Annotated in this window: 62 protein-coding genes and 2 pseudogenes; 29 read left to right on the forward strand and 35 right to left on the reverse strand. The window is 26.6% G+C overall.

Translation table 11 applies throughout. The annotated features are described in order from the left end of the window. The 8 genes from ACYQ44_RS04640 to ACYQ44_RS04675 all read right to left on the reverse strand — a co-directional run. The coding region (locus ACYQ44_RS04640) for an AAA-like domain-containing protein (RefSeq protein WP_459995577.1) at positions 1 to 1,263 on the reverse strand (1,263 nt) is incomplete at its 3' end. Between the two features lie 53 nt (positions 1,264 to 1,316). Then, on the reverse strand, positions 1,317 to 2,123 hold the full coding sequence (gene amrB / locus ACYQ44_RS04645) for an AmmeMemoRadiSam system protein B (RefSeq protein ID WP_459995578.1): 807 nt from the start codon (positions 2,121 to 2,123) through the stop codon (positions 1,317 to 1,319). Between the two features lies 1 nt (position 2,124). Continuing rightward, entirely contained in the window at positions 2,125 to 4,611 is a 2,487-nt protein-coding gene (locus ACYQ44_RS04650) for a hypothetical protein (protein ID WP_459995579.1), read from the reverse strand. Continuing rightward, complete coding sequence (locus ACYQ44_RS04655; protein ID WP_459995581.1) at positions 4,608 to 5,189, reverse strand: hypothetical protein; 582 nt, start codon at positions 5,187 to 5,189, stop codon at positions 4,608 to 4,610. Before ACYQ44_RS04655 ends, ACYQ44_RS04650 begins: the two co-directional genes overlap by 4 nt. Next, positions 5,186 to 5,599, reverse strand: a complete 414-nt coding sequence (locus tag ACYQ44_RS04660; RefSeq protein WP_459995582.1) for a hypothetical protein — start codon at positions 5,597 to 5,599, stop codon at positions 5,186 to 5,188. The genes ACYQ44_RS04655 and ACYQ44_RS04660 overlap by 4 nt, the downstream gene beginning before the upstream one ends. After that, a complete protein-coding gene (locus tag ACYQ44_RS04665) occupies positions 5,583 to 6,089 on the reverse strand; it encodes a hypothetical protein (protein ID WP_459995583.1) in 507 nt (168 codons plus the stop codon). Before ACYQ44_RS04665 ends, ACYQ44_RS04660 begins: the two co-directional genes overlap by 17 nt. Continuing rightward, positions 6,083 to 6,475: a hypothetical protein gene (locus ACYQ44_RS04670; RefSeq protein ID WP_459995584.1), complete on the reverse strand. Its 393-nt coding sequence runs from the start codon at positions 6,473 to 6,475 to the stop codon at positions 6,083 to 6,085. The genes ACYQ44_RS04665 and ACYQ44_RS04670 overlap by 7 nt, the downstream gene beginning before the upstream one ends. After that, the gene (locus ACYQ44_RS04675; RefSeq protein WP_459995585.1) at positions 6,472 to 7,593 is read right to left on the reverse strand and encodes a type II secretion system F family protein; all 1,122 of its coding nucleotides are present in this window, start codon (positions 7,591 to 7,593) and stop codon (positions 6,472 to 6,474) included. Before ACYQ44_RS04675 ends, ACYQ44_RS04670 begins: the two co-directional genes overlap by 4 nt. A gap of 188 nt (positions 7,594 to 7,781) precedes the next feature. Here ACYQ44_RS04675 and ACYQ44_RS04680 point away from each other — a divergent pair. The 6 genes and pseudogenes from ACYQ44_RS04680 to ACYQ44_RS04705 all read left to right on the forward strand — a co-directional run. Then, positions 7,782 to 7,940 (forward strand): annotated as a pseudogene (locus tag ACYQ44_RS04680) (AAA family ATPase); the annotation flags it as partial. Between the two features lie 129 nt (positions 7,941 to 8,069). Further along, entirely contained in the window at positions 8,070 to 8,213 is a 144-nt protein-coding gene (locus tag ACYQ44_RS04685) for a hypothetical protein (RefSeq protein ID WP_459995587.1), read from the forward strand. Positions 8,214 to 8,314: 101 nt separating this feature from the next. Further along, complete coding sequence (locus ACYQ44_RS04690; protein WP_459995588.1) at positions 8,315 to 8,524, forward strand: hypothetical protein; 210 nt, start codon at positions 8,315 to 8,317, stop codon at positions 8,522 to 8,524. Positions 8,525 to 8,570: 46 nt separating this feature from the next. After that, entirely contained in the window at positions 8,571 to 9,395 is an 825-nt protein-coding gene (locus ACYQ44_RS04695) for a PHP domain-containing protein (protein ID WP_459995589.1), read from the forward strand. Between the two features lie 4 nt (positions 9,396 to 9,399). Next, positions 9,400 to 10,344 carry a cation diffusion facilitator family transporter gene (locus ACYQ44_RS04700; RefSeq protein ID WP_459995591.1) on the forward strand — a complete coding sequence of 315 codons (945 nt, stop codon included), beginning with the start codon at positions 9,400 to 9,402 and terminating at the stop codon, positions 10,342 to 10,344. Then, positions 10,345 to 11,412 carry an alanine/ornithine racemase family PLP-dependent enzyme gene (locus ACYQ44_RS04705; RefSeq protein WP_459995592.1) on the forward strand — a complete coding sequence of 356 codons (1,068 nt, stop codon included), beginning with the start codon at positions 10,345 to 10,347 and terminating at the stop codon, positions 11,410 to 11,412. 37 nt (positions 11,413 to 11,449) lie between these two features. Here the strand turns inward: ACYQ44_RS04705 and ACYQ44_RS04710 are convergent, their stop codons facing one another. The 24 genes from ACYQ44_RS04710 to ACYQ44_RS04825 all read right to left on the reverse strand — a co-directional run bounded on the left by ACYQ44_RS04710 (position 11,450) and on the right by ACYQ44_RS04825 (position 32,081). Beyond that, the gene (locus tag ACYQ44_RS04710) at positions 11,450 to 11,647 is read right to left on the reverse strand and encodes a cold-shock protein (RefSeq protein WP_459995658.1); all 198 of its coding nucleotides are present in this window, start codon (positions 11,645 to 11,647) and stop codon (positions 11,450 to 11,452) included. A gap of 147 nt (positions 11,648 to 11,794) precedes the next feature. Then, positions 11,795 to 11,992, reverse strand: a complete 198-nt coding sequence (locus ACYQ44_RS04715; RefSeq protein WP_459995593.1) for a cold shock domain-containing protein — start codon at positions 11,990 to 11,992, stop codon at positions 11,795 to 11,797. A 148-nt stretch (positions 11,993 to 12,140) separates the two neighbouring features. Beyond that, positions 12,141 to 13,694 carry a 5'-nucleotidase C-terminal domain-containing protein gene (locus ACYQ44_RS04720; protein WP_459995594.1) on the reverse strand — a complete coding sequence of 518 codons (1,554 nt, stop codon included), beginning with the start codon at positions 13,692 to 13,694 and terminating at the stop codon, positions 12,141 to 12,143. Between the two features lie 37 nt (positions 13,695 to 13,731). Beyond that, entirely contained in the window at positions 13,732 to 14,619 is an 888-nt protein-coding gene (locus ACYQ44_RS04725) for a damage-control phosphatase ARMT1 family protein (protein WP_459995595.1), read from the reverse strand. Between the two features lie 96 nt (positions 14,620 to 14,715). Beyond that, entirely contained in the window at positions 14,716 to 16,095 is a 1,380-nt protein-coding gene (locus ACYQ44_RS04730) for an RtcB family protein (RefSeq protein ID WP_459995596.1), read from the reverse strand. 92 nt (positions 16,096 to 16,187) lie between these two features. Next, a complete protein-coding gene (locus ACYQ44_RS04735) occupies positions 16,188 to 16,757 on the reverse strand; it encodes an acetate uptake transporter (RefSeq protein ID WP_459995597.1) in 570 nt (189 codons plus the stop codon). A gap of 136 nt (positions 16,758 to 16,893) precedes the next feature. Next, positions 16,894 to 17,643, reverse strand: coding sequence for a deoxyribose-phosphate aldolase (deoC, locus tag ACYQ44_RS04740; RefSeq protein WP_459995599.1), 750 nt, complete (start codon positions 17,641 to 17,643; stop codon positions 16,894 to 16,896). A 42-nt stretch (positions 17,644 to 17,685) separates the two neighbouring features. Next, a complete protein-coding gene (locus ACYQ44_RS04745) occupies positions 17,686 to 18,228 on the reverse strand; it encodes an HD domain-containing protein (protein WP_459995600.1) in 543 nt (180 codons plus the stop codon). Continuing rightward, complete coding sequence (locus tag ACYQ44_RS04750) at positions 18,225 to 19,442, reverse strand: hypothetical protein (RefSeq protein WP_459995602.1); 1,218 nt, start codon at positions 19,440 to 19,442, stop codon at positions 18,225 to 18,227. The genes ACYQ44_RS04745 and ACYQ44_RS04750 overlap by 4 nt, the downstream gene beginning before the upstream one ends. Continuing rightward, on the reverse strand, positions 19,435 to 20,100 hold the full coding sequence (radC, locus tag ACYQ44_RS04755) for a RadC family protein (protein WP_459995603.1): 666 nt from the start codon (positions 20,098 to 20,100) through the stop codon (positions 19,435 to 19,437). The genes ACYQ44_RS04750 and radC overlap by 8 nt, the downstream gene beginning before the upstream one ends. After that, a complete protein-coding gene (locus ACYQ44_RS04760; RefSeq protein ID WP_459995604.1) occupies positions 20,093 to 20,653 on the reverse strand; it encodes a Maf family protein in 561 nt (186 codons plus the stop codon). Before ACYQ44_RS04760 ends, radC begins: the two co-directional genes overlap by 8 nt. Next, positions 20,650 to 21,147, reverse strand: a complete 498-nt coding sequence (locus tag ACYQ44_RS04765) for a Gx transporter family protein (protein ID WP_459995606.1) — start codon at positions 21,145 to 21,147, stop codon at positions 20,650 to 20,652. The genes ACYQ44_RS04760 and ACYQ44_RS04765 overlap by 4 nt, the downstream gene beginning before the upstream one ends. Beyond that, the gene (locus ACYQ44_RS04770) at positions 21,141 to 21,512 is read right to left on the reverse strand and encodes a NusG domain II-containing protein (RefSeq protein ID WP_459995608.1); all 372 of its coding nucleotides are present in this window, start codon (positions 21,510 to 21,512) and stop codon (positions 21,141 to 21,143) included. Before ACYQ44_RS04770 ends, ACYQ44_RS04765 begins: the two co-directional genes overlap by 7 nt. A 5-nt stretch (positions 21,513 to 21,517) precedes the next feature. After that, positions 21,518 to 22,558 (reverse strand): FAD:protein FMN transferase, encoded by a 1,041-nt coding sequence (locus ACYQ44_RS04775; protein WP_459995609.1) that lies wholly within the window; start codon positions 22,556 to 22,558, stop codon positions 21,518 to 21,520. Then, on the reverse strand, positions 22,528 to 23,508 hold the full coding sequence (gene amrS, locus ACYQ44_RS04780; protein ID WP_459995611.1) for an AmmeMemoRadiSam system radical SAM enzyme: 981 nt from the start codon (positions 23,506 to 23,508) through the stop codon (positions 22,528 to 22,530). The genes ACYQ44_RS04775 and amrS overlap by 31 nt, the downstream gene beginning before the upstream one ends. A 13-nt stretch (positions 23,509 to 23,521) precedes the next feature. Further along, complete coding sequence (gene amrA / locus ACYQ44_RS04785) at positions 23,522 to 24,043, reverse strand: AmmeMemoRadiSam system protein A (protein WP_459995612.1); 522 nt, start codon at positions 24,041 to 24,043, stop codon at positions 23,522 to 23,524. 20 nt (positions 24,044 to 24,063) lie between these two features. Continuing rightward, the gene (gene truB / locus ACYQ44_RS04790) at positions 24,064 to 24,999 is read right to left on the reverse strand and encodes a tRNA pseudouridine(55) synthase TruB (RefSeq protein ID WP_459995613.1); all 936 of its coding nucleotides are present in this window, start codon (positions 24,997 to 24,999) and stop codon (positions 24,064 to 24,066) included. Then, the gene (rbfA, locus tag ACYQ44_RS04795; protein WP_459995614.1) at positions 24,971 to 25,339 is read right to left on the reverse strand and encodes a 30S ribosome-binding factor RbfA; all 369 of its coding nucleotides are present in this window, start codon (positions 25,337 to 25,339) and stop codon (positions 24,971 to 24,973) included. The genes truB and rbfA overlap by 29 nt, the downstream gene beginning before the upstream one ends. Continuing rightward, the gene (locus ACYQ44_RS04800) at positions 25,332 to 26,237 is read right to left on the reverse strand and encodes an HDOD domain-containing protein (protein ID WP_459995615.1); all 906 of its coding nucleotides are present in this window, start codon (positions 26,235 to 26,237) and stop codon (positions 25,332 to 25,334) included. Before ACYQ44_RS04800 ends, rbfA begins: the two co-directional genes overlap by 8 nt. A 5-nt stretch (positions 26,238 to 26,242) precedes the next feature. Then, the gene (locus tag ACYQ44_RS04805) at positions 26,243 to 27,712 is read right to left on the reverse strand and encodes a sensor histidine kinase (protein ID WP_459995617.1); all 1,470 of its coding nucleotides are present in this window, start codon (positions 27,710 to 27,712) and stop codon (positions 26,243 to 26,245) included. 3 nt (positions 27,713 to 27,715) lie between these two features. Further along, positions 27,716 to 28,099, reverse strand: coding sequence for a DUF1667 domain-containing protein (locus ACYQ44_RS04810; protein ID WP_459995618.1), 384 nt, complete (start codon positions 28,097 to 28,099; stop codon positions 27,716 to 27,718). Further along, positions 28,074 to 29,294: an NAD(P)/FAD-dependent oxidoreductase gene (locus ACYQ44_RS04815; protein WP_459995620.1), complete on the reverse strand. Its 1,221-nt coding sequence runs from the start codon at positions 29,292 to 29,294 to the stop codon at positions 28,074 to 28,076. The genes ACYQ44_RS04810 and ACYQ44_RS04815 overlap by 26 nt, the downstream gene beginning before the upstream one ends. After that, entirely contained in the window at positions 29,291 to 30,715 is a 1,425-nt protein-coding gene (locus ACYQ44_RS04820) for an NAD(P)/FAD-dependent oxidoreductase (protein ID WP_459995621.1), read from the reverse strand. The genes ACYQ44_RS04815 and ACYQ44_RS04820 overlap by 4 nt, the downstream gene beginning before the upstream one ends. A gap of 91 nt (positions 30,716 to 30,806) precedes the next feature. Continuing rightward, entirely contained in the window at positions 30,807 to 32,081 is a 1,275-nt protein-coding gene (locus tag ACYQ44_RS04825) for a hypothetical protein (RefSeq protein WP_459995622.1), read from the reverse strand. Between the two features lie 168 nt (positions 32,082 to 32,249). Here ACYQ44_RS04825 and ruvC point away from each other — a divergent pair, with 168 nt between their 5' ends. From ruvC to ACYQ44_RS04855, 6 genes are all read left to right on the forward strand, one after another. Next, complete coding sequence (ruvC, locus tag ACYQ44_RS04830) at positions 32,250 to 32,726, forward strand: crossover junction endodeoxyribonuclease RuvC (protein WP_459995624.1); 477 nt, start codon at positions 32,250 to 32,252, stop codon at positions 32,724 to 32,726. Positions 32,727 to 32,823: 97 nt separating this feature from the next. Then, entirely contained in the window at positions 32,824 to 33,834 is a 1,011-nt protein-coding gene (gene mreB, locus ACYQ44_RS04835) for a rod shape-determining protein (protein ID WP_459995626.1), read from the forward strand. A 2-nt stretch (positions 33,835 to 33,836) separates the two neighbouring features. Continuing rightward, positions 33,837 to 34,520 (forward strand): hypothetical protein, encoded by a 684-nt coding sequence (locus ACYQ44_RS04840; RefSeq protein ID WP_459995627.1) that lies wholly within the window; start codon positions 33,837 to 33,839, stop codon positions 34,518 to 34,520. 387 nt (positions 34,521 to 34,907) lie between these two features. After that, positions 34,908 to 36,614, forward strand: a complete 1,707-nt coding sequence (mrdA, locus tag ACYQ44_RS04845; protein WP_459995628.1) for a penicillin-binding protein 2 — start codon at positions 34,908 to 34,910, stop codon at positions 36,612 to 36,614. Between the two features lie 14 nt (positions 36,615 to 36,628). Continuing rightward, entirely contained in the window at positions 36,629 to 37,831 is a 1,203-nt protein-coding gene (locus ACYQ44_RS04850) for a hypothetical protein (protein WP_459995629.1), read from the forward strand. Positions 37,832 to 37,841: 10 nt separating this feature from the next. Then, positions 37,842 to 38,471 (forward strand): HAD family hydrolase, encoded by a 630-nt coding sequence (locus tag ACYQ44_RS04855; RefSeq protein ID WP_459995630.1) that lies wholly within the window; start codon positions 37,842 to 37,844, stop codon positions 38,469 to 38,471. 21 nt (positions 38,472 to 38,492) lie between these two features. Here ACYQ44_RS04855 and ACYQ44_RS04860 read toward each other — a convergent pair whose 3' ends face one another. Genes ACYQ44_RS04860 through ACYQ44_RS04870 form a run of 3 tightly spaced genes read right to left on the reverse strand, consistent with a single transcriptional unit; the run spans position 38,493 to position 40,408 of the window. Continuing rightward, positions 38,493 to 38,810 (reverse strand): hypothetical protein, encoded by a 318-nt coding sequence (locus ACYQ44_RS04860; protein ID WP_459995632.1) that lies wholly within the window; start codon positions 38,808 to 38,810, stop codon positions 38,493 to 38,495. A 9-nt stretch (positions 38,811 to 38,819) separates the two neighbouring features. Beyond that, positions 38,820 to 39,284: a 23S rRNA (pseudouridine(1915)-N(3))-methyltransferase RlmH gene (locus ACYQ44_RS04865; protein WP_459995633.1), complete on the reverse strand. Its 465-nt coding sequence runs from the start codon at positions 39,282 to 39,284 to the stop codon at positions 38,820 to 38,822. Between the two features lie 8 nt (positions 39,285 to 39,292). After that, entirely contained in the window at positions 39,293 to 40,408 is a 1,116-nt protein-coding gene (locus ACYQ44_RS04870; RefSeq protein WP_459995635.1) for an FtsW/RodA/SpoVE family cell cycle protein, read from the reverse strand. Positions 40,409 to 40,562: 154 nt separating this feature from the next. Between ACYQ44_RS04870 and ACYQ44_RS04875 the strand changes: the two genes are divergently transcribed. From ACYQ44_RS04875 to ACYQ44_RS04955, 17 genes and pseudogenes are all read left to right on the forward strand, one after another. Then, positions 40,563 to 41,291, forward strand: coding sequence for a DUF2520 domain-containing protein (locus ACYQ44_RS04875; RefSeq protein ID WP_459995636.1), 729 nt, complete (start codon positions 40,563 to 40,565; stop codon positions 41,289 to 41,291). Further along, on the forward strand, positions 41,288 to 42,094 hold the full coding sequence (gene panB, locus ACYQ44_RS04880) for a 3-methyl-2-oxobutanoate hydroxymethyltransferase (protein WP_459995638.1): 807 nt from the start codon (positions 41,288 to 41,290) through the stop codon (positions 42,092 to 42,094). The genes ACYQ44_RS04875 and panB overlap by 4 nt, the downstream gene beginning before the upstream one ends. 14 nt (positions 42,095 to 42,108) lie before the next feature. After that, positions 42,109 to 42,831: a biotin--[acetyl-CoA-carboxylase] ligase gene (locus ACYQ44_RS04885; protein ID WP_459995660.1), complete on the forward strand. Its 723-nt coding sequence runs from the start codon at positions 42,109 to 42,111 to the stop codon at positions 42,829 to 42,831. A gap of 1 nt (position 42,832) precedes the next feature. Continuing rightward, entirely contained in the window at positions 42,833 to 43,363 is a 531-nt protein-coding gene (gene hpt / locus ACYQ44_RS04890) for a hypoxanthine phosphoribosyltransferase (RefSeq protein WP_459995639.1), read from the forward strand. Between the two features lie 77 nt (positions 43,364 to 43,440). Further along, entirely contained in the window at positions 43,441 to 44,274 is an 834-nt protein-coding gene (locus tag ACYQ44_RS04895) for a purine-nucleoside phosphorylase (RefSeq protein ID WP_459995641.1), read from the forward strand. 61 nt (positions 44,275 to 44,335) lie between these two features. Continuing rightward, positions 44,336 to 45,268 carry a transglycosylase SLT domain-containing protein gene (locus tag ACYQ44_RS04900; protein WP_459995643.1) on the forward strand — a complete coding sequence of 311 codons (933 nt, stop codon included), beginning with the start codon at positions 44,336 to 44,338 and terminating at the stop codon, positions 45,266 to 45,268. 10 nt (positions 45,269 to 45,278) lie between these two features. After that, a complete protein-coding gene (gene fliF / locus ACYQ44_RS04905; RefSeq protein ID WP_459995644.1) occupies positions 45,279 to 46,829 on the forward strand; it encodes a flagellar basal-body MS-ring/collar protein FliF in 1,551 nt (516 codons plus the stop codon). Positions 46,830 to 46,840: 11 nt separating this feature from the next. Beyond that, the gene (gene fliG, locus ACYQ44_RS04910; protein ID WP_459995647.1) at positions 46,841 to 47,857 is read left to right on the forward strand and encodes a flagellar motor switch protein FliG; all 1,017 of its coding nucleotides are present in this window, start codon (positions 46,841 to 46,843) and stop codon (positions 47,855 to 47,857) included. After that, complete coding sequence (locus tag ACYQ44_RS04915) at positions 47,850 to 48,536, forward strand: FliH/SctL family protein (RefSeq protein WP_459995648.1); 687 nt, start codon at positions 47,850 to 47,852, stop codon at positions 48,534 to 48,536. Before fliG ends, ACYQ44_RS04915 begins: the two co-directional genes overlap by 8 nt. Further along, on the forward strand, positions 48,523 to 49,848 hold the full coding sequence (fliI, locus tag ACYQ44_RS04920) for a flagellar protein export ATPase FliI (protein ID WP_459995650.1): 1,326 nt from the start codon (positions 48,523 to 48,525) through the stop codon (positions 49,846 to 49,848). The genes ACYQ44_RS04915 and fliI overlap by 14 nt, the downstream gene beginning before the upstream one ends. A 102-nt stretch (positions 49,849 to 49,950) precedes the next feature. Further along, entirely contained in the window at positions 49,951 to 51,252 is a 1,302-nt protein-coding gene (locus ACYQ44_RS04925) for a carbohydrate ABC transporter permease (RefSeq protein ID WP_459995661.1), read from the forward strand. Positions 51,253 to 51,265: 13 nt separating this feature from the next. Further along, positions 51,266 to 53,485 carry an ABC transporter permease subunit gene (locus ACYQ44_RS04930; RefSeq protein ID WP_459995652.1) on the forward strand — a complete coding sequence of 740 codons (2,220 nt, stop codon included), beginning with the start codon at positions 51,266 to 51,268 and terminating at the stop codon, positions 53,483 to 53,485. 1 nt (position 53,486) lies between these two features. Further along, positions 53,487 to 53,825 carry a hypothetical protein gene (locus tag ACYQ44_RS04935; RefSeq protein ID WP_459995653.1) on the forward strand — a complete coding sequence of 113 codons (339 nt, stop codon included), beginning with the start codon at positions 53,487 to 53,489 and terminating at the stop codon, positions 53,823 to 53,825. After that, positions 53,752 to 54,513 carry a class I SAM-dependent methyltransferase gene (locus ACYQ44_RS04940; protein WP_459995654.1) on the forward strand — a complete coding sequence of 254 codons (762 nt, stop codon included), beginning with the start codon at positions 53,752 to 53,754 and terminating at the stop codon, positions 54,511 to 54,513. The genes ACYQ44_RS04935 and ACYQ44_RS04940 overlap by 74 nt, the downstream gene beginning before the upstream one ends. Continuing rightward, positions 54,510 to 55,415, forward strand: coding sequence for a tRNA (adenosine(37)-N6)-dimethylallyltransferase MiaA (miaA, locus tag ACYQ44_RS04945; RefSeq protein WP_459995656.1), 906 nt, complete (start codon positions 54,510 to 54,512; stop codon positions 55,413 to 55,415). Before ACYQ44_RS04940 ends, miaA begins: the two co-directional genes overlap by 4 nt. Before the next feature lie 40 nt (positions 55,416 to 55,455). Further along, positions 55,456 to 55,710 (forward strand): RNA chaperone Hfq, encoded by a 255-nt coding sequence (hfq, locus tag ACYQ44_RS04950; protein WP_459995657.1) that lies wholly within the window; start codon positions 55,456 to 55,458, stop codon positions 55,708 to 55,710. Positions 55,711 to 55,783: 73 nt separating this feature from the next. Beyond that, positions 55,784 to 56,036, forward strand: a pseudogene (locus tag ACYQ44_RS04955) (M23 family metallopeptidase); the annotation flags it as partial.

Raw genomic sequence — 56,036 nt, forward strand, 5'->3', positions numbered from 1 at the left:
TACTTGTGTTTCTGGATATACTTTTCCTTCTGCTGCTTCTACATATAAACTTAAAAATTGATCAAGATTGTATTGATATACTCCTTCGTAATAATTCTTTCCTTTAAACATTTTTGCTCCTCGTTCTTTTATGTATTCTATATACCGCTTTAATAATTTATTTAAATCTAATGTCCCATCTTTATTTAGATATTTTTTTACACTCTCATCAAATGGTTTCATTTGTGTTTTTTCTCCATTGATTTGTGGTTTGAATCTTGTATATAATGCTTTATAATACAATGGTACTTTTACACAACATATACCTTCACAATTGTCTATTACTCCGTTTAAATATAAGTATTTTATGTTTTCATCATATATATTAAATTCTATATTATTTGGTTCAAATAATATTTTCATCATTAATTCTTTTTCTTTATTTGCTTTGTTTATTATATTTGCTATGTTTTTATCTATATATACTCTCATGTAATCATATAATGTTTTTTCAAAATGTTTTTCTGTTATAATATTCTCACCTTTTGCTTTTTTCATTACTAAGTCATATGCTAGTCCATTGGTTAATCCAGGTTGTCCTGCTGCGTTATGCCATATTAATTCTTTTACTTTTTCTTCGAATATTTGTCCTGTTTCTTTTTCGTGTTGGTTTAGCAAATCATATACTTGTTCTTTTGTAAAGTAGGGTACTTCTAAATGTTCGGCTATGTTAAATGGACTTGCATTGTCTTCTAATATTCCACTTAGATATCCTACGCTTATTAATATTACACTTCTTAATTTATAACCAGTTCTCATATGATATATTTCTCTTATTGCATGTAAAAACTCATTCATTATTTCATCATTATTTAATTTTTCAAATTCGTCTATCATTAATATTATTTCTTTCTTTTGTTTTTCATATAAATCTATTATATATTCATCTAATTCATTTATTTTTTTTATTTTTTTATTTTCATAATGGCTATTATAATATACTTTTAAATAAAATTTGATTTTCTTATTTAAATATTCTATAAATTCTTTTTCTGTTTTTATACTTCCTATACTTTCAAAGGAGATAAATATTGGTAAATATTTATCTTTTGTTTTTTCAACTATATCATTTAACAGTGTTGTTTTTCCTGTTTGTCTTGGTGCTGATACTGTGAAGTATCTCCAGTTTTCTATATGATCAAGTGCTTCTTTCATTATTTCTGGTCTTTCTACGTAATAACAGGTCTTTCTATCTACTGGGCCTGACGTGCAGAATCTTTTCATCGTTTCACCCCCGAATAACATACCTCCGGTAGAGATGCAGGTAATAGGAAAAATTAAAAGCTTTCGAATATTGCAGAAAGATATCCTACTGTTCTATCATAATCACCAAAGGCTTCTGCGCTAGTTGTATGATGTAATATTCTTATTTTATTGAAATTCATGTATAGTAACGTATTTATACATCCATATCCGCATGCTGTTATTTGATGTTTTTTTATGTTATTGTATAGTTCTTCAGGATTTTTATTTCTTAATGAATTTATTATTTTTTCGCCTTTTTTCATTGTTATTTCGTGATTTTCATAATGATTTAAGTCGCTTGAGGCTATTATTAATGTACCTTCATCGATAATTTCTTTTAACGCTTCTGATAATTTTTTTGATGTGTGTAATGTTTGATCTCCAAGAACAATAGGTATTATCTTAAATGTATTACCATATAGATATTGCAAAAATGGCAATTGCACTTCTATTGAGTGTTCATATTGATGTGCTGAATAATCTCCTTTTAAATGCAATTTTGAGAGTAATTTTTGAGCCTTTTCATCAACTTCTAATTCACCAAAAGGTGTAAGCCATTTACCTTCTGGATATACAGAAATATTTGGACCTATACCTGTATGATTAGGTCCAATTATTACAACAGTTGATATTTCCCCTTTTTTGAAAACTTCAAAATAACCATACGATGCTGTTTTTCCGGAAAATATATAACCTGCATGTGGTGATATTAATCCTGTTGGTTTAATAAATTCTGATTTTATATGAGGTAATGCAGGAAAATAATCCTCCATTATTTCTGTTAATTCATCATTATCCCCAGGATAAAATGTTCCTGCTACAACGGGATATCTAATCATTTTAGTCGCCCCCATAATTTACTAATTTGGGCCATATAAATAGATTTAAATTATATTCTCTATTTCTTAATTCAGTATTTTTAAATATAAAACCTATGATAGGTAAATCTTTTAAAAGTGGTATGCCAGAGTTTAAATTTTCTTCTTTTATTATTTTTAACCCGCCTAATATACTAACATAATCATTTTTTAATATCATTTTTGTGTTTATTTCTCTGGAATTTTCTGCATTATAACTTGAAACTGCAGATTTTTCCGGTTCTCCTACTTTTAAATTAATATCTAAATCTATTAAATTTTGATTTTCTATATAATTAGCTTCAATTTCTAAATTTAAACCACTTTCTATATATTTAATTGAATTTTCCTGAATTACTGGAACTCTATACACAGATTTAAACATGGATTTTGTTCCAGATTTTAATATTATTTTTGGTTTAGAAACCAATCTAGAGTTTGATTTGGAGTTTCTATTATCCATTTCAAATGCAGTATCTAATATATCTTTATATATTTGTGGAGTTATTATGCCTTGATTAATAGAATCTATTATATCTTTTGATGAAAATTTTGATTCTATTTTTTGTATAGTTTCTTCTAGAATAGATGAATCAACTATAGCTATTTCTATGGATATAATTTTTGGCATCTTCTCATTTACTATTATAACATTTTTTTCTTTTTCTAAATAAAAACCATTTTTTAATAATATTTCTTCAATATTTTCTTTTATATTTTTCAGATTATATATATTTATGCTTTTAAGTTTTTCATTGTTTAGAAGTGCAAAATTATTTGCTTCAGCATATTCTTCCATTATTTGGTATAATGATTTATATTCTGTTATTTCTTTTTTTACTATGCTTTCTTTAAGGGATATTAATTCTTTTAATTTTAAATATTCATTTTCTGAACTTTCTATTTTTATTATCTTTCCTTCTTCGTTTTCAAATAGTATTTCATATGTTATATTCAGTTTTTGCGTAATTGACTTTAAATATTCGTCTTCTTCGTTTTTTATAGTAAAAAAATATGTATGTGTTTGCGAAACTGTTTGAGTAGTTTTTGAAGATTCATTTGTTTCTGTTAATTTTTTTATTTCAGTTGCTTGTTTTGTTTGTCCATATTTTTCATTAAATTCTATTATTGTATTTATTTCGTTTTCTGGTCCTTTTATTATATAATTTTTTTCTATCTTTTGAATTATAATATTTTTAAAAATTTTATTAAAAGGAAACAAATCTAAGTTAGAACTTATTATTTTAATTTTTTCGTTATTTTTTTTGTTATTGGGGTTATCTTTTTGATTAATTTTGTTTTCAAATTCTTGAGGTATTTTTGAAATGATGTTGTTTAATATTTCAATATTTTCTCCTTTTACAATATATATTCCTTCGCTGAATTTGTTTATATTCAAATTTAATATATTTGAAAGTTTTTCTATTGGTAATTTTGTATTTATTATTGTAATTGTTGGTTCTTTTGTTTCTATTGGTTTTGGATTTGTTATTATTTCTTTTTTATTATATATTTGATACGCTTGATTATAATATTGTTCAAAAATTTCTAAATCTTTTTCAAACCCTTCGAGCAATAGCAATTCTTTTGATATTTCTGAATATTGAATATTAAATGATTTTATTATATCTTTTTTGGGTAATTTATATTCAAAAATTTTATAAATTTTATTTTCTATGCTTGTTGTAGTTGCTGGAGTATCTGTTTTTGGTATATTAGAAATAATTTTTTTTATTAATTCTATTTTTTCTTTTTGTCCTTTTAATATGTATAATTCATTATACAAATTTACATATTGAAGGTTTATTAAATTTGCTAAACTTTGAATATTTGGAATATTTGTTTGAATTAGTTCATATGTTTCTTCAGTTTTTATTTCAGATGAGTTTATTATTGGGTAATTTAAATTATATAATGGATTTTTAGATATATAAATATCTTTTGTACTTATGTAATGATAATATAATCCTGTTGAATCAAAGATTATTCTAAACAAATCTTCGGGATAAAAATCTTTTAATGTTAATGATATTTCTTTGTCTGGAATTGGTGTAAGATAATATGCGTTATAATTGAACTCCTTTAATATTAGGTCTAATAAATCTTTTATTTTTATCTTTTTAAATTGAAAAATGTCATTATTTAGTGGTTTTTTACCATATACAATTATTTCTAAATTGTTTTTTATTTCTATATCTGCTGGAAAAATTGTTTTTATTTCTAATATATTATCATATTGATTTATTCTTTTTATTGGACCTTTTGGTAAAATATATTCTTTATTTTCAAAATTTATATCTTTAAATGTTATTTTATAATCTGTTTTTTGATTGTTTTTATATATTTCGACATATGTTGAAGCATTTGTTATTTTAATTATATTTTTATTTTCTATATAGTCTATTTTTATTTGATATGAAAAAAGTATAATTGAATTAATAAGAAAAATGGTTAATATTATTTTCTTCATCTAAGCACCTCAAATCTTTTTTCGTAATTGTTATACAATAACACTCCGTTGCTGAATATTTTTAATACTTTGTAATCTCCAAGATTTGAACCTTCTATTATTTCTTTTAAAATACCTTTAAAATATATATATGCTTTCTTTTTATTGTTTTTTATTATTACACCAGAAAACTCAAATAAATCTGGCTTTGGTGCATCTAATGATTTTTCCCAATATTTTTTTAGATCTATCTCTAAAAAGTTAAATATATTATAATTATATTTTTCATAATCGGATATTATTTTAGTATTTTCTGGAATATCCCTTTTTATATAGATTGAATAATTTTTATTTGAGATAAAATCATAATTGGATTTTAATTTGAATTCCTCTATGAGTACTCCTTTTTCTGCCTTTAATTTTGAGATTATATTATTTAATTCCTCTATTGATATATTATTGTTTGTATATACGCTTTCTAAATTTGAGATTATATATTTTGGAACTAGTAGATCATCTGTTTTATTTTCTATTTTATAATTTAGCACTATTAATGAAATAGTTATTAAGATAATTGAAATAATATATCTAAATATCATTTTTTCATCTCCAGAATTTTATACTGTTTATATAATAAGTCTAGAGTTTTGATTTCTTTAATTTGATATGGGGATATTATTTTTACGCCATTTATTACTTCTATAGTAATGGTTGAGTTTAATGATATAGGTGTATAATATATTTCATTTATATACACATTTGAGTTTATTTGTTCTAAAAAATCCAGAAAATCATATAAATTCTTATTTGCTTTTTTGGTATTTTCTAATCTTTGATTATAATTTTCCATTATACTTTCATTTGATTTTGCAATCTCTATTTTATGATTATATATTTTATTTTGGGCAAATATATATGAAAAAGGCAATAAGAATATTGATATGCCTAGTAATATCCATGAAATTATGTTTAAATAAGATCTTGTGTTTGATTTAAACATAAACAGCATTTTTTAAATCCCCTTTTAATTCTTTTATTATTTTAATTAATAATGATTCGTTTAAGTTTATCTCATTCCCCATAATTTCATTTAAATATACTCCATATATATAACCATTTGATGATTTTTGATATATTATATTATTATCTTTTGATACAAAGGTAATATAATCATCTTCAAAGCTAACATTATCTATATATTTCCATAGTAATAGATTTAAAGGTATGGTGTAATCGAAAAAGAGCGTATTTTTAAACTTTTTTATATAATTTTCTATATATAGGTAATATACTTTATCTTTTAATGCTATATATTTTACTTTTTTTGTTGAGATATCATAATTTCTAGAATTCTTTATTATATATTTATTCATTTCTTTTTTTTCCTCAAAGTCTTTTATTATTCCATAATGATCTACAATATTTATTTTTTTATTTTTAAATCCCTTTTCTTTATATCTAAATATTAATTTTTGATTATAATAATAATTTATTACCATTCTATTCCACTCCATCTAAATGATGATGATATTGGTAAAATAATTAAATTCGCATCATGTATTTTTAAGGTGTTACCAGGACTTTTTAATATGAGATTGTAGAAATTAAAGGTTTTTGCATAATCTTGAGTTTTATATGGTATTTGTTTATATATTATGCCATCAAAATAACTTTGATTAGATATAAGTATTTTTGTATATTGATCATCAAAATTTAAAGAATGATATTTTATTTGAAGAAAGTAGTCCATCATTTCAATAAAATCTATTCTCTTTTTTATTTCATCAAAAAAAGAGAATTTTATTATATATATAAAACTAATGAATAATACGCTTTCTATTAATAATGTTATCATTAATTCAAAGAGTATAAATCCTTTTTTCATATCCCTAAATTACTTATAGTATTAAATATTCCTCCATAAAAACCATATGCTACCTCTAATATTATTATGGATATTACCATTATTAATATTGGTTCCAATAATTTTTTTAATCTTTGCATTTTCTGGTTTAGCTCAAAATTAAGGTCTGCCTCTAATATTTCTAATGGTTGTTTTAAATCGCTTATATCTTTTGATAATGTAATGCTAAAAGCCAATTCTTTTAAATCTGTTTTTTTTAAAGCGTCTACTATATTTTCTCCTTCTTCTATTTGGCTCAATATATTAATTATATCTTCTTTTAATTTTTTTGATGATACTATTTCAGAGCTTTTTTCAAAAGCTTCATATGTTGTATCACCACTTTCAATAAATATTGATGTTGTTTCTATAAATTCTAATAGTGCATATTTTTTGTATATCTTTTTTATAATTGGAATTTTATATAATAATTCATCAAAATTCATTCTGTTTTTTAATAATATTATTACAAAAATAAAGGTTGATAATATAATTCCCGTTAATATCCATGATAATGTAAAGTTGAAATCTGTATTGAAACTTTCTTTGAATATTGGGAGAATTATAAATTGTAGAAATAATAATAAGCTTATTAATGCTGAAAATAATAAAATAGGATAAGCTAATAAGTTTTTGATTTCACTTAGGTTTTTTACTCTATTGGCATATACTTTCTCTAATCTATTTAATACTTTTAATAACTCTTTTTCATCTGAAACCCTTGACATAGATTTTCTAAATTCATAATCAAAGTATATATTCATATTAATAGCCTCTTTGTATGGTACTCCTGTTTCTATATTATTAATTATATAATCTAAAGCTATTTTTATTCTTTGTGATGTGTCTTTGTTATTTCTAATATATTTTATTGCTCTATAAAAATCTATTCCTGTGGAAATAAATGTTTTTAAAATTTTTATTAATTGAAGGTGTTCTTTAATATTTAACTTTTTAAATTTAATATTTTTTACATATTCGAATTTCTCTACTTCTATACTGTTGTTTATACTCTTTAATGCTTCTACTTCATTTTTTCCTACAACATAACCTTTTATTGATATATTAAAATCTTTACCTTCAAAATAAAAAAATTTCATTATATCACCTTTAATATACAATTTATTTATATTTTATCACAATTTTAATTTTTTTATACATTTAATTGATCTGTTATATTTTTATTTATATGATATAATTATTATGAGATTCATAATATAAGAATCGTTAATTTGGTGGAATGCTGATGAAAAAACTACCAATAGGAATACAAGATTAAAAAAAAATAATAACAGGAGATTATATATATGTTGATAAAACAAAATACATATATGATTTAATATCATCAGGAGTTCCAACATTTCTATCCCTACCAAGAAGATTTGGAAAGAGTTTAACAGTATCAACTTTATATTATCTTTTCAAGAGAGAAAAAGAATTAAAAGAAGAATTATTAAAAATAATAAAAGATGAAGGGAAAAAATATGGTATAGAAATAAAAAACGATCACTATAAATATGCATTTGATGATTTAATAATAGAATTATCCAAAAAAGGAAAAGTAGTAGATGAATTTGTGTTTTTAACAGAAATAACAAAATTCACGAAAACAGGAGTATTCTCTGCACTTAATAATTCAAATAAAATATATTTAATAGGAATAAATATCAATTCTGAAAAGAGAAATATTGATGACTATGTCATTGAAAACTTTAATTGAGGTATAACATATTGAAAAAACTGTTCAACTATGGAAATTAAATATAATTAGAATTAAGACGATATGTACTATGATGGAGCTTCATTTAAGAAGGTGAGATTATGATTAGTAAAGTACAAGGTATATCATATCAATATGTACCTAATTCGCAACATGTAAGTACAAAAAGTGTAAAAACTGTTCAACAAACATCTCAGGATTTTGAAAAACTATTAAATGCCATTGTATATCAACAAAATGGTTTTACAAAAAAACTTGTAAGAATTGTTGGTGAAATGTATCAAGGACAAAAATTAGATATTCTTGCATAATGTGGGCTTTTTGCCCGCATTACTTTATTACTATGAGGAGGTAGTTATGATAGTTGATTTACATTCACATTCGATATTTTCAGATGGTACCTATACACCTGAAGAATTAATTTTAAAAGCAAAGAATAAGAATTTGAAATTATATTCTATTACTGATCATGATAATATTGATGCTCAAAAAAACGCTATAGAATATGCAAAAAAATATAAAATAAATTATATTACCGGATTAGAAATTAGTTGTAAATTTAAAAATATGTTTGATATTTTAGGGTATAATATAGATTTAAATAATGAAGAACTAAATGCCGCTTTAAAAAAAGTTCAAAATTTTAGAAAAAATAGAAATAAATTAATGATAGAAAGATTAAATAATTTAGGATTTGATATTACTTTAGAAGAAGTTATAAATGAGTCTCAAGGAGATGTTATAGGAAGGCCTCATTTTGCACGAGTTTTATTAAAAAAAGGATATGTAAAAGACAGAGATGAAGCTTTTGATAAATATCTTGGTGATGGAAAAATTGCACATATTCCAAAAGAAAAAATAGAGCCAAAAGAAGCTGTAAGATTGATTAAAAATGCTGGAGGATTTCCTGTTATAGCTCATCCTAAATATTTAAAATTATCTTATTCTAAATTAAAAGATATTATTTTAGAATTAAAAAGATTTGGTCTTTGGGGAATAGAAGTTTATTATCCAAAACATACTCCTTCTGAAATAAATATGTTTCGAAATTTAGCAATTGAAACCAACTTATTCATAACAGCTGGAAGTGATTTTCATGGTTCTAATAAACCTGATATAGATATGGGAATGAATGTAGAGGATGAATTACTGGAAAAATCTATGAAAATTTTGATGGGGTGACGAAATGAACTATTCTGAAAGAGAAAAAATTTCTACACGTTCTTCTTTAATTTCAATATTTACAAATGCATTATTGGCTATATTAAAAATATTAATCGGTTTTTATACTAAAAGTATGGCTATTTTAGCAGATGGCCTTGATACAGCTACTGATATTTTAACATCTTTTATGACTTTAATTGCCGGGAAAATTTCTAATAAACCGCCTGACATAGAGCATCCATATGGACATGAAAGAGCAGAAACTATTGCTACAAAGGTTGTGTCTTTAATAATTATATATGCAGGTTTTGAGGTTTTAGTTAATTCAATAAATCGATTAATAAATAAAAAGGTTATCATTGAAAATGCACTATATGTTATTATAATAGCTTTTATTTCCGTTATTGCTAAATTTATTTTGTATAAATACAGATTATCAGTTGGAAAAAATATTAATAGTAATGCCATTATTGCTGATGCTTTAAATATGAAAAATGACATCTTAACATCTTCTTCTGTTTTAATTGGTATCGTTGTTTTATATTTCACGGGTATATGGTGGCTTGATTCTGTTATAGCTATTTTTGTATCTTTTATGATATTGAAAACAGGTTTTGAACAATTTATGGAATCTTCTAATGAGTTTATGGAAAGTTCTCCCGAACTAAAGGAAATATATAATATAGTAATAAATGAAACAAAAAAATTTAAGTGTGCAAAAAATCCTCATAAGATTAGAGCTAGAAAATTTGGTTACAAGATTTTTGTGGATATGCATATTGAACTTCCACCAGATATGACTGTCAAAGAAGCTAATGATATTTCTGCAAAGTTAGAAGATAACATTAAGAATAAGATTTCTGATATTAGAGATATTGTTATTCATATTGAACCATATGGTAATGCTGAAAAAGAATGTTTTGGTATTAATTCTGAGAATATAAAAGATTTAAAGGGGGAAAATTAAATGTTTCCAGTCTTACATATTTATCCAGAAAGGATAAAATATAATGCTCGTAATCTTAAAAAATTATGTGAAAGCAAAGGCATTATGATCACTGGTGTTACTAAGGTTGTGTCTGCACATTTAGATGTTGCTAAAGCTATGGTTGATGCTGGTATTACATCTTTAGGTGACTCAAGAATTCAAAATATTATTTATATGAAAGAAAATGGCATTGATGCTGAGTTTATGTTATTAAGAATACCTATGAAATCCGAACTTGAATTGGTTGTAGAACATGTTGATACTGTTCTTGTATCAGAATTAAAAACTGTAGAATGGTTAAATGATATTGCTAAGGAAAAAAATAAAATTCAAAATATTATATATATGGTAGATGTTGGAGATTTAAGAGAAGGTGTATGGTATGAAAATGCCGTTGATGAAATTATCTGCTCTCAAAAATACAGCAATATTTGTTTAAAAGGTATAGGGACAAATCTTGGATGTTTCGGTGGAGTTTTACCAAGCGTTGAAAATATGAATATATTATTGGAAATACGCAATGAAATTGAAGAGATTCTAAATAGAAAATTGGATGTTATTTCTGGTGGTAATTCTGCTGCATTGCCTTTAATTGAAAGCGGTAATTTACCTAATGGTATAAATCATTTTAGACTTGGGGAATCAATTATTTGTGGAACTGATGTAACTAACAATAGGAATGTTCCTGGTAATAGGCAAGATACAGTTATTTTAGAAGCCCAAATTATTGAATTAAAGGAAAAACCCTCTGTTCCTGTTGGCGAAACTGGTTTTGATGCTTTTGGAAGAAAACCTGTTTTTGAAGATAAAGGAAAGAGATTAAAAGCTATTCTTGCAATTGGAGAACAGGATATTTCACCTGATGGATTAATCCCTCTTGACGAAAAAATAGAAGTTTTACATTCAAGTAGTGATCATACTATTGTTGATTTAACGGAATCTGATAATACCTATAAACTTGGAGATACTATTAAATTTAGAATGAGTTATGGATGTTTGTTAAAAGCCATTACAAGTAAATATGTTGAAAAAGTAGTAGAAAAATAATATAAAAAAAGCCCCTTTTCGGGGCTTATTGGTTGTGTTAGATAGCTCTTACATTAACAGCTTGTAAACCTTTGTCGTTTTCTTGAATTTCGTATTCTACTTCTTGACCTTCTTCTAATGTTTTGAATCCGTCCATAGCAATAGCTGTGAAATGTACGAATACGTCGTTTCCGTCTTCACCTGAAATGAATCCATAACCTTTTTTTGCGTCAAACCATTTAACTTTTCCTCTCATACTCTTCCTCCATGTTTCTACCGTGTTACCCATTGCAACTACGGATGTGATTCTCTTCCCTTTTGGGACAATTTAATTATATACTTTTTTTTTATAAAAGTCAACAACAAAATTAAAAGCCCCTTTTTAGGGGCTTGATTGGTTTTATTAGAGTGTGGTTACATTAACTGCTTGTAAACCTTTGTCATTTTCTTGAATATCGTATTCAACATCTTGACCTTCTTCTAATGTTTTGAATCCGTCCATTGCTAAAGCTGTGAAATGTACAAATACGTCATTTCCATCGTCACCTGAAATAAATCCATAACCTTTTTTTGCGTCAAACCATTTAACTTTTCCTCTCATATTTTCCTCCATGTTTCTCCGTGTTACCCTTGTAACTACGTGTGATTTCTCTTATAGTATATACTTTTATTATTACGAACCTACACTTTTATTATTACAATTTAAAAATCCCCATCCTTTTGGATGGGGATAAACTATTTATTATTTATTATTTTTCAACAACTACTCTTTCTTTATTGTCATAATTTTCTATTGTTCCTAAGTATTGGATATATTCTTTAACTACATCTGCTAAAACAAAGCCTGTGTCGTATCCTTTTAATCCTTTTAACATTGAGTATCCATCTCCGCCACCAGCAATATAATTATTAGCAGCTACTTTATATGTTGCATTTAAATCAATAGGTTTTCCATTAACCATAACGTCTACAGGTTTTTTATCTGCTGTAATTTTATATGTCATACCACCAACGTGTAACCATGCACCTTTTCCTGCTGGTATTTTTGCAGCATATTCTAATACTTTCATTAAATCTGCTCCTGTCATTTCAAATACATATGTTGTATTTCCAAATGGTAATACTGTTAATATGTCTCTATATGTAATTGGACCTGGGTTAATTGATGCTCTAATTCCACCACCATTTTGTAATGCAACATCTGCACCAGTTTTCCAAATTAATGCATCAGTAATTAAGTGGCCAAGATTTGTATCTCCACTTCTAACATGTGCTCTTTCACCGTCTAATAATACTTTTGTTTCTCCAATAACTTTATTTAATTCTTCAGAACCCATTGAGTAATAGTAATCAGCAATCATCTTGATGAATGGATCTTCTGGAATTGGTTCTGTTAAATATTCATATTTTGAATTTCCATTTTCATCTTTACCAAGATATTTTTTCATATTAATTGGGATTGGTGCCCATTCATAATCTACTATTTTACCATTTTCTACCCATAAGTCTAATCTTCCTAAGTATTTTCCCCATTCTCCTGCTTGAACAACTATTGTTTTGTTTATGTAAGCAGCTTTTTGCATCAATGTATGTGAATGTCCGTCTACTATAACGTCAATACCTTTAACATCTTTTGCCAATTGATCTGATGTTGTATATTCAACACCTAAAGGTTGATATTCGCCATCATAACCTAAATGACCAAGAACTACAACAATATCTGCTTTTTCTTTTAATTCTGGCAAGTATTTCTTTACTGTTTCTTCAACATTTAAGAATTTTCCACCATTTAAATGAATAGGTTCTAATATTTGTGTTTGCTCTGTTGTTACACCAAGAATAGCTACTTTAACTCCACCAACATTCTTAATGATGTAAGGTTTGAATAATTGTCTTCCATCTTTTGTAACAAAGTTTGCCGATAAGAATGGAAATCCAGCATATCTTTGTTGCATAAATGTTGTTTCAAGTGGATTATCAAATTCATGGTTACCTAATGCCATTGCATCTACACCCATATAATGCAATGCAACAAAATCTGGGATGGCATCTAATTGATCTGATTCTGGAACACCTGTGTTAACATCGCCAGCATGTAAAAACAATACATTTGGATTAACTTCTCTTTCCATATTTACTAATGTTGCTATTCTTGCAAAACCACCAATATCTGGATTATGATACTCACTATATGGCCATACATGCCCATGAGTATCATTCATATGGAAAATAACAAGATGTGTTGGAGCTGCAAAAAGAGCAACTGTAAATACTACCAATAACATAACTAACAACTTTTTCATCTTCATACCCCCTTGAAATATAAGATTATGAAACTAATTATTTTACAAATGTGTTTTTTCTTGAAAATACTAAATCTCCTATATTTACACCTAATTCCCTTGAAACCACTGGACATTTTGACATTAAAACAAAATATATATTCTCATTTTCTTCACTTAATCCTTCAAAATTACCTTGACCTTTTGATATTATTATATCAGCCTGTTTATATGCAATCATAAATTCTTGATTTACATCACTTAATAATGTTCCTGGAATTTTGCTTCCTGAAGGTATAACTTCATCAGAAACTTCCTTTAACTTTATATATTCTGCATCTTCTAATGTAGCATCATTAATTATTGGAGCGCTTCTTACAGCTGAAATTATGTGTATATTAGGATACATTTCCTTTATAATTTTTATAAATAATTTATCTAAGACTAATTCACCTGCATTATCATGAATATATAATAATATTTTGGCTGTTTCCAATGACTCTGCAAAAGAATTAAAATCATCTAAAATAAAATTTTTAACCTTTAAAATATTTTCTAATTCCCATTCCAATTCACCAAAAGAATTTTTTACTCCATAGTCTATAACATTACCCAAAGCTGTAAGCTTTGCTGCATTTTTTAAAACATCACCTGAATTTTTCAAGTATAAATACATTTCATCAAAAACTTCTAAAAAGATATCATTAGATTGTTTCTTCTCTTTTTGAAAATAATCTGTAGTTCCACTATATTCTCCTAACTTTTCATATATAATTCTTGCCATTTCTATTGGCTTTTTTCCATATGTTGAATATTTTATCATTTCAAGCGAAACATTTCTCATAATATCAAATTTTTCCTTTTCGTTTAAATTCTTAAAATTTTTGTCAATTATACTTTTTATCTGTTCGGCTATACAAACAATACACTCATATTTTGCAAACATTATTTTACCCCCGTCTTTTTAGTTCTCTTATTTAAATTATAGAAATAAAATTTTACGTTTTTAATTATTTCTATTGAATAAATGTTGTAATTTATATTAACCCTTTACAACAGCAATAGGGGTTATTTTTGCTACTTTTCTTGATATATTTACCTTTTCTATGATTTCCACAACTTCATCAATATTTTTATAAGTTTCGGGGGCTTCTTCAACAATAGTTCCTTTGGATTTTGCTAATATTTGAACATTTTTATCCTTTAATTCTTTTAAAATATCTTGAAGTCTTAATTTCCTTTTTGCTTGTCTTCTTCCTAATACTCTTCCTGCTCCATGTGCTGAGCTCCCAAAAGCCATTTCCATAGATTTTTTTGTTCCAATTAAAATATAAGAAGCTGTTCCCATATCTCCAGGAATTAATACAGGTTGATTTTCAAATGCACGTGTTGCACCTTTTCTATGAACTATCAACTCTTTTTCTTTTCCATTAATAATATGTTTTTCTAATTTCGCTATATTATGTGTTATGTCATATAATAATTTTATATTATCATTAAATAAATTTTTAAATATTTCTCTTATTTTATGTCCCATAATCTGCCTATTTGCAAAAGCAAAATTCGCTGCTCCGTTCATTGCATAAAAATAAGCCTGTCCATATTGACTATTAAATGGGGCATTTATCAATTGTTTATCTGGTATTTTTTTATTCCATTCTTTTAAATTATCTCTAAATATCTTTATATAATCTGTAGCAACTTGATGTCCTAATCCTCTTGACCCTGAATGTATTGAGTATACAATTTGATTTTCAAATAATCCCCATTCTTCTGCTATATTTTTGTTGTATATTTTATCTACTTTTTGAATTTCTATAAAATGATTCCCAGAACCAAGTGTGCCTAATTCATCTGATCCTCTTTTTATAGCCTCAGAACTTATACTATTAAAATCTGTGTTTTTAATTCTACCTCTATCTTCAATATTATTCAAATCTTCTGAAACCCCATAATTACTATTGATTGCCCAATATGCACCTTTTTCTATAATATTCTTCATTTCTTTAACTGAAAGTTTAAAATTTGTTCTTGAACCTACTCCAACTGGAATAGTATTATATATTTCTGTAATTAATTTATCTATATATTTTTTTATTTTAGAATAAGACAAAGATGTGGTCATAACTCTTACGCCACAATTTATATCAAAACCAACCCCACCTGGTGATATTATTCCTTCTTCTTTATCAAATGCGGCGACACCACCTATAGGGAATCCATATCCCCAATGTATATCCGGCATAGCATATGCGGCTTTAATTATCCCAGGTAAAGAAGCTACATTAATTAACTGTTGAATTGCTTCTTGATAATCGGGATTATTTATAGTTTTTGAATCTGTAAAAATTATTGCATCTACATTCATACTTCCAAATTTTTCAATTTTCCATATATTAGGAGTTTCTCTTACTATTTTCATAACCCCACCTCATATTAATTATAACACAAAAATAAAAAGGCCAAATGGCCTTTTATATTAAAAACACTTCTATATAAATATTTAAATTTTTATTATAATGGTAAAATGGTTCTACCTAATTTTTCATTTAACACCTCAGCCATTGCTGTATATATTGCAGAAGATCCACAAAAAATACCTTCCCAACCTGCAATTGTTTTTATCAAAGCGTTTCCTGTAAAGTCTCCAATTGCTAAAAGGAAAAATAGTAATGTTAATGTTCCAAAGACAGTTTGAAGTGATTTGTTTCCGTTTAATGTTCCAAAGAACATAAATAAAGTAAATATTCCCCACATTAATAGGTAAAATGCTACTGCTGTTGATGATGCTGCTTCACCTAAACCCATTTTTGGCATTGTCCAAATTCCTACTAATGTTAACCAGAATAAACCATATGAAGTGAAGGCTGTTGCTCCAAATGTATTATTTTTTTTCATTTCAAAAATACCAGCAATAATCTGAGCTAATCCTCCATAAAAAATACCCATAGCCATAATCATAACATTTAATTCAAATATACCTGCATTATGAAAATTTAATAAAACTGTTGTCATTCCAAAGCCCATTAATCCTAATGGTGCGGGATTAGCTAACTTCTCTGATATTGTTACATTGTTATCCACATTAAAACCTCCTCTAATTTTTATAAATTCTTTGCTATTTTAAATTATTGAGATTACTTGATAATGAAATTTTTCTTAAGTTTTTTATTGCATATTAAATAAAAAAACCTTAAGCGAAAAAGCTTAAGGTTTTTTATTAATAATCTGCGTTAGATTTTTCTCCAATTACAATTTTTACTCCAGCACTTGCACCAATTCTTTCTGCGCCAACTTTTATCATTTTTTCTGCATCTCCAAAGCTTCTAACTCCTCCAGAAGCTTTTACTTTTAATGCGTCACCTACAACAAATTTCATTAATGCTACATCTTCAACTGTTGCTCCTCCTGTTCCAAATCCTGTTGACGTCTTTACAAAGTGTGCTCCAGCTTCTTTTGATATTACACATGCAGCTATTTTTTCTTCTGTTGTTAAATAGCAAGTTTCTATAATAACCTTTACTGTTTTTTCTTGAGCGGCTTCTACAACTGCTTTTATTTCATCATATATATAATCATATTCTCCTGCTTTTAACATACCTACATTAATAACCATGTCAAATTCATCTGCTCCATCATTTAATGCAATATCTGTTTCATATGCTTTTACATCTATTGGATTAGCACCTAAAGGAAATCCGATAACGGTTGCTACTTTAACTTCCGATCCTTTTAATTCTTCTTTTGCTAATGGAACATATGCTGGATTCACACATACTGAAAAGAAGTTATAATCCTTTGCTTCTTTACAAATTCTTTTTATATCTTCTGGTGTTGTTGTTGCTTTTAAAATTGTGTGGTCTATATATTTAGCAACATCTCTAGGTTCTAATTTTATATTTTTTTCTACAATTTTGAATTCTTTGTTATATCTCTCTATTTCTTTTTTTATTAGTTCTTTTAATGCCATCTTCTCCACCTCACTGATATTCAAGTATGTATAATATAATTTTTATAATCCAAGTTCTTCTGAAATTTCTTTCATTGATTCTATTGAAATTTCAAAGAACCTATTTAGTTCTATTCCTATTTCTTCTATCTTTTTTATATTTTCTCTATTTGCACCTGCTGCAAAAGATTTATCTTTAAATTTCTTTTTTAATGATTTTACTTTTAGTCCTTCTATTTTTTTATCTGGTCTCACTAAAACTGCAGCTGTTACTAATCCTGATATTGGATCTGCTGCATATAATGCGTAATCCAATTTTGTATTTAACGGAGCATGTTCATTATGGGCTAAAATAGCGTTTTTCTCTTCTTCTGTTAATTGATTTCCTAATATTTCTACTGTTTTTTTTGCATGTAATTCTGGATTATTTTTAGTATATTCATAATCTAAATCATGTAAAATACCTATGATTTCCCATCTTTCTTCATTTTCTTTCAATTCTTTTGCTAATCCCTTCATTATAGCTCCAACAGCTAAACAATGATTAACAAGATTTTCATTTTTTACCTGCTCTTTTAATAATCTTATAGCTTCATCTCTTGTCATTCGTTTTCCCCCTCACTATACATTTGACATGTTCTCCATCCAAATAACATTTTTATGCCCTCATAAAATGGTAAATCAAATGAAAAATCATATCTTACTCCTTCTTTTGATTCAAGCCTTTGAATAATATTCTTTATCTTTTGATAAACACCTGGTCCCATCAATTTAGCAACTTTTCCATTTTTTATAGGCTCCATTGTAAATGTTTTTAGTCCTTTTACATGTGAGTCATTTGGGAAGAATATAATTTTTATTTCCCCAAACATTTCTGAAAATTTTTCAAAACTTTTATTTGCCATTTCTTCATTGTTATAATTGTAAAAACCAAGAAAACTAATAATAGCTTGTTCTGGAAGATTTAATTCTGTTTCAAACCTTCCAGAAGTTTCATATTCAAATGCTTCTAAAACTTTCCAATATTTACAATAATCAGGAGGTACATTTATAGCTTTTAAATTTCCATATCTTAATAAACAATTTGAACAAGGAATATTATTTTCAAAATTTTTTCTCATTTGATAGAGTTTATCTCCTTCTTGAGATAAGTAATATAAATATCCTTGATAAATTGAAGCAACATATTTAACTTTTCCTTGCAAAAAAACCTTACTTAGATATTCTTTAGCTTTTACATAATCTTTATCATATAATGAAACTACGAAATGTAGTAGTGGATCGTTAGAACTTTTTGCAGCTTCTTCTGTTGCTTTATATGCTTTATAATATTCCCCATTGTATACAGCATTCATCGCCAATAAAAGATTTGTATATTTATTGTTAGGAAATCTTTTTACAGCTCTTTCAGCAAATTCATAAGCATCTTTTTCTCTTAATAACATTTTTGCCATTCCTAAATTAAAATAATCTTCTGGAAATGATGGATTATCCAATAAGTCTTTAACTTCCTCATATTCGCCTTTAAGAATATGCACAACAGCCGTTTGATTTATATATGAACTTTTGGGTTTATTTAACAATAACTTTTCCATATGTCTTGCCAGTTCGAGATTGGTATTTTTATAATCATAATAATTTAAATCAATAATAGTTTGTACATCATCTATTGGTACAGAAATATATTTTATTTCTATATTTGCTCTTTGTACAGTTTTTTGTTTTTTCTGTTCAATGTTTATTCCTTTTCTTTTTAAATCATTTTCAAATTTTTTCTTCAATTTCATCAAAGCTTTTAAGTTTTCCGGCATATTATCCATTTCTAATCACCTTTCTTCCGATTTTAAAACTATAATATTCAGATTTACCTATAATTATATGATCAGATAGTTTTATTCCTAATAACTTTCCACTTTCTTCTATTTTTTTTGTTATATCAAAATCAATCATGCTAGGTTCACTATCTCCAGACGGATGATTATGTACAATTAATATTGATATAGCATTGTTTTTTATAGCTGTTTTAAAAACATCTCGTGGATGTAATATTGATTGATTTGCTGTTCCTATACTTATTGTATCTATTGATATGGGATTCAACTTGCTATTTAGAGATATACATTTAACTATTTCTTTATCTGAAAATGCCATTTCATCATATAATAAGTCATACACCTTTTCCGGTGAATCTAACTTTAATTTTTCTTTCTCTAAAGACTCTTTATGAAATCTAAATCCCAATTCAAAAACCGCTTTTAAGGTTATAGCTGTGACTTCACCAATTCCCTCTAATTTACAAAGTTGTTTTACATCCATAGAAAATAAGTCTTTTAGAGAATAATCCTTTGAAATCTCTTTTGAAATTTCAAAGACATTCTTTTCTTTAGTCCCTTTTCTTATTATTATAGCTAATAATTCATCAATAGTCAAATTTCTTGGTCCATATTTTAACAATTTTTCTCGTGGTAAATCAGACATCGACAACTCCTTTTTCATATAAATACCAAAATATTTTATTTAAAGGTAATCCCATAACATTATAATAATCACCATTTATTTTTTCTACAAATGATCCACCAAAATCTTGAATACCATAACTCCCAGCCTTATCTAAAGGTTTGTATTTATTTACATAATAATATATCACTTTATCTGTTAATTCATGAAAGTATACCTCGGTTATATCATGAGTTGTTGTAATTTCTGATAATGATCTAAATGTTATTCCTGTTATAACTAAATGCTTTTCACCTGATAATTTTTTCAGCATTTTGTATGCGTCTTCTTCGTTTTCAGGTTTACCCAAAATCTCATTATTAAAGGCAACAACTGTATCTGCTGTTATTAATAATTCATTATTAAAAATTTCTATATCTTTTGATTTTTTCAAACTTAACTCTTTTACATACTCAATAGGATTTTCTGTTGTGCTATATTCTTTTGTATTTGATATTCTAATTTCAAAATCTATTCCTAGTTTTGATAGAATTTCCTTTCTTCTTGGGGATCCAGAACCTAATATTAGTTTCATTCTTTTACACTCCTAAATGTTGATTTTACTACAAATGCATTTGCTAGTGCAGAAAATGTGCCAAACAAAATCATTTGCGGTAAATACCAGAAAATACCTATTGATTTAACAATAAATAACCATCCAAATGTTACCTGTGTTAAATTATTAAATATTGCTCCAACCTCACTTATTCCAATTATACCAAATTTTTTTGTTTTTAAAACTAAATACATAAAAATAGTTGCAATCACACTCCCAAATAATCCCATAAAAAAAGTAGGGCTTAAAAATTTACCCGAAAGCAAAGAACCAAGAATACTTTTAAATATCGCTATATACAATCCATTTAATAATATTCCATCAAAATTTAATGAATATAAAATTGCAAAATTTGAAAACCCCCATCTTGCTCCTGGCAAGGGTATTGGAAAAGGTACTAATGTTTCTAAATAATAAACTGCTGAAGATAATGCTGTTAATATGGCTAATCTTGGAATATTATTTTTTACCATGAAATTATGTCAACTCCTGTATTTTTTTCTTTTCCTATTGGTTTTACAACAACCTTGTTAGGTAAACATATAATTTCTTGAGAAGCATTATCAACCCATCCTGTGTATTCACATGTTTTCAACGGACAATCTGCATCTATAACTCTTACTTTTTCTCCGTTAAATACAACTTTTAGTTTATAATCTTCATCACCACCATAAATGGCATATGTCCCGGGTTTGGTTATTTTTAAAATTTCTTTTCCTTCCCAAAAAACATCTGCTCCTTTTAAATCACTTTTTAATGAATTCTGTATTATCATTATTAGTGAAACTGTTACAACAATTATTAAAACAAAAATCATATCTAGCTTATTTTTTTTCATTTGTTTCATCTCTCTTCTTTTAAATAATAATCAAATCCTGTTGTTTTTAGGATTTTGTTATCATTTGTAATTCCATATATTTGTATTCCATATCTCGTCATAGAGTCTAATCCTATTAATTTATCTCCAAGAATAAAAATTGCTGTTGCCATCGCATCTGCTTTCATTGCTTTATCTGCTATTATAGTTACGCTTTTATAATAATTTACTGGATATCCTGTTTTTGGATCTATTAAATGATGATATCTAACTCCATCTTTTTCAAAAAATCTTTCATAATTTCCTGAAGTTACTATTGATCCTTCTTTTAAATAAACAACTTCTTTTATATCATATGGACCTTTATCTGGATCTCTTATACCTATTGCCCATGCAAATCTTCCAAATTTCGGACCAATAATACCAATATCTCCACCAGCATCAATATATCCTGTTGCATTTGGATCTAGGTCTTTTATTTTTTGAATTGCCATATCTACTGCATAACCTTTTGCAATTCCGCCTAAATCTAACATCGTTTTATCATTTAATAATGAAATTTTACTTCCTTCAATTTTTATAAATTTATAGCTTATTCCTGATAAGACATCGTTTATTTCTTCTTGTGTAGGAATTCTTTTTTCACTATTCATATCATCAAAACCCCATAGTTTAATAACAGCTCCAACAGTTGGATCAAAAGCGTTTCCTGTTAAATCGGCATAATTAATAGCGGCTTTTATTAGAAATAATGTTTCTTTATCTGCAATAATACTTCTTTTCTTATTTAATTGAGATACTACACTTGTATCAATATTTTTACTAAATTTTCTTTCTATTCGTCTCATTTCATCAAAGGCTATATCTGCCAATTTTTCAGAATCTATTTTTTTACTGGATACTACTACATTTACCCATGTTCCCATTGCAAAATCTTTTTTCTGAAAATATTTTGCTAATGGTTTATGAAATATTAAAAATAGGGTCAATGATATGGCTATAATAAGTATAGCAAGATATAGTATACCTTTGTTTTTTAGAATATTATTGGAATCTTTTTTAAGCAACTTTTGCACCTTCCTTTTTCATCTATATTATTGATTTTTATATTATATCCTGTTCTTTTTATTAATAATTCACCACAACTTGGACAATATGTGGATTCATATTTTTCATCCCAAACATTTCCAAGATAAACATAATTTAGATAATTTTTTGCTAATGAATATAATTTTTTTAATTTTTCTATATCTGTTGGCGGTTCATTGTATTTATAAACTGGATAATATCTGCTCAAATGTAAGGGAATTTCTTTTGAAATATTTCCAATCCAATTAAACATTTTTTCTAATTCTTCTATTTTGTCATTACCATTAGTAACTACCAGTGTTGTTATTTCAATATGAACTTTATTTTCATAAGCTAATTTAATACTTTCCATTACAGGTTCTTTTTGACCTGCAATTACCTTTTTATAAAATTCATCGTTAAATCCTTTTAAATCTATGTTCATGGCATCTATATAAGGAATAAGCTTTAATAGCGGTTTTTTATTTATATATCCGTTAGTAACAAGTACTGTCTTTATGTTATTCTCTTTTAAAAGCTTTGCTGTTTCATATACATATTCATACCATACTATAGGTTCTGAATACGTAAAAGCAACTATTTTAGAATTTTTTTTGTTTACAAAATTAACTATTTCATCGGGTTTTAATTTATATATACTATATGGACGTTCCTGAGATATTTCAAAATTTTGACAAAATAAGCACCTAAAATTACATCCCCATGTTCCCAAAGATACTACTTCTTCTCCGGGATGAAAGTGGAATAATGGCTTTTTTTCAATTGGATCTATATTTATTGCTGTAATCTCTCCATAATTCAAAGAGTATAATTTTCCATTAACGTTTTTTCTGGCTCTACAAAATCCTATAACATTATTTTGTAATATACAATTATGAGGACATAATTGACACTTTACTTTTTTGTTATTTAATTTTTCATAAAACATGGTCTTAATCACCTTAAAAATATCTTTCTACAGTGAACCTATAAATTTCATATGGTTCTGATGAATAGATACCCGCTTTTAATTTTGCTATTCTCAATTGTTCTTCAACTGTTTCAACACCTTCTAATGCTGGTAAAAGCACTCCTTTTTTCCATCCACTAACAACAATAACTCCATATATATTCGGATCGAGTTCATCTATTGATTCAACATATTCAGGTTCACTTAAAACATCTACACTCACCTGAATTTCATCTAATTCGTTAATTGAAACTGGTGAAAATCGATAATCTCTTGTAGCGGAAGCTATGCCATTTTCTCTAATCTCAATAGCTAAATTTTCATATACCGGTTCAATTGTACCAATACAACCTCTCAAATCCCCATTAAGCTTATGAAGGGTTACAAAACATGCCGCCCTTCTGGTTAATAATTCCTCTGGTAAATCATCTCTTATTTCTATTTTACGACCATGCTTTATATAATTTTCTATACATTCTATTGCCCATAAAACATAAGGATGATTCCCTTCCATAACCTCACCCTCTTTTTTATTTACTTAAATACCTTTTTTATCTTAAATATTCTTTCATTTCTTTCATGTTCTATTAGAGTTTTTAAAAAATTTGAATTTCTTTCGGCTAACGCTACTGCAATTAAATTTTTGTCATTATCAATTAAGGATACATAATCATTTTTTTTAAATTCATCGTATTTCTCAATATGTTTTAAAAATATATGATTTCCATTTAATGCTCTTTTTACACCTTCATCATTAAGTTCTACTGAAGAAAATGAAAGCATATTAAACATTGGAACTATATCTTTTTCTGATATTTTTTCTAATGGTTTTGCATCTTCGACATTAAACTTTCCTATGCTCAATCTTCTTAATTCTGTTGTAACTGCGCCTAATTCTAATTTATATCCTATATCCATTATTAACGATCTAATATATGTTCCTGATGAAACTTCACATTCAAATTCAAATGTTCCATTTTCATATATTTTTATTTTTTCAATATTATATATTTTCACTTCTCGCGGAGGCATTCTTATTATTTTTCCTTTTCTTGCAAATTCATATAATTTTTTACCTTGATACTTTCGTGCAGAATACATTGGAGGTACTTGCATATAGTTCCCCTTAAAGGATAAAATTGTTTCTTTTAATTTATCTATATGTTCTTTTAACACTTTTTTTTCTTCTTTTATTTCACCAGTAATGTCATATGTATCTGTAATAATTCCTAATTTAGCTTTTACATAATATTTTTTATCTTGATGTTGTAAATATTCCAAAAGTCTTGTTCCTTTATTAATTCCTATAAGTAAAAGTCCTGTAGCAAAAGGATCTAATGTTCCTGAATGTCCAACCTTTTTTGTTGAAAATTTTTTTCTAATCTCATCTACTACATCATGCGATGTAATTCCAGATGGCTTGTCTATTAAAAGAAAACCGTTATTCATTTGCTTCACCTGTATTCTCATTTTTTGAAATCTCATCTAATAATTTATGTATTTTTATACTTTCTTCTATTCCTTTATCTTTATGAAATCTTATTTCTGGCACTTTATACATTCTTATACTTCTTGCAATTAAACTTTTGAAAAAACCTTTCGCTTTTGTTAATACTTCTATTATTTCATCTATATCACCATTTAAAACAGAAACATATACATCTGCATAAGATTTATCTTTGGCCAATTCTACTCTTGTTGCAGAAATAATTTTATTTTGAACCCTTGGGTCCCTTAAGTTATTTATATTCATATTTATTAATTTTAAAATTTCTGATTCTATCATTTCTCTTCTGAATTCTTTAGCCATTTTCTTCTTCCTCCTCGTCATCTTTTTCTGGATTTTCAATAAATGTATCCAATTGTATGAAATCTTTTGATTCTTCTAATTTCTCTTCAAGCTTTTCAAGAAAGTTTAAATATTTTTTACCTGTCATATCAAATTTATTCCATACTACATCAGATGGAACTGGTATATCAAAACAACCAGAATACCCATATAAAATTGAATTTACAGATATATTTGCTAAGTGAACAATATATACGTTCAATGAAAATTTATCTATTTCAAGTTTCTCTGGTTCATCGTGATATGCCGCAGTATATATTACACTTTCTGGTAAATTCCAATTTTCAAATAATAATTTTCCAAAATTTTGATGTGTCATAATATTTAACATATTTTCTGCTTTTGTAAATGATACCTTCTTATGTTCTGCTATATTTAAAACCATTTCTACTGTTTCGGGAGTAATTATACCCATTGCCATTTTACCTAAATCATGCAACATACCACTTAAAAATATCTCTTCTTTATCAGGATAATTTACAATTTGCGAAAGCATTTCTGAAGCTATTGCAACAGACATAATATGTTTCCAGAATTTTTTCGAATCAAGAAATTCAAACTCTCTTCTAAAAAAAGAATCAGCTGTAAATACCCCCAAAGCCAAGTTTCTAACTGTTTTAAATCCCAATATATTTATCGCTTGAGATAATTTTGTTATTTTTCTTGGTAATGCATAGTAAGCCGAGTTACTTAATTTTAATATTTTAGCTACCAATGGCGGTGATTGCAACACTGCATTTTCCAACTCTTTTGTATTTGATGAAGGATTAGAGGTTATATCAATTATTCTTTTTAAAACAAAATCAGGAGTTGGTAATTCAGATAACTTTTTAATAACTTCTTTCATTGTTAGAGCCATACTTATCACATTCCTTTTTTAAACTCTATATAAAATCTTGTTCCTTTGCCTTCTACACTTTTTAACCATATTTTTCCACCTTGTAGTTCTACTAATTCTTTTACCACAGATAACCCAATACCTGTACCGGAAATTTCATATGTTAATGAATTATCAACTCTATAAAATTTTTCAAAAATTTTTTCATGATGTTCTTTTGCTATTCCTATACCATTATCTTCAACAAGAATTAACAATTTATCTTTTTCATCTTTTACTGTTAATTTAATAAATTTCAAATCCTTGCTTTTATCGCTATATTTTATGGCATTATCTATTAAATTAGACAATATTTGTTTTAATCTTGTTCTATCTAAATTAACAATTATATTTTCTTTTGGTAAAACCTTATACATTTTTATACCATTCATTTCAGCTTTGCTTTTATGAGAATTATATACATCATCTATTAATTCGTTTATTGAGAATTTTTCTTTTTTTATATTTATTGATCTCATTTCTAATTTTGAAAAATCAAGTATTTCATCTAATAAATTTTGAAGATGGTCAGCTTCTTTTAATATAGTCTCCATAAAATCTTTCAATGTTATTTCATCGAGTATTTCTAGGCTATCAATAATAGATTCAGAATAGGCTTTTATAGCGGCCAATGGTGTTCTTAATTCATGAGATACTGTTGATAAAAACTCTGTTTTCATCTGATCTAATTTTTTTAATCTCTCTAATTCTTTTGTACCTGTAATATCTGATATTATTACAAGATAATTTTCCTCTATTGTTTTTAAAAAATCAATTGATAAAAAATGATCTTTTAATTCGTATTCTTTTGTTATCTTTTCTCCTGTAATTTCTAAATTCACTATTTCATTTTTTATATATTCTTCTAACTCCTTACCGTACTCTTGCTCAAAACTTATATATTTTGAATTAATAAATATTTTTTCATAGTTTTTGTCAAAAACTGCTAAACCACTTATCATAGAATTTAAAATTTGATTTAAAAAATCCCTGTTTTTTTCTATTATTTCTTTTGTTTCAACTATTTCTTCGTATAGTTGCAACGTTTCTATTACTGAAGCTATTAAAAAACTCATTATATTTAGAAATAACAATATTTCATTTGATATTTCTTCCATCTTTGTTAAACAAATATATATTAAAAAAACTTTTTGAGATTTTGAAAATGGTATTATTAATGCATTATCTCCACTTTCTAACGGGAATATAGAAATTTTCAAAGATTTAGCTGCCCAAGCAGCTAAATCTTTGATTTCCTCTGTAATTTTCTTATTATTTAACTCTTTAAAAGTATCTCCTGTTGGCCATAGAAAATATTCTTCATTTAAATCGATTTGTCCACTTATTATTGAATGTATGGAGTTTTCTACTTGTTCTAGACTGTTTAACGAACTAATTTCTACAACGAGATCCGATATTTTAGAATATGTGTCTAATATTGTTTTTTTAGAATCCATTCTTCACAACCTTTCAACACTTCTTGTAATTATCAAATCCACACCTGTTTCTAAAAAGTTTTTTATTACAATATCACCACGCTTTACTGGTGCTTCAACAGTTGTTTTTTCTATTATTTTCATAGCTTTATCAAATAATCTTAATGGAATTGAATCTGTAGTTTTTACTGAGGCTAAATTATATTTGCCATTTTTTACTTTAACACTGGTAACAAGTATTCTATGTGGATCACTAATTTCTTGAATAGCATATTCTCTTCCTCGAGGACATTTGTTTCCAGAAACTTCTATTACTTCTAATTCTTTTGTATATTCTATTTTTACCTTACATCCCAATGGACATCTTACACAAGTTAATTCTTTAACCAAGTTTTGAGATGAGCTCATCTGCCATCACCTCTATTTCATCAATATTTTCATCAAATGGTTTTAACTTAATAACAACCATTTCTGGAGGTCTTGCCTCATTTTCTATTACTTCAACCCCTAAAGGTTCTACTTTTATACTTGCCCTATCAAAAACCTTTGATACTCGGACATATAATGTAGATTCTTCTGTTGGATCTATATAAACAGGATGGATTACTCCTATATTTTCACCTTTCCTTACTTTTACTTTTTTACCTTTTTGATATTCGCCTTTTGCATATAATGCAGCATATTTCCCTGCTTTTTCACCTTCTTGAGCAACATAATCAACTAGATCAAAGATTACTGTACAATTTCCTGCTGCAAATATCCAGTCTTCACTTGTTTGATTTGTATTTGATACTAAAAATCCTGGATCAGCTTCAACAAAGTCAACTGGTTTCGTTTGTGGAATAAGCCCTACAGATGTTATCAATGTATCAACTTCAAACTCTTTTTCTGTACCAGGAATAGGATCCCATTTATAATCAACCTCTGCTGCAATAACCTTTTTTAAACGTCTATCTCCCTCAACAGCAACTACTGTGTGTGATAAATATAGTGGAATATTAAAGTCTTTTAAACACTGTTGAACATTTCTTTCTAATCCACCTGGATATGGCATAATTTCCAATACGGCTTCCACTTTTATACCTTCTAAAGTAAGTCTTCTAGCCATTATAAGTCCTATATCTCCTGAGCCAAGTATTACGGCCTTACTACCTGGTTTTAAATTTTCTAAATTAATAAATCTTTGAGCTAATCCAGCTGTAAACACCCCTGTAATACGCTTTCCAGGTACAGGCAATGAATTAAAATGTCTCTCTCTTGCTCCAGTTGTCATTACCAATGCTTTAGTTTCTATTTCATGTATTCCTCTTTTGTCAACAAAGGTTATAATTTTATCTTTTCTTACTTCAAGAACATATGTGCCATATAATATCTCTATATTTTCTAGTCTTTCTTTAGCAAATTCCTTAAATTCTGGTCCTGTTAAATCTTTTCTGAAATATTGTAATCCAAATCCATTATGAATACATTGATTTAATACTCCTCCAGTATCTTCATCCCTTTCAAGAAGAATTACATTTACCCCTTCTTTTTTTGCTCTATATGCTGCCGCCATACCAGCAGCTCCTCCACCTATTACAACTACATCTGTTTTATATTTCATATTCTCACCTTCGCATTCACTATCCAGGATCCATCTTCATTTTGATTGATTTCTCTTGGATCTCTTTCAGTATATTCAGCCAATATTTTTAATATTTTCGCTGTACAAAATCCACCCTGACATTCACCAAAAGATGCTCTAGTCATAAATTTTATATCGTCTAAAGTTCTTGCACCGTTATTTATAGAATCGATTATTTCTTTTTTTGTAACTTTATTACAATGGCATACCATTTCTCCAGCATTTGGATCTTTTTGTATAATTTCATTCCATTTATTTCTATCAATATGAACCAAATGAGGTGTTTTTTCAATTTTATGTATATACCCTTCTCTTGGATAAAGATTTAATCCTACTTTTTCTTGAATTAAATATTCTACTACATATTTAGCAATTGCCGGCGCTGCCGTTAAACCAGGAGATCTAATTCCTGAAACATGAATAGTTCCGCTTTTACCAACATTTATATAAAAATCTTTTTTTTCTGTTTCTGGTCTTAATCCAGCAAACGTTTTTACCAGATGTCTTCTAAAATTCAAATTAGGAACTAACTTCATTCCCTTTTCCCTTATTTCCTTTAATCCTTCTCTGGTAGTTGCAGTATCTGTTTTTGATAAAACCCTATTTGCATTTGGTCCAACTAAATATCCTCCATCTACTGTAGGTAAAACCAAACAACCCTTTGATATACCTGTTGGAACAGGAAAGATTGTTGAATTTACATATTTAAAATCTTTTGAGAGAAGAAAATATTCCCCTTTTACTGGAAAGATTTCAGGAACTTCGTCTCCAAATAATTTTGCAACTTCATCAGCATATAATCCTGCTGCATTTATTACTAAGTCTGCAAAATATTCAGATTTATCCTGAAATTTCAATAAGTATTTTCCATTTTTCTTCTCAACTTCTACTAATCTTTTTTTTGTTAATGTCCTTCCACCATTAACTCTAACAGATTTTGCAGCTTGCATAGCAACAATCCATGGGTCAAATATACCGGCTATTTCACAATATAGCGATCTTTTAGCCTTTGGATTGATATTTTTTTCCATTTCAAGTAGTTCTAACTTCTCAATAATTCTAACTTCTTTAACTCCATTTTTTTCCGCTTTTTTTAATAAACTATATATATAATTTGTTTCCTCATCTTCTATTGCAACAACATGTGATCCCACTCTTTTTAAATCAAAATGTAAATCCTGCTGTAACTGTGTATATAATTGATTACCTTTATAACATAACTGTGCTCTTAAACTTCCGGGTGGATCATCATATCCTCCATGTAAAATTGCAGAATTAGATTTTGTGACCCCCATACCAAAATTCGTTTTTGCTTCAAAAAGCCATACATCTTCTACATATTTATTTAATTCTCTAGCTATAAGCGTTCCTACAATTCCCCCACCTATTACAGCAATCAAAAACATCACTTCCTTTCAAGGTTGTACAATTCTAAAAACTTTATATCTTCATCATAATAAAAAAGAATATTTTTATATAATTTCATATTTTTTATATCTGTTCTAAAATATTTATAGTATAGCAAATTAAAGGCAAAATCATAAACATAAATTTCATGTTAAAGGTTAACAATGCTATTCTCCCATTGTCTATGACAAAATCAATAATTTTAAATAGCTCTAACTCTTTTGTTATTTCAAAAGTATTATTCTTATATCTAAATTTAATCAATTTATTATTTGATAATATAATACCTCCATTATCATCATTGTACATTATTTTTCTCAATTGTTTAAAATCCTTTTTATAATAAATTTCAAGATTTTTATTCATAATGTTAATTTCATTTTCTTTTAATAAAAGAATATTAGATTTATTTGAAGATATGGATATATAATTCCCAAAGATTTGCTTTTTTAAAAATGGATAAAATGGGTTAGTTACATCAAAAATCATTAAACTTTTGTTATTTACTGCATAAAGTAATATTTCATTACCTATTTTATCTATATCAAAATCTTTAATTTCATCAATGTTTATTTCAGATACCTTTTTTCCATTTTTATGAATTATTTCTATCATAGAATCAAAAGATAAAAAAAGAAAATTCCCATATTTCTGTATATTATTTATTTTATGATCAGATTTATATATTTGATTTTTTTCTAGATATGAACCATAGACTTTTATATTAAAAATTGATTTGTCTACATGCATTAAAAGTTCATATGGTTTAGTTGAAAAATAGTACGGTCCTAATAAATATTTGTTATTGAATTCATCTTTTATGTTTAAATACCATTTATATTTTGTTCCTGGTAATAGGTTTATTGAATATTTTCCATTTAATACTTGTTTTTCTAAAATTTTCTCGTCATTTTTATATAGAATTAAATTAGTTGTATAATTTACAGGATATTGTATATTCCAAAAAAATTCTATATTTTCTGAATCAATATTATATTGAGAATAGGGATGAATTGTGGTTATTTTAGGTTTTTCTAATTTTAAGTAAAATTCTCTTATTCCTGAATCTAAGGTTTTTTTTGTACTTTTTGCTATTATTTTCCAATAATATTTTTTATTTGGCTGAAGATTGGTTACAATGTATTGGTTTTTATTTCCTTTGTATACTAATTCTAAATTTGTTTCTTTTTCTCCAAGAAAAACATTATATGAATCAACTTTTTCATTTAAATTCCAATATAATTTTATCTGTTTGGAATATTGAATAATTTCATATTTTGATGGCTTTATTTCCCAGGTTATATTTGAAAATCCATATATGAAAAATAATAAAAAAAATAGCATTAAAGATTTTTTCATAATTGCCTCCTGTATCATAATATCAATTAAATTATAACACAAATTTTTTTTAGAAAATATGTTAAGAAATGTATTATTTAAAAAGTAAAAATTCTAATATAATCTATATATAATATATTTAAACTTTTATGATATAATAGAAATCGAAAAAATATTAAGAGGTGTAGAATGAGAATATTGGGAATTGATCCTGGATATGGAAGAATTGGTTATGGTATTATTGAAAGAGTTGGAAACACCTTTAAATTAATTGATTTTGGGGTTATTGAAACTGATAAAAAATCTGATTTAAATGCAAGACTTTTAGAAATTTTTGATAAAATGAATCTTTTAATTGAAAAATACAATCCTGATGAATCAGCAGTAGAAAGTTTATTTTTCTTTAAAAATGTTAAAACAGCTATTCAGGTAGGAGAAGCTAGAGGGGTTATTTTATTAGCTCTTCAGAAAGCCTCTATTCCTATTTTTGAATATACTCCATATCAAGTAAAGCAAGCAATAACAGGTTATGGACGCGCAGAAAAAGGGCAAATACAAAGAATGTTAAAAGTTATATTTAATTTGAAAAAAAACCCTACACCAGATGATGCCGCTGATGCTTTAGCAATTGCCTTTTGCCATGGAAATTTTAGAAGATTACAATAATATTCTTTAATTTTTCAAAATTTTGTTGATAGGCGGTAATGTGGTATAATTTTTAAAACAAACTTTTTTTAAAACAAACTTTTCAGGAGGATTAAAAATGAGGTCGAATATAGGAATAGATTTAGGAACTGCTAATACATTAGTTTATGTAAAAGGGAAGGGAATTGTTGTAAATGAACCTTCTGTTATTGCTATTGAAAAGGATACAAAAGAAATTTTAACAGTTGGAAAAGATGCAAAAAAAATGATAGGAAAAACCCCTGCAAATATTATAGCTATAAGGCCTTTAAAAGATGGAGTTATTGCAGACTATAATACTGCTCTGGCTATGTTGAAATATTTCATAAATGCTTCTGTAGGTTCTTTTACATTTTTTAAACCTACCGTTGTTGTTGGCGTTCCTACTGATGCTACTGAAGTTGAAAGAAATGCATTATATAAGGCTGCTTTAGATGCTGGTGCTGGAAAAGCTTTTTTAATAGAAGAAGCTATGGCTACAGCAATAGGTGTTGGTTTAAATGTTGAAGAAGCGTCTGGAAACATGGTTGTTGATATAGGTGGTGGAACTACAGAAATTGCTGTAATTTCTCTAGGAAGTATAGTTATTTCAAAGTCTGTGAGAATTGCCGGAGATGAACTTGATGAATCAATTATAAGTTATGTAAAGGATAAAACCGGATTATTAATTGGTGAAAGAACTGCAGAAAAAATTAAGAAAAGAATAGGAAATACTTGGCCTAATGAAGAATATGATGAAGAAGAAATCGAAATCATTGGGAGAGACATTTTATCTGGACTTCCAAAGAATATAATATTGAAAGGCCATGAAATACGAGAAGCAATAAATAATCCTGTATCGAAAATTGTAGAGCAAATAAAATTAACAGTGGAAGAAACACCTCCAGAATTATTAACGGATATTGTTATGAAAGGTATTTATTTATCTGGTGGAGGTGCTCTTTTAAAAGGTTTGAAAGAATTAATTGAACACGAAACTAAAATCAAAGTTATTGTAGCAGAGGATCCTCTTACTGCGGTGGCCAGAGGCGCCGGTATGGTATTGGACAAAATTAAAATATTAGAAAATTTAGCTAAACTTCAAAAATAATCATGCTTAGAAAATTTATTTTATATACTATAACCCTTTTATTTATTGCTATACTCTCAACACTATTTCCATATATAAATTCAATTATATCCAGAGTAAATTATCCTCTGGATATTGTTTTTTTTGAAATAAGAAATGATTACCTTTTATTAACTGGAAATTCTAAGTATTTAGAAAATCTAGAAAATATATTATTTAAATATACTAAAAGTATAAAAATTGAAAGTGATAAATATAATTTAGAACTTTCATTAATACCTGGAATTTTTATAAATGAAGATTCAAAATATTACTATGTAAAAACTAGTAAAGAGGTTAAAAATAATGAAATTGCTTTCACTAAAGATGGTTATATAATAGGTTTTGTTAATGGATCTTTGAAAAGTAATAAAACTATTCGTAAATTAGGCTGGGGAAACCATGAAATGTTTGGTTTTTATAATAATGTTGATTTACTAATAAAAGAAAGTGGATATGGAAATGTTATTATAAATATTCCAGAAGGATTTAATATTTTTTCTAACAATTCAGAAGTAAGCATTTTAATCTCTAATTCTAATTGGATTAATAAAAAATTATATATAAAAGGGCGTATATTTAAAAAATCAAATACTATTTATTATTTAATCCCAGATAAATTAAATGATAATATAGTATTTTTTACCGAATTTGAGGTGAAACAATGAGTAATATTTATATTATTGTTATGACTTTAATTTCTTCTTCGTGGGATCGTTGGATGGGTGATGTTTTGTTTTTCTCATTTCCTATAATATTTTTAATTATTCAATATTTATTTAAAGAAAAATTTTATTTTTTCTCATTTTTATATTCAATATTATACTTTTCTTCAAAGTATGATATTGGTTTAATGACAATATTATTTTTTGCCCTAAATATCTTATCTTTTCACCTATTTGGATTCCTAGAAAAAAGCTTTTTAAGAAGTCTTTTTAGTGTATCTATACCTCTATTTTTTCTAGCTTTCATAAATAAGAATTTTTATGTTTTGATAATATCTTATATCTTACTATCCATAACACATTTCATAATTATTGGAAGGGTAGATAAAAATGAACGAATCACGATATAGTTTTATAATTATTTTAATTTTTATATCTTTTGGAATTTTAATTTCAAAAATTGCATATTTACAAATTTTTAATTATAAAAAATATTCTAAAGAAGTTGAAGAATTAAGTACTAAAATTATTACTTTAAACCCTACACGTGGTAATATCTATGATAAAAATGGAATTTTATTAGCCTGGAATGAAAAAGTTTATGTTATAGAAAGTTTTACAGACTCTTTTTCAGAAACAAATATTAAATTATTAAAAAATATTTTTTCTACAATAAGCGATACTCCTGAAACGCTCATTGATAAATTAATTTTCCAAAAAAAATTAACTGTAAATCTCACACCAGCTAATATTAAACAGCTTTCAAATATCAAAGGATTAAGAGTTTCTGAAAAGTTTATTAGAAGATATAAAGATAATACAATATACCCTATTATAGGATATGTTAATTCTGAAGGTATCCCTTTATATGGTGTTGAAAAAACGTATAATGACATTCTCGAAGGAAAACCTGGGTATCAAATTGTAAAAATTACACCGGGAGGTCGTATTGATAAAGTTTTAGAAACTGTTGAGCCAATTAAAGGAAATGATATTTATTTAACAATAGATTATAATTTACAAAAATATATTTATGACGAAATAGAAAAATACAAAAAACCCGGATCTGTTATAATGTCTAATCCATATAATGGAGAAATTTTAGCTCTTGTTAGTTACCCTTCTGTTGAACCAAATCTATTTTCCTCAGGTTTATCTATTCAAGAATGGAAAAAAATAATATATGATACCAAACAACCTTTAATTAACAGATCTATTTCTTCTGTATATGCCCCCGGATCTGTTATAAAACCATTTTTTGCTCTTATAGGATTAGAAGAAGGTGTCTCTCCAGAAGCTACTATTTTTTGTGATGGAAAATTTGAATTAAAAAATTCTAAAGATAAAGTTATTGCTGAATATTATGATTGGAATATTTTTGGACATGGTGTTACTGATCTTGTAAAATCATTAAGAGTTTCATGTAATTTATATTATTATAATCTCGGATTAAATCTCGGAATAGATACCATGAGTTCATATGCAAAGATATTTAAACTCAATGAAAAAACTGGTATTGATTTAACTGGTGAAGTTAATTCTGTATTTCCTAGTAGAACATGGAAAAAAAAGAAATTTGGTCAAGATTGGTTTATTGGTGAAACCGTTTTAACATCAATTGGTCAGGGTTATATGCAATTCACTCCTATTTCTATTTTAAGATTATATAATATTCTTTCAACGAAAGGTAAATATTATAAATTCCATGTTCTAAAAAAATATGTTAAAAATCTATCTGAAGACTCTGTCCCTTATGAAAAAAAATTAGATTTTATTTATAATATAAATACTGTTCATTATTTCAATATTCTAAAAGGATTGATAGAAGTTACCACATACCCTGGAAATAGCTCAGATGGCGGAACGGCATATCATGTTTTTAAAGACTTTAAAGAATTGGTAGCTGGTAAAACAGGAACTGCAGAAGTTACAGGAGGTAAATCACCACATTCATGGTTTGCTGGATTTATGCCAGCAAATAATCCTGAAGTTACTATTGTATCATTTGTAGAAAATGGTGGATATGGTTCTGAGGTCGCTGCGCCTATTGCAAGAAAAGCTTTAGAAAAATATTTAGAATTAAAAAATAAAAAATAAATGGAGGGATTATTATGAAAAAATTAGTGACTTTTATTATTCTTATTTTATCTATATTACTTTTTTCAAATAATCTATTTTTATTCAAGAACATAGGTTTAATAAGCAAAGATTATGTATGGACTAATGAGTTAAAAATTCCTTTAAGAGCTGATGAAAATGTAATATTTGTAGAGAATGCTGAGTATTATAAAATAGAATTTGAAAATTTAGAAAATGTAAATTTTAAATTTATCGGAACAAATGATGATTTAAGGAATATTTTAAGTTCAAGAGTTAATATAATAAATTTAAATCCTTTAATATTAAAAGATGCTTTAACTCCAAATTTCATATATTATTATGATAATTATTTAAAAGTATGGTGGAGAACCGATTTAATAAATTTAAATACATTGATGAATAACAAGATATTATACGCAAAAAATATTAAAGGCATGGTGATTATTTCAAAACCTTTAAAATGGGATTTTTTTTATGATCTAAAAAGTAATGGAGATTTATTTATTACATATAAAATAAACGGAAAAATTGATGAACCTTATAACGTCACTTTAATTGATGAAGCATTTAATATTTCAAATAATAATCAATCAAAAGATATTTATACTAAAACTTTAGCTTTAGAAGCTGCTCCATATGCACCCATTATTGTAAATGAAAGTGCTATAATAAACTTTGGAGAGATACTACCATTTGATGGTGAATTTTCAAAAGTTATTAAACTCGGAACAATAAAAAATTATGAAGATATAAATTATTTGAATTTTAGCTTTTATTCTAATTCCTTTGAAAATAAATATCTCGAAATTATCAGAGAATTTGAAAATACTAAAAATAATGGTTTAGGTATTCCTCTTATAAAGGGTAAGATACATATTTTTACAAAAAAAGATAATAAAGAATTTATACAAAAAGTCTCTACTATTTCAAAAACTAATGAAAATGAAACAACTGAAATCTTTTTAGGACAATCATGGAATTCAACTGCTGACCTACAGATAGTAAATGAATTAAGAACAAAAGATTATATTGATAGAACATTTAAAATTACAATAAAATCTTCAGGAAAAGCAAAAATTGTGATTAATGGTGGAGCAATGAAATTATTAAGTGTTAAAGGAAATTATCTCAAAAAAATTGAAAATTCTGACAAAATAACTTTTTATACAAATGATAATCAAACTTTAGAATTAACTATTAGAAACTACAAATAAGGAGGAAAATATGAATATTGTTTTTGACTTAGATGGAACCCTTGTAAAAACTGAAAATATTGCTTTACCAGCTATTAGAAAAATTCTAAAAGAACTGGGTTATAATAGCAAAATATCTGATAATGAAATATTTAAATATATTGGTTATACTATAGATGAAATATTTGAAGGACTTTTAAAAACAAAAAATAAAAAAACTATTGATAAAGCTATTGAATTATTAGATAAATATGAAACTGAAATAATAAAAATTGAAAATCATAATAAAATTTTTTTTGATGGGGTTTTTGAAGTTTTAGATTATTTAAAAAAGAAAAATCATAATTTATACATACTTTCAAATTGTAATATAAAATATTTAAATGCGCTTTTAGAAAAAGGTTTAAATAATTTTATTGATTCTCCACACTGTGCAGAAATGTATAATTGGCAAGAAAAAGATGTTGTATTAAAAAATATTTCAAATGGAAAGAAAGATTTTATTATGGTTGGCGATAGACATAAAGATATAGAAGCAGCCAAAAAAAATGGATTTATTTCAATAGGTTGTTCTTATGGATTTGGTGAAGATGAAGTAAAAGATGCTGATTATATTGTTCATAATATTAGGGAAATACCCCCAATAATAGATAATTTATAATTATTGGGGGTATCTATTTCTTTATTTTTCTCTAACTTCGAAAATTATCTCTAATTTTAATGAATTATCCCTAAAATCCGGAGGATTTATTTTCCATTCATTTAATTTTGTTTTTGTCTCGTCAATATATTCTTCGTAACATAATTCACAACTTCCAGAACGATAAAATTTTATATATCTAATTTTATCTTTTCCTTCAATTAGATTATAACTTTCATCTTCCTCTTCATATAATACATTTTTTACTGTTTCTAATACTACATCGTCTTTTATTTCATTTTTAAAATATAACTCTACATCTTTATAATTTTTCAATCTTTTAAAAAACCTTTTATGCATATTTCCCTCCTAATAATGGTATTTTTCATTATTATTTATTTTAAATGCTCTATATATTTGCTCTAATAATAATAAAACAGCCATTTCATGCGTAAATGTCATTTTTGATATAGAAAATAAAAAATCGGCATTTTTTCTTATTTCTTCATGATGACCTAATGGACCACCAATGAAAAATGATATATTCTTTTTTCCAATTCTCCATCTTTCTATTTTTTTTGCAAAATCAATAGAGGAAAGTTCTTTTCCTCGTTCATCAAGAACAACTTTAAATACATCTGGAAGAAAATATTTATCAAATTTTTCTTTATCTTGTTTTTTATATTCTTCAGATGTTATTTTATTTAAGTCTGTAGATAATGGTAATTCAATTAATTCAACTCTATCATACTTGCCATTCCATTTTAAATATTGTTCAATTCCAGATTTTATAAACTTAGTTTTTGGTTTTCCAATTACATATATTTTTATCATTTTATCACCTATTCATTATCTAAATAATTATCTTCATTGTTATATATCTCAGTTGTTGCTATTCCTTTGGTTACTAAACCTAATAAGAATGAAAAGGTTATAATTTGACTGCCACCATATGAAACAAGTGGCAAAGGAACTCCTGTTACCGGCATTATTCCAATAGACATCCCAATATTTTCATATACATGAAAAAAAATTATTATTATTGTTCCAAAATATATGTATTTCCAAAATTTTCTTTCTGTTTTTTGAGAATATTGATAAATTCTGTATATTAAAAGCATATATAAAGATATTACAAAAAATAAACCTAGAAACCCCAATTCTTCACCTATAACAGCACTAATAAAATCAGTGTGATCTTCTGGAACAAAATTTGATAAATTCATAAATCCATTTAAATAACCCTTACCAAATATGCCTCCAGATCCTATTGCTCTATTTGATTGTAATGTGTTATATGCAACTCCAGCAGCATTTTTTTCTGGAAATAAAAAACCTATGATTCTTGCTCTTTGATAGTCTTTCATAAAATAAAAAGCAAAAGGTGAAGAAAAGAGCATTAAAAATAATGATGTTTTCCATGTTTTTTCATGTTGTCCGGATACATATGTTAATAAAAACCATAAACCAAATGTAAATAATGTCATTCCTAGATCAGGCTGTTTAAATATTAACCCTAACCCTAATAATGTGGTAAAAGATAGTAAATAATATGCTTTTTTATTTTTTTCAGATAAATATTTTGCAAAAATAATTAAAGTAAATATTAAAAACAAATGTGATGGTTGGATTCCCACTGGACCAATTCTTATCCATCTTCTTGCACCATATCTTGCTCTTTCAAAAAACAATACATATAATAACAATAATATCGTTATTCCATAAAGATGAGGTATTATACTTTTTAAAATTCTTTCTTTTAAAAAGTATACAAAGAAAAAAACTATAACCCCTATAATAGAAAAAACAATTTGTTTATAATAATTCTCTTCAATATATTCACCATAAGTTGCTGTTCTAACCATAAAAATGCCAAAAATCAATAAAGTGAAATATATTAATGGAATAATGTATTCAAATTTTCTTGTTCTTTCAAAAGGCTCAACCTTTACCTTCACAAAAATTTCCTCCTTAAAATTTTAAAATCTGTATTTTTTAAAAATATGTTATAGATAATAATAAATTCGTCTTCAATCTGATATAATTAAATAAACAACCTTATCTTAAATTTATTCATTTATATTCAATATTATATCATATAAGAGGTGTATAATGAAGATTAATATTATTGGGCCGGGTAAAGTGGGGAAGAGTTTATATAATTGTTTCAAAGAAAAAAATATCAATACTTTATTAATTGATAAGACTTTTGATTATTCTAACTTTTTGCTTGAGGGAATCGTCTTAATAACAACACAGGATAAAAATATTGTTCCTATATGGGAAATGATAAGTCATTTTGATTTATCAAAAGTGGAAGGTATAGGTCATTGTAGTGGATATTTGGATTCATCTTTTATTACAGGTATTCCTCATTTTTCTATGCATCCAAATTTTCCTTTTTCCTCAATAAAAAATTGTTCTGAAATAAAAAATATTACTTGGGGTATTGAAGGTGATGAAAAAGGTATTGAAATAGCTAAAAAATTAGTTTCAAATTTAAATGGAAAATATGTTATAATACCACAAAATAAGAAAAAAGCTTATCATTTAGCTGCAGTTATTGCTTCAAATTTTTCATATGGATTAATTAAAATGGCTAGAGATATTTATGAAGATATGGGGATAATTGATTTTACTCATCTTATTGATCTTTCTATTCATTCATTAAATAATATTAAAAAATCTGGACTCAAAAATTCCCTTACTGGTCCTGTAAATAGAGATGATAAATTAACTATAGATGAAGAAAGAAAAGAGTTTGAAAAAATATTTGGAAATACATATATTTATGACTTTTTTATAGGTATTCTCTATAAAATCAAGGAGGAGGAAGAATGAGTATAAAAAAAATATTAAAAATGAAAAATAAAGAAAAGATTGCAATGATTACTGCCTATGATTATTTTAGTGCAAAAATCGCTGAAGCATCTAATATAGACATGGTTCTTGTTGGTGATTCTGCTTCTAATGTAATGCTCGGAAATGATGATACAATGAAAATAGATATGGAAGAAATGCTAATTTTTATAAAAGCTGTTAAAAAGGGAGCCCCTAATACATTTGTTGTTGGTGATATGCCTTTTTTAAGTTATCAGGTATCTGAAAGTGAAGCTATTAAAAATGCTGGATTAATTTTAAAAGCAGGTGCTGATGCTGTAAAACTTGAAGGTGGAAAAACTGTAGCCCCTTTAATAAGAAAAATGGTGGATTATGGAATACCAGTAATGGGCCATATAGGTTTTACTCCACAATCATATAAACAAATTGGTATTTCTTCAAAAGGAAAAAATAAAACAGAAGAAGATTTTCTCCTTGAAAGCGCTATAGAATTAGAAAAGGCTGGAGTTTTTTCTATTGTATTAGAAATGGTTACTGAACCTGTTGCAAAAAAAATAACAGAAACTATTTCTGTACCAACAATAGGAATTGGAGCCGGACGATATTGTGATGGCCAAGTTTTGGTATGGCATGATTTCCTTGGATTAAATAATGAATTTGAACCAAAATTTCTTAAAAAATATTTAAATGGCTTTGATTTATTTAAAAAAGCCATTGAATCTTATTCCAAAGAAGTAAAAGAGGGAATTTTTCCTAGTGTAGAAAATGTTTTTAAACCTATAGAAGGTAGTGATCAGAAATAATAGGTGATAAATTAATACATTTCGATACAATTGATTCCACAAATATTTTTTTAAAAGAACATTGGAAAGAGCTCCCTTCAGAAACAGTTGTTTGGGCCGAGAAACAAATTGGTGGATATGGACGAATGAAAAGAGAATGGGTATCGCCAAGAGGTGGATTATGGTTTTCTGTTTTATTTAAACCCAAGAATAGACCTATGAATCCATGGCATTATGTTAGACTTTACACTATGGCTATAAGAGATATATTGGAAAAATATAAATTAAAAAGCATTATAAAATGGCCTAATGATTTACTTGTTAATGAAAGGAAAATATGCGGAATTTTAGGTGAGGGAATTTATACAGGAAAGACGGTTGCAGCTATTATTGTTGGTGTTGGATTAAATGTAAACAATAAAATACCTGATGAATTAAAAAATATTGCTACAAGTTATGTAGAAGAAATGAATAAGGAACTTAATTTAAAAAAATTATTGAAACAAATTAATACTACTGCTTTTTATAAATATTATATAAAATATTTTAAAAACAATACAATTTCCATTTTCACAAAAGAATGGATAAAAAATCTTAACATTAGAAACGGAGATTTTATAAAAATAATATACCAAAATGAGGAAAAACATGGTAAAATAGTTTCAATACATGGGGATTATATTGAAGTTAAATTTGAAAATGGGATAATAGAAAATGTTTATGCTGGTGACGTTTCACTTAGAAAGGAGAGTGTTTAATATGAACATTGACCCAAAAAAATTAAAGGTTTTATTAACCGAAGAACAAATCTTAAATAAAGCAAAAGAATTAGGCAAACAAATAACTGAATATTATAAGGATATTGATGAGGAGATTATTGCAGTTTGCGCTTTAAAAGGTTCTGTACATTTCTTTTCAGATTTGGTAAAAAATATTGATCATGATATGAAATATTATTTTGTGAGGGTTTCAAGCTATCATGGTGGTACATCATCAACAGGTTCAATAACGGTAAATAGTTGGACAAATGAACCTTTAGAAGGAAAACATGTTCTTATTGTCGAAGATATTGTAGACACCGGAAATACTATCCGATTTTTAATTAATGAAATAAAAAAACAAAATCCTGCTTCAATAAAATTAACCTCTCTTCTGATAAAAAATGCTCATGATCATGGAATCGATGTTGAATTTCCTGGGTTTGAGATTGATAATTACTTCGTTATTGGCTACGGTTTAGATTATGATGAGAAATATAGAAACCTACCTTTTATTGGATACGTTGAATAGATATTTTTTTATTAAATAACTATTTTTTGTGGTATAATATTACTGTTAAATAATGTTAATACAACGGGGGTGACTTTATGCATTTTGATATTAATAAATATGTAAAAAATGTTAGAGATGCTGCTAATTATATAAAAAGTAAAATAAAAAATAAACCAGAAATAGCCATTGTATTAGGTACCGGTTTATATAGCATTACAGAGAAATTAGAAAATACTTTAAGTATATCTTATTCAGAAATTCCAAACTTTCCAGTTTCTACTGCACCTGGACATAAAGGCGTATTAATGTTTGGTGAAATTTCTGGAAAAAGTGTTATGCTAATGAATGGCAGATTCCACTATTATGAAGGTTATACTATGAAAGAAGTTACCTTTCCTATTAGAGTAATGCAAGAATTAGGAATAAAAATTTTAATAGTAACAAATGCCGCTGGCGGTATGAATCCAAATTTTGAGGTTGGTAATCCTTGTATAATAACTGATCATATCAATTTCATGGGTGATAATCCTTTAATTGGTCCAAATTGCGAAGAATGGGGTCCAAGATTTCCTGATATGAGTGAAGCATATGATAAGGAATTAACAGAAAAAGCCATTTCCACTGCAAAAAAACTTGGTATCCCTGTTTATACTGGTGTATATTTAGGTATCACTGGGCCAACTTTTGAAACTCCTGCTGAATTAAAAATGATGAGAAATTTTGGCGCTGATCTTGTAGGTATGTCAACTGTACCTGAAGTTATAGTTGCAAATCATGCTGGAATAAAAGTATTGGGCTTATCTGCTATTACAGATAAGGCTGTACCTGATGAACTAAAACCTGTAACTGCAGAAGAAGTAATAGAAATTGCTAATAAAACTGGTGAGAAAATTGCTGAAATCATATTAAATTTGTTAGGAGAATTATAGTGTGAAAAAATTTTTTTTCTCCATATATCTATTAATCGCATTATTTGCTTTTTCACAAAAGGTGGATATATTTAATAAAATTTTCTATAAACCTGGATTACACATGGAGTTGAATACAGACTCCATGTTTTTGAATTTTGAATACACTCTCTTAAATAAATATTCTTATATTAATTCATCTGAACTTTTAAATTTTGTATGGTCTCAAGATAGAACGCTAATTGGTGGCCAAATGTATGTAGAATCGAGTTACTATACACATGCTATTTCATCAAGTCATGCTATTGGATTATTACAAATAAAACCTATCGTTGCTAACGATTTTGGAATTGATAATCTTTTTAATCCTATTGATAATGTTACTGGAGCTACTGCATATCATAGTTATTTGTATAGAATACTACAATCAGAAAAATCTCAGATTGCAGCATATTATCAAGGACCAACATCTGTAAAAAATTCTGGAATAAATTCATCTGGCTTAAGATATTATAAAAAAGTTAAAAATGCACAAAAAAACTATAAAAATACTAAGATTTATTCTCCATTTTTAATTGGTATTCAAGGAACCGTTTCTCAAAGTTTTTTTGAATTAAATTCATATTCAGGACTTTCTTATAAAAATTTTGAATTTTATTCAACCCAAAATTTTTCATTTATCAAAGATGAAAATATAACAAAATTTGAAGATTTTAATTTAAATTTCGGTCTATTATATTTTCCAAAAACTTCTTTTTCTATTGCAATGTTATATGGAAAAAATATTGAGTCTTTAGTTAGACTTGGATATCCGTGGTCACAAAATATAATATCTTTGGAAAATTTTAAAACTTTAGATTCTTATTTCTTAAACATTGAAAGTAAAAATGGATTATGGCTAAAATTATATATTGATGAAATTTTAAAAATAATAGCAGGGTTTTCTGTTTATGATTTAAAATTTGGAGTTTTATTCAACTCTAAATATAGAGTTGGAATTTATATGAGTCTTTAGAGGTGAGTATATGAATCCTTTCAAAATAATTAAAGATTACTGGGATAATTTTTCTACTAATCAAAAAATAGTATATTCCGCTTTAGTCGCTATTGTATTATTTATATTACTGTTTTTAATAATATTAAACTTAAGACCTAATTATCAGGTCTTAATAAGTGGAGTTGATGAACAACAAGGTGGAAAAATTATTTCAAAATTAGAGGAGTTAAATATACCTTATAAAGTTGGTCCTGGTGGTTCTATTCAGGTACCTGAAAAATATAATAAATATGAATTATGGATGAAATTAGCATTAAATGGTGTTTTAGGAAATCAAGTTCAAGGTTATGAATTACTTCAAAATCAAGGTTTTGGAGCTACTAGTTATGATAAACAAGTAAATTATCAAATAGCTTTAGAAGGTGAATTATCAAAATCTATTTCCACTATGAAAGGGATTCAATATGCACGTGTTCACATAGTTATGCCTTCAAGAACCTATTATACTCCTGCCGAACAATCAAAAACCACTGCATCTGTGTTATTATTTTTAGAACCTGGTGCTACTATAGATACCTCACAAGTTAAAGCTATTATGGATTTTGTAGCTGGTTCTGTTCAAAATCTAAATCCAAACGACGTAAAGGTTGTTGATAATAACTCAAGAAATTTAAGCGCTCAAGTTATTTCAGAAGGAAACATTGCAGATGCAGCTACAAAATTTGATTTAAAAAGGAAAATTGAGGAATATTACACAGAAAAGATAGAAAATAAATTACAAATGGTTTTTGGAGTTGGAGCTATTGTCGTTATACCAGAAGTTGAATTAAATTGGCAGAAATTAGAAGAAGAAACGCGTAAAGTACAACCTGTTAATAAAAGTTCTGGTATTATTATTAGCCAACAAACTGAAACAGAAGAGAATTATTCTACATCTGGAACTTCAAATGTTCCTGGTGTTGATTCAAATACTCCACCTTATACTACACAAACATCAGAAAATCAGAATGGCAATTCCTATAAAACTTCTAAATCCATTACAAATTATGATTTCAACGAGATATATCAAAAGGTAACTGAAGATAAAAATGGTGAAATTTCAACAAAATCTATTACTGTTTTTATAGATTTAGATAAATCACCTATACCAGAAAATGAAACGACAAAAGAACAAATTAAAAGCGCTATTTCAACGGCAACTGGTGCTACACCGAGCAATATTAATATATTATTTACTAAATTCAATAAAGAATTGGAAGCAGAATATCAGAAAATTATTAACCAATCTGAAAGAGCTAAATTTGTTACAATAATAATTATTATATCTGTTATTTTTATTATTGTAATTATATTATTAGTTATAGGTATAATTAATCTCAATAGAAAAAGAAAAGCAAGAAAAACTATTATTGAAAGAAAGAAAAGGCTTGAAGAGGTTGCAACGAAAGCTATTGAAGAAATTGAACCAGAAAGTGTTGAAATTAGTGAAGATCAAAAGATATTTGAAAAACTTACAAAAATTGTTGACAGTAGTTTAGATGATGTTGTTGAAATTTTAAAATATTGGATTAATCAATAAGAGGTGATTTTATGCCTAAAGAGAAAGATACTATAAGTTCTGGGTTAAGAAAAGCTGCAATTTTAGTTGTTTTAGTTGGACCCGAAAGAGCTTCAAAATTATTAAAGGAATTAACTGAAGAAGAGGTTGAAATGTTAACATTAGAAGTGGCTAATTTAGGTAAAATATCGGATGAAGAAAAAAATAAAATTTTAAATGAATTCTTTGAATTGATGAAAGTTAAAGAATTTATAAAAGAAGGTGGGGTGGACTACGCCAAAAAATTGCTTGAGGAAGCCTTTGGACCTGAACAAGCTATTAAAATCATTGAAAATCTTGTTACTAATTTACAGGTTAAACCATTTGATTTCTTAAAAAGAATTGATATTACACAAATTACTAATGTTTTACAAAATGAACACCCTCAAACTGTTGCTTTGGTGTTATGTTATTTGCCACCTGCAGCTGCTGCACAAGTTATTGCAGGATTACCAGAAGATTTACAAGTAGATGTAATTAAAAGAATTTCTATTATGGATAGAGCCACTCCTGATGTTGTTAAGGAGGTAGAGTCTCGTATGAAAGACAGGTTATCATCATTTGCTGCTCAGCCATTCAGTCAAGTTGGAGGAATTGAAACAACCGCTGAAATAATGAATAATATTGATCGAACTGTATCAAAAAATATTTTTGATAGATTATCTGAATCTGATCCAAAACTTTCTGAGGAAATTAGAAAGAAAATGTTCGTATTTGAAGATATTCTTAAACTTGACGATAGAACTATTCAAAGGATACTTAGAGAAGTTGATACACGTGATTTAACTTTATCATTAAAAGGAGCTTCAGAAGAACTCAAAAATAAAATTTTATCAAATATGTCGCAAAGAGCTAGTCAGATGATACAAGAAGAATTAGAATTTATGGGTCCTGTTAGATTAAAAGATGTTGATGAAGCACAACAAAGAATTGTTGCTATAATAAGAAAACTTGAAGAATCTGGAGAAATTATTATAGCCGGTGGAGGAGGAGAAGAATTAATTGTTTAATCGCAAAGTAATCAAAGGACAATATGTAATTTTTGAATCTTCTGAAGATACTAAAGAATTAGAAAAAGAAGTATCTGAAGATATTGCAAAAAAAATTATTGAGGATGCCGAGAAGAAAGCTCAAGAAATTATTGAAAAAGCAAGAGAAGAGGCTGAAAATATTATTAATGAAGCTCATTTAGCTTATGCCGAGGAAGTTGAAAAAGGTAGAAAAGATGGAAAACAACAAGCTGAAGATGAGCTTAATTCGCTTATTGAACAATATTCTTTACAATTAAACAATATATTAGATACATTAAAAAAATCTGTGGATTTAGAAATATATAATTCTAGGATATTATTGTTTAATATACTAAAATTACTGATAAATAAATTTTTAAATGTTGAAATTTTCTCTTCTCCAAAATGGATTGAAGCATCTTTAAATAAGATTTTAGAAAAGTTTGTTAATCTTGACTATATAAAAATTCATGTTAGTTCGGAAATTTTACATAAATTTCCTCAAATAATTGAAAACTTTAGGAATGTTGATAATATTGAAATCATTGAAGATATTACTTTAAAAGGTTTATCTATGGTTGTTAATACCAATATGGGAAATATTACTATTGATACTGAAGAAATCATTAAATTAATAAATAATATTATAGAGGAAGAATTAAATAATGAAGAATTATGACAAAATATACGCTAATATAGAAAGAAAAATAAATGATTTAGATGTTTTTTCTTTAGAAGGAGTAGTTGATAGAATAACAGGTGTTGTTATTGAATCCAAGGGACCAGATGTGTCACTTGGAGATTTGTGTTCTATAACTTTAAAAGATGGAAATAAAGCTTTATGTGAGGTTGTTGGTTTTGTTGGAAATAAAATTTTATTAATGCCTTTTGAAGATGTTCATGGATTATATGTTGGAGCTAAAGTAAAAAAATTAAATCGTAAAGTCTCAATAGGAATAACTCAAAATTTACTTGGAAGGGTTTTAGATGGTATAGGAAGACCAATAGATGGAAATCCTTTGTATATAGAAAAATATCGTTCTATATATTCTCCACCGCCAAATCCTTTAATTAGAAATAAAATCGAAGAACCATTATCTGTTGGAGTAAAAGCTATTGATGGTTTAATTACTCTCGGAAAAGGCCAAAGAATAGGAATATTTGCTGGTAGTGGTGTTGGTAAAAGTACCCTACTTGGTATGATTGCAAGAAATACTTCAGCAGATATAAATGTAATATCATTAATTGGAGAAAGGGGTAGAGAAGTTAGAGAATTTATTGAAAGAGATTTAGGGGAAGAAGGATTAAAACGTTCTGTCGTTGTTGTCTCAACCTCTGATCAACCAGCTTTGATGAGAACAAAAGCTTTATTAAGTGCTACTACAATTGCAGAATTTTTTAGAGATTTAGGTTATAATGTTATGTTAATGGTTGATTCATTAACAAGATGGGCTATGGCACAAAGAGAAATTGGTCTTTCAATTGGCGAACCACCAGCTACAAGAGGTTATACTCCCAGTGTTTTTGCTGAGTTACCAAAAATATTAGAAAGGGCTGGAAATTCAGATAAAGGAAGTATAACTGCAATATATACTGTACTTGTAGAAGGTGATGATTTCAATGAACCAATTTCAGATACAGTAAGAGGTATCGTAGATGGACATATTATTTTATCAAGAAGGTTAGCTGAATCTTCACATTATCCAGCTATAGATGTTTTAGCAAGTATTAGTAGGTTAATGTCTTCTGTTGTTACATCTGAACATCTTGATGCAGCATATATTGTAAGAGATATTATGGCTACATATAATGATGCAAAGGATTTAATAGAAGTAGGTGCTTATAAAGAAGGAACTAACAAAAAAATTGATATTGCAAAAAAAGAAATAGAGAATATAAATGAATTTTTAAAACAAGGAACTTTCGAGAGACCTTCATTTGACGAAATTGTGAATCAACTTGTCAAACTTGCAGAAAAACTAAAAATATAATAAAAAAGTATTAAAATTTTCTAGATTGGAGGAAATTATATGCCTGCAGAAATTCTAATTCCTTCTATTGGTGTTGGAATTGCATTATTATTAGCACTATTTATGAAGATTTCAAAATTTTTTCTATCACCACATGCTTGGCGTAGAACGCGAGAGAGTATATCTGCCTATCTTTATATATTGCCATCAATGATAATTTTATCAATATTTGTTTTTTGGCCAATTATATACTCGTTTGTTTTGAGCTTTTTTAAGTGGGATTTCAAAAATCAGGCAAATCCTCAATTTATAGGTTTTGAAAATTATGCTCAACTTTTTAAACTAAAGCACCCTGTTGACATTACATTCAATGTAGCATTTTTAGGAACATTTTTTATTATATTCTTTGCAGTATACTTATTAAATGTTCTTTTAGATTCAAAAAGAATATCTAATAAAACTATTAAAACTACTGTATTTATTAATACTATAATTGCATTAATTACTTTTGTTTTATGGAATCATATAAATTACCAAATACAATGGATTATTTTTCTATATATAGCTTTTTATTATATTGCTATAGCTGCTGCCAAAAAAATAGAAGGTGCTCCTGATAAATTATTATTAAGATTATTAATTTTTGTTGGTATTTATATTATTGGAATTAAATTAATAAAAATTCCCGAAATTGTGAATTTTTTAAGTATGGCAAAAGAAGAGGCTGATTTCTTAAAAGCTATATGGAATACGAGTTATTATGTTTTATTATCAATGCCTATAACAATTTTCTTATCATTGATAATAGCCCTTTTATTTTATCAAGAAATTAGTGGAAAAGTCTTTTTTAGAACTATATATTTTATTCCTTTTGTAACAAGTGTTGTCGCCGTTTCTTTGGTATGGCAATGGATCTTTAATGATAATGGATTATTAAATTATATTTTATCTTTTTTTGGTGTAGATAAAATTTTATGGTTAAAAGATGAAAAATGGACTATACCTACTATTGCTATTATTTCTATATGGAAATTAGTTGGATATTATTCTATTATCTTTTTAGCCGGTCTTCAAAATATTGATAAAAGTTATTATGAAGCGGCTGAAGTTGATGGGGCAACAACATGGCAAAAATTCGCTTATATTACATGGCCATTATTATCCCCAACAACATTTTTTATATTAATCGTGTCTATGATTGGTGCATTTAAGGTTTTCTCAGAAATTTTTGTTCTTTATTCAGGACTCCCTGGCCCTTATAATAATAGCGGTTTAACTGTAGTTTATTATGTCTTTGAAAAATTCTACGGTGAACAAAGAATGGGACAAGCTAGTGCAGCTGCATATGTATTATTTGGTATTATCTTAATTTTTACTTTTATACAATTTGTAGCTGGAAAAAAACGCGTTCATTACGATTCTTAAGGGGGTCTTAGAAATGTCTTGGAATAAATTTTTAAATACAATGAGCACTTTAATTGTGTATTTATTAGTAATAGGTGGGGCAATTGTAATGATTATGCCTTTTGCTTGGATGGTTGTAACTTCATTTAAAACAGGTAGTGAAATAGCCCAATGGCCACCAAAATGGACATCAAAAAACTTTAAATCTGAAATAACTGTGAATATAAAAAATGCTCCTTCTACAGCTATTGGAAATCAAGGAAGTATTAGTTTAGCAGAATTTAGAGCCAAACAAAAAGAATTTCTTTATGATCCATATAAAAAGGTTATTTCAATTGAAGATGATCCTGTAAAACGTGGTTTAGTCACATTAACATTTGATAATTTGAATTATGCAAATAATGATGAATTAAAAAGCTTGATAGATAAAATAAAAGAATATAATGCTAATTTTCCTCTTGGGAGAGATTTAGCAAATGAAATAAATACTCTTGAAGATACTCCAAAAAACTTTGAAGATTTTTATTTTAGCTTATATTCAACATCAAGTGGATTATTTAAAAAGTCTCAAATATTAAAAACACTAAACAAAGAAATTCTAAATTCTATAGATTATATAGATAAATTCTTAAAGGTTTCTTTAAACAGACTACCATATTTAAAAATCAAGGAAACTGATAATTCTATAATAAAAAATGAAAAATTAAAGAAAAAAGAAGAATTAAAAATTTATCTAGAAAATCTAAAAATAGAACTAGAAAATTTATCAACTCTTATAAAAGAAAATTCTAGAGGAACGGGTATAATTTCAAATGATATTATTCAAAAAATTATTGAAAAAATTGATTCTATTAACTTTATTTCATTTACTGATATGTATTTAAGAAATGTTAACAGATTATTGGAAAAAAATATTTATAATACCATTGTATATAATAAAAATACTTTAAATTTCAAAATATTCTTTGAAAACAATTTTAATGAATTACAAAAATATAGTCCTAATCAACTTATTGTAAAATTTAAAATACCTTCAAAAGAGGTTATGAAAAATAATTTCTTTAAAGCTTTGGAAAAATCTGACATTCCTGATAAATTTAAAAATATTATAAATAAGAATATTGATATCTCAGAAATTAAAGATAATTTTGTTTTAAATATTGAACATGATTTTAATAATATAGTCTTAAAAAAATTAAATATTAAATCTGAAGATTTATCTAAATCTTTGATGATAATTAGAACTCTTTCACAATATACAAATGTTACACTAGAAAATATTGATTCATATTTGAATATTTTTGATAAAAAATATATAACTGAAAACAATATCAATAAAACTAATTTAATTGAATTATCTAAAATAAGGATTGAATATAATAATATACTTGAATCCTTTAATAAATTGTATTCAGATTCTATATCTATTGTGGATCTACTCGAAGCACCGGATATAATAGATAAAGTATATTATAGAAATTATTCAACTATTGAAATACATTTCAAAGATATTTATGCTTTATGGTTCTTAGAAAATGAACCAACTATGAATGTTAAATTCACTCCTTCTGAAATTTTTGCAAATGTTTTCCAAAATTACGTTGATGCATGGCATGCTGCGCCATTCTCAAAATATTATATTAATACTGTATTTATGGCTACATCTACAACAATTTTTGAAATTATAATAGCTGCAATGGCTGCTTTTGCATTTGCAAAATTGGAATTCTGGGGTAAAAACTTTTTATTCACTTTATTTCTTGCAACAATGATGGTTCCTGGTGAAGTTATGTTAGTTCCTAATTTTATAACAATTAGCAAATTTAGATGGTTAGATACATATTATGCTTTGATTATTCCATGGATAGTAAGTGTATTTGCTATATTTTTATTAAGACAACAATTTATGACTATTCCAAACGATCTATGGGATGCGGCAAAGATTGATGGAAGTAGTAGCTGGAGATTTTTATGGACAGTTATGGTTCTTTTAAGTAAACCTGCTTTAATTACTGGTGCTTTATTAAAATTTGTAGGAAGTTGGAATGCTTTCTTATGGGTTTTAATTGTAACAAAATCTCCGGAAATGAGAACATTAGCCGTTGGATTACAAACATTTACTACTGAATCTGGTACATTATATAATTTATTGATGGCAGCATCAACATTCTCTGTAATTCCAATTATTATTTTGTTCATATTTATGCAAAAATATTTTGTAGCAGGAATTGCTCGTTCAGGATTGAAAGGGTAATATGGAAAGAAAAAAAATTGTTGTTGGAAAAAAGAAGAAAAAATCAAAAAAAACTATTAAAATCTTTTTATATTTAATCATAACATTCATAATAGTTTATTTTAGCATACAAATGGTTCGTATGTTGTTTATATATACTGAATTATCAAATGATTACAAAAAAACACAAGCAGAATTTGAAAGATTAAAAAAACAACTTAATGATTTAGAAAGAGAAAGAGATATGATAAAAAAAATATTAGAAGAAAAGGGTGTGACAATAAAAGATGGAAAAATTAATTATAACTACATCCCACAAACCATCGAAGGAACAACTTCAGCGAGCGAAACAACTCGCTGAAGAATATAATTTAATTTACAAAAATAGAAGGCATTTAAAAATTCAGAATATTTATTTTGTTGTTGAAAAGAATCTTACTGTAAAAGTTAAAAAGGACGATTTTGAATTTTTCTTCCATCCTTCTATAGTAAAGATAAGAATGAAAAATTATATTTCAGATAAGAAAGATTATTTACTAAATAATATGAATTTAAAAGGTGATGAAACAGTTTTAGACCTAACTTTTGGTCTTGGGAGTGAAGCTTTATTAATTGCTTCTCAATTAAAAGAAGGAAAGTTAATTGGTTTAGAAGGTTCTTTTCCAATATTTTTTGTTGTAAAAGAAAGTATAAAATATTATCCTTTTAAAATAAAGTGGATAAAAGAAGCTTCAAAAAAAATAGAGATTATTAATGAAAACTATAAAAAATATATAAGAAAACAAAAAGATAATAGTTATGATATTATTTACTGTGATCCAATGTTTGAAAATCCTGTATTTGAATCATCAGCTTTAAATCCATTAAGGAGATTTGCTGTGTATGATGAGCTTGAACCTTCAGATATTGAAGAAATGAAAAGAGTTGCTAAAGATAAAGTAATTATAAAAGCTCACATAAAAGATTCTATTTGGGAAAAATATAAATTTGATAAAATAGATGGTAGTAAGAATTCTGGTGTATTTTATGGGGTGATTTATTTAAAATGAAAATACCTGTTATACTAGGTCCAACTGCTGTAGGAAAAACAGGAATATTAACAAAACTTGGAAATGAGTTTGAGGTTATTTCTTGTGATTCAAGGCAGATATATAAATATATGAATATTGGAACTGCAAAACCAACAGAAGAAGAACAAAAAAAAATAAAACATCATTTAATTGATTTTGTTGAACCTGATCAATATTATAATGCGTATATGTACAGACAAGACGCTTTAAAAGTTATAAAAGATGTATTAAATAAAGGAAAAATACCTGTTATTTCTGGTGGAACGGGATTATATTTTGATGCTATATATAAAGGTTTTTTTGAATCACCAGGTTCCATAACTTTAAGAAGTTATTTAAGAAAATTAGAAACATCACAACCTGGGATAATAAGAGATATTTTAAAAGATGTTGATCCTGAAAGTTATTTAAGAATACATAAAAACGATTTAAAAAGAAGTATTAGAGCTCTAGAAATTTATATTATTTCTGGAAAAAGAATGTCTCATTTAATTAAAAATCATAAAACGGAATCTCCTTATGAATTTAACATAATTATATTAGATAGAGATAGAAAAGAACTTCACGAAAGGATTAACTTAAGAGTTGAACTTATGTTAAAACAAGGACTAATTGAAGAAGTAAAAAATTTATTAAATATGGGTTATAACAAAAATTTAAACTCTTTGAATACAATTGGATATAAAGAAGTATTAGAATACATTGAGGGTAAATTTGATTACGATAAAATGGTTCATTATATAAAAAGAAATACAAGAAGATATGCAAGAAGGCAAATTATTTATTTTAGAGGATATGAAACTGCAAAATGGATTAATCTAACTGAAGAAAAAAATTCAATAAATAAAATTAAAAACATTATATTTAAACATTTTGATTGAAATTTTGTTTTTAAATTTTACTTAAAAGGGGGAGTAGGAAATGGCTGAAAAATTTAATTTGCAAGAAAGATTTTTGAATTTATTAAGAACAAATAAAATTGAATGTAAAATTTACTTTGAGGGTGGTTTTCAAACAACAGGTTTTATAAAATCTTTTGACAATTTCACTATTTTGTTAGAAAAAAAAGGACAACAATCTCTAGTATATAAACATGCTATTAAAATGATTGTGCCATCTAAATATGTTAAGTTATTCCAACAAGATAATCAACAACAAAATCAAGGAGATAACTAAAAAACGGTTAATAAATATACTTAATTAATCCAGAAGAATATCTTCTGGATGTTTAACTATAAGGAGGTCTATTATGAAAAAATTAATTATTATACTAATTGTTCTTTTAAGCATCGTATTTTCATTTTCGCAGCGCTTTTTGCCACCTGTAAAAGATTCATATTTAACCTCATCATTTGGAGAATATAGAGATACAGGTGATAGCCCTCATTTTCATCTTGGAATAGATTTTTCATCATTTTCAAGAGTAGGATATCCTGTAAATGCTGCCTCTGATGGATATGTTTATAAAATTTGGGTAAACCATAAAATATATGGAAACACTT

The sequence above is a fragment of the Marinitoga arctica genome, assembly GCF_054657315.1.

Excerpts from the sequence above, each read along its gene's own strand:
- ACYQ44_RS04865 (WP_459995633.1), bottom strand. The coding sequence starts at position 39,284 with ATGATAAAAATATATGTAATTGGAAAACCAAAAACTAAGTTTATAAAA.
- ACYQ44_RS04670 (WP_459995584.1), bottom strand. The coding sequence starts at position 6,475 with ATGAAAAAAGGATTTATACTCTTTGAATTAATGATAACATTATTAATA.
- ACYQ44_RS04715 (WP_459995593.1), bottom strand. The coding sequence starts at position 11,992 with ATGAGAGGAAAAGTTAAATGGTTTGACGCAAAAAAAGGTTATGGATTT.
- ACYQ44_RS04720 (WP_459995594.1), bottom strand. The coding sequence starts at position 13,694 with ATGAAAAAGTTGTTAGTTATGTTATTGGTAGTATTTACAGTTGCTCTT.
- ACYQ44_RS04800 (WP_459995615.1), bottom strand. The coding sequence starts at position 26,237 with ATGGCTCTAACAATGAAAGAAGTTATTAAAAAGTTATCTGAATTACCA.
- ACYQ44_RS04705 (WP_459995592.1), top strand. The coding sequence starts at position 10,345 with ATGTTTCCAGTCTTACATATTTATCCAGAAAGGATAAAATATAATGCT.
- ACYQ44_RS04700 (WP_459995591.1), top strand. The coding sequence starts at position 9,400 with ATGAACTATTCTGAAAGAGAAAAAATTTCTACACGTTCTTCTTTAATT.
- ACYQ44_RS04855 (WP_459995630.1), top strand. The coding sequence starts at position 37,842 with ATGAATATTGTTTTTGACTTAGATGGAACCCTTGTAAAAACTGAAAAT.
- ACYQ44_RS04725 (WP_459995595.1), bottom strand. The coding sequence starts at position 14,619 with ATGTTTGCAAAATATGAGTGTATTGTTTGTATAGCCGAACAGATAAAA.
- ACYQ44_RS04825 (WP_459995622.1), bottom strand. The coding sequence starts at position 32,081 with ATGAAAAAATCTTTAATGCTATTTTTTTTATTATTTTTCATATATGGA.
- amrA (WP_459995612.1), bottom strand. The coding sequence starts at position 24,043 with ATGGAAGGGAATCATCCTTATGTTTTATGGGCAATAGAATGTATAGAA.
- ACYQ44_RS04750 (WP_459995602.1), bottom strand. The coding sequence starts at position 19,442 with ATGGATAATATGCCGGAAAACTTAAAAGCTTTGATGAAATTGAAGAAA.
- ACYQ44_RS04935 (WP_459995653.1), top strand. The coding sequence starts at position 53,487 with ATGGAAAGAAAAAAAATTGTTGTTGGAAAAAAGAAGAAAAAATCAAAA.
- ACYQ44_RS04760 (WP_459995604.1), bottom strand. The coding sequence starts at position 20,653 with ATGAAACTAATATTAGGTTCTGGATCCCCAAGAAGAAAGGAAATTCTA.
- ACYQ44_RS04710 (WP_459995658.1), bottom strand. The coding sequence starts at position 11,647 with ATGAGAGGAAAAGTTAAATGGTTTGACGCAAAAAAAGGTTATGGATTC.
- ACYQ44_RS04675 (WP_459995585.1), bottom strand. The coding sequence starts at position 7,593 with ATGAAATTTTTTTATTTTGAAGGTAAAGATTTTAATATATCAATAAAA.
- truB (WP_459995613.1), bottom strand. The coding sequence starts at position 24,999 with ATGAGAATACAGGTGAAGCAAATGAATAACGGTTTTCTTTTAATAGAC.
- ACYQ44_RS04810 (WP_459995618.1), bottom strand. The coding sequence starts at position 28,099 with ATGAGCTCATCTCAAAACTTGGTTAAAGAATTAACTTGTGTAAGATGT.
- panB (WP_459995638.1), top strand. The coding sequence starts at position 41,288 with ATGAGTATAAAAAAAATATTAAAAATGAAAAATAAAGAAAAGATTGCA.
- ACYQ44_RS04875 (WP_459995636.1), top strand. The coding sequence starts at position 40,563 with ATGAAGATTAATATTATTGGGCCGGGTAAAGTGGGGAAGAGTTTATAT.
- ACYQ44_RS04930 (WP_459995652.1), top strand. The coding sequence starts at position 51,266 with ATGTCTTGGAATAAATTTTTAAATACAATGAGCACTTTAATTGTGTAT.
- fliG (WP_459995647.1), top strand. The coding sequence starts at position 46,841 with ATGCCTAAAGAGAAAGATACTATAAGTTCTGGGTTAAGAAAAGCTGCA.
- miaA (WP_459995656.1), top strand. The coding sequence starts at position 54,510 with ATGAAAATACCTGTTATACTAGGTCCAACTGCTGTAGGAAAAACAGGA.
- ACYQ44_RS04745 (WP_459995600.1), bottom strand. The coding sequence starts at position 18,228 with ATGACAAGAGATGAAGCTATAAGATTATTAAAAGAGCAGGTAAAAAAT.
- ACYQ44_RS04730 (WP_459995596.1), bottom strand. The coding sequence starts at position 16,095 with ATGAAAATAGTAAGAGAAACTCCTAATATATGGAAAATTGAAAAATTT.
- ACYQ44_RS04665 (WP_459995583.1), bottom strand. The coding sequence starts at position 6,089 with ATGGTAATAAATTATTATTATAATCAAAAATTAATATTTAGATATAAA.
- ACYQ44_RS04765 (WP_459995606.1), bottom strand. The coding sequence starts at position 21,147 with ATGGTAAAAAATAATATTCCAAGATTAGCCATATTAACAGCATTATCT.
- ACYQ44_RS04655 (WP_459995581.1), bottom strand. The coding sequence starts at position 5,189 with ATGATATTTAGATATATTATTTCAATTATCTTAATAACTATTTCATTA.
- ruvC (WP_459995624.1), top strand. The coding sequence starts at position 32,250 with ATGAGAATATTGGGAATTGATCCTGGATATGGAAGAATTGGTTATGGT.
- amrB (WP_459995578.1), bottom strand. The coding sequence starts at position 2,123 with ATGATTAGATATCCCGTTGTAGCAGGAACATTTTATCCTGGGGATAAT.
- ACYQ44_RS04690 (WP_459995588.1), top strand. The coding sequence starts at position 8,315 with ATGATTAGTAAAGTACAAGGTATATCATATCAATATGTACCTAATTCG.
- ACYQ44_RS04860 (WP_459995632.1), bottom strand. The coding sequence starts at position 38,810 with ATGCATAAAAGGTTTTTTAAAAGATTGAAAAATTATAAAGATGTAGAG.
- amrS (WP_459995611.1), bottom strand. The coding sequence starts at position 23,508 with ATGTTTTATGAAAAATTAAATAACAAAAAAGTAAAGTGTCAATTATGT.
- ACYQ44_RS04840 (WP_459995627.1), top strand. The coding sequence starts at position 33,837 with ATGCTTAGAAAATTTATTTTATATACTATAACCCTTTTATTTATTGCT.
- mrdA (WP_459995628.1), top strand. The coding sequence starts at position 34,908 with ATGAACGAATCACGATATAGTTTTATAATTATTTTAATTTTTATATCT.
- ACYQ44_RS04895 (WP_459995641.1), top strand. The coding sequence starts at position 43,441 with ATGCATTTTGATATTAATAAATATGTAAAAAATGTTAGAGATGCTGCT.
- ACYQ44_RS04925 (WP_459995661.1), top strand. The coding sequence starts at position 49,951 with ATGAAGATTTCAAAATTTTTTCTATCACCACATGCTTGGCGTAGAACG.
- ACYQ44_RS04650 (WP_459995579.1), bottom strand. The coding sequence starts at position 4,611 with ATGAAGAAAATAATATTAACCATTTTTCTTATTAATTCAATTATACTT.
- ACYQ44_RS04660 (WP_459995582.1), bottom strand. The coding sequence starts at position 5,599 with ATGCTGTTTATGTTTAAATCAAACACAAGATCTTATTTAAACATAATT.
- hpt (WP_459995639.1), top strand. The coding sequence starts at position 42,833 with ATGAACATTGACCCAAAAAAATTAAAGGTTTTATTAACCGAAGAACAA.
- radC (WP_459995603.1), bottom strand. The coding sequence starts at position 20,100 with ATGTCTGATTTACCACGAGAAAAATTGTTAAAATATGGACCAAGAAAT.
- ACYQ44_RS04815 (WP_459995620.1), bottom strand. The coding sequence starts at position 29,294 with ATGAAATATAAAACAGATGTAGTTGTAATAGGTGGAGGAGCTGCTGGT.
- ACYQ44_RS04770 (WP_459995608.1), bottom strand. The coding sequence starts at position 21,512 with ATGAAAAAAAATAAGCTAGATATGATTTTTGTTTTAATAATTGTTGTA.
- ACYQ44_RS04805 (WP_459995617.1), bottom strand. The coding sequence starts at position 27,712 with ATGGATTCTAAAAAAACAATATTAGACACATATTCTAAAATATCGGAT.
- ACYQ44_RS04695 (WP_459995589.1), top strand. The coding sequence starts at position 8,571 with ATGATAGTTGATTTACATTCACATTCGATATTTTCAGATGGTACCTAT.
- ACYQ44_RS04850 (WP_459995629.1), top strand. The coding sequence starts at position 36,629 with ATGAAAAAATTAGTGACTTTTATTATTCTTATTTTATCTATATTACTT.
- hfq (WP_459995657.1), top strand. The coding sequence starts at position 55,456 with ATGGCTGAAAAATTTAATTTGCAAGAAAGATTTTTGAATTTATTAAGA.
- ACYQ44_RS04940 (WP_459995654.1), top strand. The coding sequence starts at position 53,752 with ATGGAAAAATTAATTATAACTACATCCCACAAACCATCGAAGGAACAA.
- fliI (WP_459995650.1), top strand. The coding sequence starts at position 48,523 with ATGAAGAATTATGACAAAATATACGCTAATATAGAAAGAAAAATAAAT.
- fliF (WP_459995644.1), top strand. The coding sequence starts at position 45,279 with ATGAATCCTTTCAAAATAATTAAAGATTACTGGGATAATTTTTCTACT.
- rbfA (WP_459995614.1), bottom strand. The coding sequence starts at position 25,339 with ATGGCTAAAGAATTCAGAAGAGAAATGATAGAATCAGAAATTTTAAAA.
- deoC (WP_459995599.1), bottom strand. The coding sequence starts at position 17,643 with ATGGCATTAAAAGAACTAATAAAAAAAGAAATAGAGAGATATAACAAA.
- mreB (WP_459995626.1), top strand. The coding sequence starts at position 32,824 with ATGAGGTCGAATATAGGAATAGATTTAGGAACTGCTAATACATTAGTT.